Annotated in this window: 52 protein-coding genes (1 of these 52 cut by a window edge); 28 read left to right on the forward strand and 24 right to left on the reverse strand. The window is 72.4% G+C overall.

What is annotated here, in order from left to right; genetic code table 11:
• The 6 genes from ACFUNE_RS13825 to ACFUNE_RS13850 form a co-directional block, all read left to right on the forward strand.
• Window positions 1-542 carry the 3' end of an acyl-CoA carboxylase subunit beta gene (locus ACFUNE_RS13825; protein WP_383566076.1) on the forward strand. 1,054 nt of this gene lie to the left of the window's left edge, so 542 of the gene's 1,596 nt are visible here — the last part of the coding sequence; its start codon lies beyond the left edge, outside the window; it ends in the stop codon at window positions 540-542.
• Between the two features lie 8 nt (window positions 543-550).
• On the forward strand, window positions 551-2,536 hold the full coding sequence (locus ACFUNE_RS13830) for an acetyl/propionyl/methylcrotonyl-CoA carboxylase subunit alpha (protein ID WP_383566079.1): 1,986 nt from the start codon (window positions 551-553) through the stop codon (window positions 2,534-2,536).
• Window positions 2,533-3,738 (forward strand): acyl-CoA dehydrogenase family protein, encoded by a 1,206-nt coding sequence (locus ACFUNE_RS13835; protein ID WP_383566082.1) that lies wholly within the window; start codon window positions 2,533-2,535, stop codon window positions 3,736-3,738. Before ACFUNE_RS13830 ends, ACFUNE_RS13835 begins: the two co-directional genes overlap by 4 nt.
• Window positions 3,739-3,821: 83 nt before the next feature.
• Window positions 3,822-5,399, forward strand: coding sequence for a 4-coumarate--CoA ligase family protein (locus ACFUNE_RS13840; RefSeq protein ID WP_383566085.1), 1,578 nt, complete (start codon window positions 3,822-3,824; stop codon window positions 5,397-5,399).
• On the forward strand, window positions 5,396-6,130 hold the full coding sequence (locus tag ACFUNE_RS13845) for an enoyl-CoA hydratase family protein (RefSeq protein ID WP_383566088.1): 735 nt from the start codon (window positions 5,396-5,398) through the stop codon (window positions 6,128-6,130). The genes ACFUNE_RS13840 and ACFUNE_RS13845 overlap by 4 nt, the downstream gene beginning before the upstream one ends.
• The gene (locus tag ACFUNE_RS13850) at window positions 6,118-6,720 is read left to right on the forward strand and encodes a TetR/AcrR family transcriptional regulator (protein ID WP_383566091.1); all 603 of its coding nucleotides are present in this window, start codon (window positions 6,118-6,120) and stop codon (window positions 6,718-6,720) included. Before ACFUNE_RS13845 ends, ACFUNE_RS13850 begins: the two co-directional genes overlap by 13 nt.
• A gap of 4 nt (window positions 6,721-6,724) precedes the next feature.
• Here ACFUNE_RS13850 and ACFUNE_RS13855 read toward each other — a convergent pair whose 3' ends face one another.
• Window positions 6,725-7,090: a YybH family protein gene (locus tag ACFUNE_RS13855; RefSeq protein ID WP_383566093.1), complete on the reverse strand. Its 366-nt coding sequence runs from the start codon at window positions 7,088-7,090 to the stop codon at window positions 6,725-6,727.
• A 95-nt stretch (window positions 7,091-7,185) separates the two neighbouring features.
• Between ACFUNE_RS13855 and ACFUNE_RS13860 the strand changes: the two genes are divergently transcribed.
• Window positions 7,186-8,118, forward strand: a complete 933-nt coding sequence (locus ACFUNE_RS13860; RefSeq protein WP_383566096.1) for a LysR family transcriptional regulator — start codon at window positions 7,186-7,188, stop codon at window positions 8,116-8,118.
• A gap of 50 nt (window positions 8,119-8,168) precedes the next feature.
• Here ACFUNE_RS13860 and ACFUNE_RS13865 read toward each other — a convergent pair whose 3' ends face one another.
• The gene (locus ACFUNE_RS13865) at window positions 8,169-9,278 is read right to left on the reverse strand and encodes a citrate synthase 2 (RefSeq protein ID WP_383566099.1); all 1,110 of its coding nucleotides are present in this window, start codon (window positions 9,276-9,278) and stop codon (window positions 8,169-8,171) included.
• 258 nt (window positions 9,279-9,536) lie between these two features.
• Here ACFUNE_RS13865 and pdxH point away from each other — a divergent pair, with 258 nt between their 5' ends.
• Both pdxH and ACFUNE_RS13875 read left to right on the forward strand, forming a co-directional pair.
• Window positions 9,537-10,169: a pyridoxamine 5'-phosphate oxidase gene (gene pdxH / locus ACFUNE_RS13870; RefSeq protein ID WP_383566735.1), complete on the forward strand. Its 633-nt coding sequence runs from the start codon at window positions 9,537-9,539 to the stop codon at window positions 10,167-10,169.
• Window positions 10,170-10,557: 388 nt separating this feature from the next.
• Window positions 10,558-11,943, forward strand: a complete 1,386-nt coding sequence (locus ACFUNE_RS13875) for a PAS domain-containing protein (RefSeq protein ID WP_383566102.1) — start codon at window positions 10,558-10,560, stop codon at window positions 11,941-11,943.
• 89 nt (window positions 11,944-12,032) lie between these two features.
• On the opposite strand, the gene ACFUNE_RS13880 is transcribed toward ACFUNE_RS13875, so the two are convergent.
• Window positions 12,033-12,788, reverse strand: coding sequence for an SIS domain-containing protein (locus ACFUNE_RS13880; RefSeq protein ID WP_383566105.1), 756 nt, complete (start codon window positions 12,786-12,788; stop codon window positions 12,033-12,035).
• A 209-nt stretch (window positions 12,789-12,997) separates the two neighbouring features.
• On the opposite strand from ACFUNE_RS13880, the gene ACFUNE_RS13885 reads away from it, so the two are divergent.
• Together ACFUNE_RS13885 and ACFUNE_RS13890 are read left to right on the forward strand one after the other, a co-directional pair.
• Complete coding sequence (locus ACFUNE_RS13885; RefSeq protein ID WP_383566109.1) at window positions 12,998-13,690, forward strand: metal-dependent transcriptional regulator; 693 nt, start codon at window positions 12,998-13,000, stop codon at window positions 13,688-13,690.
• A gap of 733 nt (window positions 13,691-14,423) precedes the next feature.
• On the forward strand, window positions 14,424-15,317 hold the full coding sequence (locus ACFUNE_RS13890; RefSeq protein WP_383566738.1) for an alpha/beta fold hydrolase: 894 nt from the start codon (window positions 14,424-14,426) through the stop codon (window positions 15,315-15,317).
• Between the two features lie 165 nt (window positions 15,318-15,482).
• Here the strand turns inward: ACFUNE_RS13890 and ACFUNE_RS13895 are convergent, their stop codons facing one another.
• From ACFUNE_RS13895 to ACFUNE_RS13905, 3 genes are read right to left on the reverse strand one after another with little or no spacing between them, the layout of a single operon-like run.
• Window positions 15,483-17,126: a transporter gene (locus ACFUNE_RS13895; protein ID WP_383566112.1), complete on the reverse strand. Its 1,644-nt coding sequence runs from the start codon at window positions 17,124-17,126 to the stop codon at window positions 15,483-15,485.
• Window positions 17,123-17,947 (reverse strand): ABC transporter ATP-binding protein, encoded by an 825-nt coding sequence (locus ACFUNE_RS13900; RefSeq protein WP_383566115.1) that lies wholly within the window; start codon window positions 17,945-17,947, stop codon window positions 17,123-17,125. Before ACFUNE_RS13900 ends, ACFUNE_RS13895 begins: the two co-directional genes overlap by 4 nt.
• A gap of 38 nt (window positions 17,948-17,985) precedes the next feature.
• Window positions 17,986-18,663: a bifunctional DNA primase/polymerase gene (locus tag ACFUNE_RS13905; protein ID WP_383566118.1), complete on the reverse strand. Its 678-nt coding sequence runs from the start codon at window positions 18,661-18,663 to the stop codon at window positions 17,986-17,988.
• A gap of 254 nt (window positions 18,664-18,917) precedes the next feature.
• On the opposite strand from ACFUNE_RS13905, the gene ACFUNE_RS13910 reads away from it, so the two are divergent.
• Together ACFUNE_RS13910 and ACFUNE_RS13915 are read left to right on the forward strand one after the other, a co-directional pair.
• The gene (locus tag ACFUNE_RS13910) at window positions 18,918-20,300 is read left to right on the forward strand and encodes a transcriptional regulator (RefSeq protein WP_383566121.1); all 1,383 of its coding nucleotides are present in this window, start codon (window positions 18,918-18,920) and stop codon (window positions 20,298-20,300) included.
• 159 nt (window positions 20,301-20,459) lie between these two features.
• Window positions 20,460-21,965: a hypothetical protein gene (locus ACFUNE_RS13915; RefSeq protein ID WP_383566124.1), complete on the forward strand. Its 1,506-nt coding sequence runs from the start codon at window positions 20,460-20,462 to the stop codon at window positions 21,963-21,965.
• A gap of 55 nt (window positions 21,966-22,020) precedes the next feature.
• Here the strand turns inward: ACFUNE_RS13915 and ACFUNE_RS13920 are convergent, their stop codons facing one another.
• Window positions 22,021-23,289, reverse strand: a complete 1,269-nt coding sequence (locus ACFUNE_RS13920; RefSeq protein WP_383566127.1) for an ABC transporter substrate-binding protein — start codon at window positions 23,287-23,289, stop codon at window positions 22,021-22,023.
• A gap of 174 nt (window positions 23,290-23,463) precedes the next feature.
• Between ACFUNE_RS13920 and ACFUNE_RS13925 the strand changes: the two genes are divergently transcribed.
• Window positions 23,464-23,910: a hypothetical protein gene (locus tag ACFUNE_RS13925; RefSeq protein ID WP_383566741.1), complete on the forward strand. Its 447-nt coding sequence runs from the start codon at window positions 23,464-23,466 to the stop codon at window positions 23,908-23,910.
• 28 nt (window positions 23,911-23,938) lie between these two features.
• The gene (gene purU / locus ACFUNE_RS13930; RefSeq protein ID WP_383566130.1) at window positions 23,939-24,838 is read left to right on the forward strand and encodes a formyltetrahydrofolate deformylase; all 900 of its coding nucleotides are present in this window, start codon (window positions 23,939-23,941) and stop codon (window positions 24,836-24,838) included.
• A gap of 79 nt (window positions 24,839-24,917) precedes the next feature.
• Here purU and ACFUNE_RS13935 read toward each other — a convergent pair whose 3' ends face one another.
• Window positions 24,918-26,207, reverse strand: a complete 1,290-nt coding sequence (locus ACFUNE_RS13935; RefSeq protein WP_383566133.1) for a maleylpyruvate isomerase N-terminal domain-containing protein — start codon at window positions 26,205-26,207, stop codon at window positions 24,918-24,920.
• The gene (locus ACFUNE_RS13940; protein ID WP_383566136.1) at window positions 26,204-26,785 is read right to left on the reverse strand and encodes an RNA polymerase sigma factor; all 582 of its coding nucleotides are present in this window, start codon (window positions 26,783-26,785) and stop codon (window positions 26,204-26,206) included. The genes ACFUNE_RS13935 and ACFUNE_RS13940 overlap by 4 nt, the downstream gene beginning before the upstream one ends.
• Before the next feature lie 288 nt (window positions 26,786-27,073).
• Between ACFUNE_RS13940 and ACFUNE_RS13945 the strand changes: the two genes are divergently transcribed.
• The 3 genes from ACFUNE_RS13945 to ACFUNE_RS13955 all read left to right on the forward strand — a co-directional run bounded on the left by ACFUNE_RS13945 (window position 27,074) and on the right by ACFUNE_RS13955 (window position 29,146).
• On the forward strand, window positions 27,074-27,448 hold the full coding sequence (locus ACFUNE_RS13945) for an STAS domain-containing protein (RefSeq protein WP_383566139.1): 375 nt from the start codon (window positions 27,074-27,076) through the stop codon (window positions 27,446-27,448).
• An 82-nt stretch (window positions 27,449-27,530) separates the two neighbouring features.
• Window positions 27,531-28,067 carry an EF-hand domain-containing protein gene (locus ACFUNE_RS13950; protein WP_383566142.1) on the forward strand — a complete coding sequence of 179 codons (537 nt, stop codon included), beginning with the start codon at window positions 27,531-27,533 and terminating at the stop codon, window positions 28,065-28,067.
• 617 nt (window positions 28,068-28,684) lie between these two features.
• Window positions 28,685-29,146, forward strand: coding sequence for an ATP-binding protein (locus ACFUNE_RS13955; protein ID WP_383566145.1), 462 nt, complete (start codon window positions 28,685-28,687; stop codon window positions 29,144-29,146).
• A gap of 121 nt (window positions 29,147-29,267) precedes the next feature.
• On the opposite strand, the gene ACFUNE_RS13960 is transcribed toward ACFUNE_RS13955, so the two are convergent.
• Window positions 29,268-30,257, reverse strand: a complete 990-nt coding sequence (locus ACFUNE_RS13960) for a GlxA family transcriptional regulator (RefSeq protein ID WP_383566148.1) — start codon at window positions 30,255-30,257, stop codon at window positions 29,268-29,270.
• 71 nt (window positions 30,258-30,328) lie between these two features.
• Here ACFUNE_RS13960 and ACFUNE_RS13965 point away from each other — a divergent pair, with 71 nt between their 5' ends.
• The 3 genes from ACFUNE_RS13965 (at window position 30,329) to ACFUNE_RS13975 (ending at window position 33,097) form a co-directional block, all read left to right on the forward strand.
• Window positions 30,329-30,745, forward strand: a complete 417-nt coding sequence (locus tag ACFUNE_RS13965) for a DUF2809 domain-containing protein (RefSeq protein ID WP_383566744.1) — start codon at window positions 30,329-30,331, stop codon at window positions 30,743-30,745.
• 79 nt (window positions 30,746-30,824) lie between these two features.
• On the forward strand, window positions 30,825-32,138 hold the full coding sequence (locus tag ACFUNE_RS13970) for an MFS transporter (protein WP_383566151.1): 1,314 nt from the start codon (window positions 30,825-30,827) through the stop codon (window positions 32,136-32,138).
• Window positions 32,139-32,194: 56 nt separating this feature from the next.
• Window positions 32,195-33,097, forward strand: coding sequence for a hypothetical protein (locus ACFUNE_RS13975; RefSeq protein WP_383566154.1), 903 nt, complete (start codon window positions 32,195-32,197; stop codon window positions 33,095-33,097).
• An 18-nt stretch (window positions 33,098-33,115) separates the two neighbouring features.
• Here the strand turns inward: ACFUNE_RS13975 and ACFUNE_RS13980 are convergent, their stop codons facing one another.
• From ACFUNE_RS13980 to ACFUNE_RS14000, 5 genes are all read right to left on the reverse strand, one after another.
• Window positions 33,116-34,303: a flavin-containing monooxygenase gene (locus ACFUNE_RS13980; RefSeq protein WP_383566157.1), complete on the reverse strand. Its 1,188-nt coding sequence runs from the start codon at window positions 34,301-34,303 to the stop codon at window positions 33,116-33,118.
• A gap of 91 nt (window positions 34,304-34,394) precedes the next feature.
• Complete coding sequence (locus ACFUNE_RS13985) at window positions 34,395-34,985, reverse strand: hypothetical protein (protein WP_383566160.1); 591 nt, start codon at window positions 34,983-34,985, stop codon at window positions 34,395-34,397.
• Window positions 34,986-34,994: 9 nt separating this feature from the next.
• Window positions 34,995-35,906 (reverse strand): zinc metalloprotease HtpX, encoded by a 912-nt coding sequence (gene htpX / locus ACFUNE_RS13990; protein WP_383566164.1) that lies wholly within the window; start codon window positions 35,904-35,906, stop codon window positions 34,995-34,997.
• Window positions 35,907-35,974: 68 nt separating this feature from the next.
• Window positions 35,975-36,640 (reverse strand): pyridoxal 5'-phosphate synthase, encoded by a 666-nt coding sequence (locus ACFUNE_RS13995; protein ID WP_383566167.1) that lies wholly within the window; start codon window positions 36,638-36,640, stop codon window positions 35,975-35,977.
• 143 nt (window positions 36,641-36,783) lie between these two features.
• Window positions 36,784-37,431, reverse strand: a complete 648-nt coding sequence (locus ACFUNE_RS14000) for a TetR family transcriptional regulator (RefSeq protein WP_383566170.1) — start codon at window positions 37,429-37,431, stop codon at window positions 36,784-36,786.
• Window positions 37,432-37,842: 411 nt separating this feature from the next.
• Between ACFUNE_RS14000 and ACFUNE_RS14005 the strand changes: the two genes are divergently transcribed.
• Both ACFUNE_RS14005 and ACFUNE_RS14010 read left to right on the forward strand, forming a co-directional pair.
• Window positions 37,843-38,637, forward strand: coding sequence for a VOC family protein (locus tag ACFUNE_RS14005; protein WP_383566173.1), 795 nt, complete (start codon window positions 37,843-37,845; stop codon window positions 38,635-38,637).
• A gap of 194 nt (window positions 38,638-38,831) precedes the next feature.
• Window positions 38,832-41,201, forward strand: a complete 2,370-nt coding sequence (locus ACFUNE_RS14010) for a PQQ-binding-like beta-propeller repeat protein (RefSeq protein WP_383566176.1) — start codon at window positions 38,832-38,834, stop codon at window positions 41,199-41,201.
• A 3-nt stretch (window positions 41,202-41,204) separates the two neighbouring features.
• Here the strand turns inward: ACFUNE_RS14010 and ACFUNE_RS14015 are convergent, their stop codons facing one another.
• On the reverse strand, window positions 41,205-41,951 hold the full coding sequence (locus tag ACFUNE_RS14015) for a hypothetical protein (RefSeq protein ID WP_383566179.1): 747 nt from the start codon (window positions 41,949-41,951) through the stop codon (window positions 41,205-41,207).
• Window positions 41,952-42,168: 217 nt separating this feature from the next.
• Here ACFUNE_RS14015 and ACFUNE_RS14020 point away from each other — a divergent pair, with 217 nt between their 5' ends.
• Entirely contained in the window at window positions 42,169-42,699 is a 531-nt protein-coding gene (locus ACFUNE_RS14020) for a hypothetical protein (protein WP_383566182.1), read from the forward strand.
• Window positions 42,700-42,827: 128 nt separating this feature from the next.
• Here ACFUNE_RS14020 and ACFUNE_RS14025 read toward each other — a convergent pair whose 3' ends face one another.
• From ACFUNE_RS14025 to ACFUNE_RS14035, 3 genes are all read right to left on the reverse strand, one after another.
• On the reverse strand, window positions 42,828-43,001 hold the full coding sequence (locus ACFUNE_RS14025) for a hypothetical protein (RefSeq protein WP_383566185.1): 174 nt from the start codon (window positions 42,999-43,001) through the stop codon (window positions 42,828-42,830).
• A gap of 194 nt (window positions 43,002-43,195) precedes the next feature.
• A complete protein-coding gene (locus ACFUNE_RS14030; protein ID WP_383566188.1) occupies window positions 43,196-46,168 on the reverse strand; it encodes a BTAD domain-containing putative transcriptional regulator in 2,973 nt (990 codons plus the stop codon).
• 338 nt (window positions 46,169-46,506) lie between these two features.
• Window positions 46,507-46,710 carry a cold-shock protein gene (locus tag ACFUNE_RS14035; protein WP_003967102.1) on the reverse strand — a complete coding sequence of 68 codons (204 nt, stop codon included), beginning with the start codon at window positions 46,708-46,710 and terminating at the stop codon, window positions 46,507-46,509.
• A gap of 287 nt (window positions 46,711-46,997) precedes the next feature.
• Between ACFUNE_RS14035 and ACFUNE_RS14040 the strand changes: the two genes are divergently transcribed.
• The 4 genes from ACFUNE_RS14040 (at window position 46,998) to ACFUNE_RS14055 (ending at window position 51,850) form a co-directional block, all read left to right on the forward strand.
• Window positions 46,998-47,876, forward strand: a complete 879-nt coding sequence (locus ACFUNE_RS14040; RefSeq protein WP_383566191.1) for a menaquinone biosynthetic enzyme MqnA/MqnD family protein — start codon at window positions 46,998-47,000, stop codon at window positions 47,874-47,876.
• Window positions 47,877-48,258: 382 nt separating this feature from the next.
• Complete coding sequence (locus ACFUNE_RS14045) at window positions 48,259-49,926, forward strand: serine/threonine-protein kinase (RefSeq protein ID WP_383566194.1); 1,668 nt, start codon at window positions 48,259-48,261, stop codon at window positions 49,924-49,926.
• 72 nt (window positions 49,927-49,998) lie between these two features.
• Complete coding sequence (gene mqnC, locus ACFUNE_RS14050) at window positions 49,999-51,198, forward strand: cyclic dehypoxanthinyl futalosine synthase (protein WP_383566197.1); 1,200 nt, start codon at window positions 49,999-50,001, stop codon at window positions 51,196-51,198.
• Window positions 51,199-51,205: 7 nt separating this feature from the next.
• On the forward strand, window positions 51,206-51,850 hold the full coding sequence (locus ACFUNE_RS14055; RefSeq protein ID WP_383566200.1) for a hypothetical protein: 645 nt from the start codon (window positions 51,206-51,208) through the stop codon (window positions 51,848-51,850).
• Window positions 51,851-51,962: 112 nt separating this feature from the next.
• Here ACFUNE_RS14055 and ACFUNE_RS14060 read toward each other — a convergent pair whose 3' ends face one another.
• From ACFUNE_RS14060 to ACFUNE_RS14080, 5 genes are all read right to left on the reverse strand, one after another.
• Window positions 51,963-52,229: a helix-turn-helix transcriptional regulator gene (locus ACFUNE_RS14060; protein ID WP_383566203.1), complete on the reverse strand. Its 267-nt coding sequence runs from the start codon at window positions 52,227-52,229 to the stop codon at window positions 51,963-51,965.
• Window positions 52,230-52,408: 179 nt separating this feature from the next.
• A complete protein-coding gene (locus ACFUNE_RS14065) occupies window positions 52,409-53,152 on the reverse strand; it encodes a DUF3152 domain-containing protein (protein ID WP_383566206.1) in 744 nt (247 codons plus the stop codon).
• A gap of 109 nt (window positions 53,153-53,261) precedes the next feature.
• On the reverse strand, window positions 53,262-53,681 hold the full coding sequence (locus ACFUNE_RS14070) for a peptidase inhibitor family I36 protein (protein ID WP_383566209.1): 420 nt from the start codon (window positions 53,679-53,681) through the stop codon (window positions 53,262-53,264).
• A gap of 44 nt (window positions 53,682-53,725) precedes the next feature.
• Window positions 53,726-54,685 (reverse strand): hypothetical protein, encoded by a 960-nt coding sequence (locus tag ACFUNE_RS14075; RefSeq protein ID WP_383566212.1) that lies wholly within the window; start codon window positions 54,683-54,685, stop codon window positions 53,726-53,728.
• A gap of 148 nt (window positions 54,686-54,833) precedes the next feature.
• The gene (locus ACFUNE_RS14080) at window positions 54,834-55,232 is read right to left on the reverse strand and encodes a hypothetical protein (protein ID WP_383566215.1); all 399 of its coding nucleotides are present in this window, start codon (window positions 55,230-55,232) and stop codon (window positions 54,834-54,836) included.
• Between the last annotated feature and the right edge of the window lie 176 nt (window positions 55,233-55,408).

Raw genomic sequence — 55,408 nt, forward strand, 5'->3', positions numbered from 1 at the left:
CGCAGTTCATCCAGCTGGCCAACCAGCGCGACATCCCGCTCCTCTTCCTGCACAACACCACCGGCTACATGGTCGGCAGGGAGTACGAGCAGGGCGGCATCATCAAGCACGGCGCGATGATGATCAACGCCGTGTCCAACAGCCGGGTCCCGCACCTGTCCGTGCTGATGGGTGCCTCCTACGGCGCCGGCCACTACGGCATGTGCGGCCGCGCCTACGACCCCCGCTTCCTCTTCGCCTGGCCCAGCAGCAAGTCCGCCGTGATGGGCCCCCAGCAGCTCGCCGGCGTCCTCTCGATCGTCGCCCGCGCCTCCTCCGCCGCGAAGGGGCTGCCCTACGACGACGAGGCCGACGCCGGGCTGCGCGCCATGGTGGAACAGCAGATCGAGTCGGAGTCGCTGCCGATGTTCCTCTCGGGGCGGCTGTACGACGACGGGGTCATCGACCCGCGCGACACCAGGACCGTCCTCGGGATGTGCCTGTCCGCGATCCACACGGCACCGGTCGAAGGCGCGCGCGGCTTCGGCGTCTTCCGGATGTGAGGCAGAGGATGATCACCGCACTGCTTGTCGCCAACCGGGGCGAGATCGCCTGCCGGATCTTCCGCACCTGCCGTGAGCTGGGCATCTCCACCGTCGCCGTCTACTCGGACGCGGACGCCGGAGCCCTGCACGTGCGGGAGGCCGACACCGCCGTACGCCTGCCGGGGGCCGCACCCGCCGACACGTATCTGCGCGGCGACCTCGTGGTCGCGGCCGCTCTCGCCGCCGGCGCCGACGCCGTGCACCCCGGATACGGCTTCCTCTCGGAGAACGCCGGGTTCGCCCGTGCCGTGCAGGACGCGGGACTCGTCTGGGTGGGGCCGCCGGTCAAGGCCGTCGAGCTGATGGCCTCCAAGACCCGGGCCAAGGAGCTGATGGCCGCCGCGGGAGTCCCCCTCCTCGCCCCCGTCGACCCGGGGAGCGCCACCGCGTCGGACCTCCCCCTGCTGCTGAAGGCGGCGGCGGGCGGCGGCGGGCGCGGCATGCGGATCGTCCGGGAGCTCTCCGCGCTCCCTGAGGAGCTGACCGCCGCCTCCGCCGAGGCCGCCTCCGCCTTCGGGGACGGCGAGGTCTTCGCCGAGCCCTACGTGGAGCGGGGCCGCCATGTCGAGGTCCAGGTCATGGCGGACGGGCAGGGCACGGTGTGGGCGCTCGGCACCCGTGACTGCTCCCTCCAGCGCCGCCACCAGAAGGTGATCGAGGAGGCTCCCGCGCCCGGCCTCGACGTGGAGCTGCGCGGCATGCTGCACGAGGCGGCGGTCGCCGCGGCGCAGGCGGTGGGCTACCGGGGCGCGGGCACCGTCGAGTTCCTCGTGTCGGCCGAGGGGCGCCCGTACTTCCTGGAGATGAACACCCGCCTCCAGGTCGAACACCCGGTGACGGAAGCGGTGTTCGGCCTCGACCTCGTCGCACTCCAGCTGTGCGTGGCGGAGGGCGGAGCGCTGCCCTCCGCCGCGCCCCCGCAGCCCGCCGGACACGCCGTCGAGGCCCGGCTCTACGCCGAGGACCCGGCCCGTGACTGGCAGCCGCAGACCGGAGCACTGCTCACACTCGACGTGCCCGCGGAACCCGGCATCCGCCTCGACACCGGATACACCGGCGGTGACACCGTCGGAGTGCACTACGACCCGATGCTGGCCAAGGTCATCGCCCACGCCCCCACCCGCACCGAGGCCGTGCGCCTCCTCGCACGGGCCCTGGAGCGCGCCCGCATCCACGGTCCGGTCACCAACCGGGAGCTGCTCGTACGCTCCCTGCGCCACCCCGACTTCACCGCGGGGCGCCTCGACACCGGCTTCTACGACCGGCACCTGGCCGCCCTCACGGCGACCGGAGCCCCCGGCGACGACGACGCCCGCCGCCTCGCCGCCACGGCGGCCGCGCTCGCGGCAGCGGTCAGCACCTCGGGAGCCGTGCTCCCCGGCCCCGCCCGCTTCGGCGCCTGGCGCAACCTCGCCTCGCAGCCGCAGACCAGGCGCTACCGCAGCGAGCCCGACGGGGCCGAGTACGAGATCGCCTACCGCACGGGCCGGGACGGCACCCCCGCCCCCGGGACCGGCGAGCGGGTCCTCGCCGCCCGCCCCGGAGCCGTCACCCTCGAGACCGGCGGGGTGACCCGGCACTTCACCGTCACCGCGCACGGCGACCGCGTCCACGTGGACACGGCCACCGGAGCACACACCTTCACCGCACTGCCCCGCTTCACCGACCCCGCCGAACGCACCGAACCCGGCTCCCTGCTCGCCCCCATGCCCGGCACCGTCGTCCGTCTCGCCGACGGACTCGCCAAGGGCGCGCCCGTCGAGGCGGGGCAGCCGCTGATCTGGCTGGAGGCGATGAAGATGGAACACCGCATCCTCGCCCCCGCCTCCGGCACCCTCACCGCGCTCCACGCCGCCCCCGGACTCCAGGTCGAGGTCGGCGCTCTGCTCGCCGTCGTACAGGACGCCCCCGCATCCGACGCATCCGCGCACCAGGAGGAGACGACATCATGAGCACCGTCCTCGAAACCGAAGAGCACCAGGCCCTCCGCGCCGCGGTCGCCGCCCTCGGCAAGCGCTTCGGCCGCGCCTACACCACCGACCTGGCACGCAGGGGCGAGCACCCCCGAGAGCTGTGGGAGGCGGCGGGCAAGCTCGGCTACCTCGGGGTCAACCTCCCCGAGGAGTACGGCGGCGGGGGAGGCGGCATGGCCGAACTCTCCATCGTCCTGGAGGAGCTGGGCGCGGCCGGCAGCCCCCTGCTCATGATGGTCGTCTCCCCGGCGATCTGCGGCACCGTCATCGCCCGCTTCGGTACCGACGCCCAGAAGCGGGCCTGGCTCCCCGGCCTCTCCGACGGCTCCCTGACCATGTCGTTCGGCATCACCGAGCCCGACGCCGGCTCCAACTCCCACCGCATCACCACCACCGCGCGCCGCGACGGGGACGGGGACGGGTGGATCCTCAGCGGCCGCAAGGTCTTCATCTCCGGCGTCGACATCTCCGACGCCACCCTGATCGTCGGCCGGACCGAGGACGCGAAGTCCGGCAGCCTCAAGCCCTGCCTCTTCATCGTCCCCCGCGACACCCCGGGCTTCACCCGCACGCAGATCGACATGGAACTCCAGGCGGCCGAGAAGCAGTTCGAGCTCGTCCTCGACGACGTACGGCTGCCCGCCGACGCGCTCGTCGGTGGGGGCCCCTCCCGCTCGGGCGAAGCCGGGAGTGGGGGAGAGGACGCCGGCCTGCTCCAGCTCTTCGCCGGACTCAACCCGGAACGCATCATGGGCGCCGCCTTCTCCATCGGCATGGGCCGGTACGCCCTCGAACGGGCCGTCGACTACGCGAAGACCCGCACCGTCTGGAAGGGCGCGCCCATCGGCGCCCACCAGGCCATCGCCCACCCGCTCGCCCAGGCGCACATAGAGCTGGAACTGTCCCGCCTGATGATGCAGAAGGCCGCCCGGCTCTACGACGAGGGCGACGACATCGGGGCGGGCGAGGCCGCGAACATGGCGAAGTACGCCGCCGCGGAAGCCTGCGTCAGGGCCGTCGACCAGGCCGTCCACACCCTCGGCGGCAACGGCCTGACCCGCGAGTACGGACTCGCCTCGCTCATCACCGCCGCGCGCGTCTCCCGCATCGCACCCGTCAGCCGGGAAATGATCCTGAACTACGTCTCCCACCAGACCCTGGGCCTGCCGAAGTCGTACTGACATGTTCGGCCTTGTCCCGGGTCTCCCCATCCGCCCCCGCAGGGGCGATTCTGGCTCTCCCACCCGCGTCGAAGGGGACCGCCATGGTGTTCCACAGCGAGTACGCAGACGTTCCGCCCCTCGAAACACCCATCCACGAAGCCGTCCTCGGCAGGGCCGCGGAGTTCGGTGACACCCCGGCCCTGATCGACGGGACCAACGGGATGACCGTCACCTACGGCCAGCTCGACGCCTTCCACCGGCGCATCGCCGCGTACCTCGCCGCCGCGGGGCTGCGCAAGGGAGACGTCCTCGCCCTGCACAGCCCCAACACGATCGCCTACCCGCCCGTCTTCTACGGGGCCACCCGGGCCGGCGCCACCGTCACCACCATCCACCCCCTCGCCACCCCCGAGGAGTTCGCCAAACAGCTCCAGGACTCGGCGGCCCGCTGGATCGTCACCGTCTCCCCACTCCTGGACACCGCCCGCCGGGCCGCCGAACTCGCGGGCGGGATCGAGGAGATCTACGTCTGCGACCAGGCCGAGGGCCACACCTCCGTCCTCGACATGCTGGGCTCCACGGCCCCCGAACCCGAGATCGCCTTCGACCCGGCCGAGGACATCGCCGTCCTCCCCTACTCCTCGGGCACCACCGGCACCCCCAAGGGCGTCATGCTCACCCACCGCTCCATCGCCACCAACCTGGAGCAGTTGCGGCCCTTCGTCCCCCTCGGCGAGCGCGACCGCATCCTGGCCGTGCTGCCCTTCTTCCACATCTACGGGCTCACCGCCCTCATGAACGGCCCGCTGCGCTACGGGGCCACGGTCGTCGTCCTGCCCCGCTTCGACCTCGCCCAGTTCCTGGAGACGATCCAGACCCACCGCATCACCGGGCTGTACGTCGCCCCGCCCATCGTCCTGGCCCTCGCCAAGCACCCGCTCGTCGGCGACTACGACCTCTCGTCCCTGGAGTACATCGTCAGCGCCGCCGCGCCCCTGGACGCCGAGCTCGCTGCGGCCTGCTCCGCCAGGCTCGGCGTCCCCGCCGTACGGCAGGCCTACGGGATGACGGAACTCTCGCCCGGCACCCATGTCGTGCCCCTCGACGCGGAGAACCCGCCGCCCGGCACCGTCGGAAAGCTGCTGCCCGGCACGGAGATGCGGATCGTCTCGCTCACCGACCCCGGCATCGACGTCGGCAGCGGCACCGACGGGGAGATCCTCATCCGCGGCCCCCAGGTGATGAAGGGCTACCTGGGCCGGCCCGACGCCACCGAAGCCATGATCGACGCCGACGGCTGGCTGCACACCGGGGACGTCGGCCGGGCCGACAGGAACGGCTGGCTGTACGTCGTCGACCGGGTCAAGGAACTGATCAAGTACAAGGGCTACCAGGTCGCCCCCGCCGACCTGGAGGCCCTGCTCCTCACCCACCCCTCGATCGTCGACGCCGCCGTCATCGGGGTCTACGACGCCGAAGGCAACGAGGTCCCCAAGGCCTACCTGGTCCGCCGGCCCGGCACGGAGGACCTCACCGAGGAGGACGTCATCGCCTACGTCGCCGACCGCGTCTCCCCGTACAAGAAGGTCAGACGGGCCGAATTCATCGAGGCCGTACCGCGCGCGGTGTCCGGCAAGATCCTGCGGCGCGAGCTGCGCGACCGGGAGAAGCCGCGATGACCCTGGCACCCCCGACCCACGACCGGGGCATCACCACCCTCACCCTCGACTCCCCGGCCAACCGCAACGCGATCTCCGCCCGGCTCGTCGGCGAACTCGCCGAGGCCCTGGCCGGCTGCGCGGCCGACGACACCGTGCGGGCCGTCGTCCTCACCCACACCGGCACCACCTTCTGCGCGGGCGCCGACCTGACCGCACCACCCGAACCGGCGGCCTTCGTCGGCCTGATGCGGGCGATCGTCGCCCTGCCCAAACCCGTCGTCGCGCGGGTCACCGGGCACGTCCGGGCCGGCGGGCTCGGGCTCCTGGGTGCCTGCGACATCTCGGCGGCAGGACCGGACGCCACCTTCGCCCTCACCGAGTCCCGCCTGGGCCTCGCCCCCGCCGTCATCTCCCTGCCCCTGCTGCCACGGCTCGACCCGCGTGCCGCCACCCGCTACTACCTGACCGGCGAACGCTTCGACGCGGCGGAGGCGGAGCGCATCGGCCTCGTGAGCATCGCCGGAGAGGATGTGGACAAGGCGCTCGTACCGGTACTCGACGGACTGCGCAGAGCGTCGCCCCAGGGGCTGACCGCCTCGAAGGAGCTGGTCACGGCTACTGTGCTGGAGAGTTTCGACAGTCACGCCGAAGACCTCATCGCCCGCTCGGCAGCGCTCTTCGCCTCCGACGCCGCACGGGAGGGGATGACGGCCTTCCTGGAACGACGGGATCCCTCATGGGTGCTGTGACACCCCCCAGAACCCCCGCCGCGAAGTCGCCCAAGCAGGACCGCAGCCGCGCCACCCGCCAACGGCTGCTCGAAGCCGCGGTCGCCTGCCTCGCCCAACACGGCTGGGCGGGCTCCACGGTCTCGGTCGTCGCGGAGCGCGCCGGGGTCTCCCGGGGCGCCGCCCAGCACCACTTCCCGACCCGCGAGGACCTCTTCACCGGCGCCGTCGAATACGTCGCCGAGGAGCGCTCCGCCGCCCTGCGCGCCCTGCCCGTCCAGGGCCGCACGGCGGTGGTCGCCGCCCTGGTCGACCTCTACACGGGGCCGCTCTTCCGCGCCGCGCTCCAGCTCTGGGTAGCCGCGTCGAACGAAGCCCAGCTGAGGCCCCGCGTCACCGAACTCGAAGCGCGCGTGGGCCGCGAGACCCACCGCATCGCCGTGGAACTGCTGCGCGCGGACGAGACCCGCCCCGGGGTGCGCGAGACCGTGCAGGGTCTGCTCGACATGGCCCGGGGTCTGGGCCTCGCCAACGTCCTGACGGACGACACGGCACGCCGGGAGAGAGTCGTCAGCCAGTGGGCGGCTCTCCTCGACGACGCACTGGGCTGACGGCTCAGCGCCCGGGCGGGACGAACTCGGGCTGGTCGAGCACCCGCAGCCAGCTTCCGTCCGACTGGCGCCGGACGACCTGGGCGCGGGCCCCGGCTCCGTCCTTCGGCGGGGTCGACGTCAGGGCGATGTCGCCGCTGACCAGAGTCGGCAGGGGCTGCTCGTGCTCGAAGTGCGGACGGTTGGCCAGCACCTTCTCCCACAGCGCGCGGATCGCCTCCCGCCCCACCGTCATCTCGCCCGGCGGGTAGGCCAGCACCGCCCCCTCCTCGTAGAGCGCGGCGACCCCGGCCGCGTCACCGGCGTTGGACCGCTCGACGAACAGGCGGGTGATGTCCTCGGGGCGCAGAGCCTTCTCGTGGTCGGGCATGGTTCCTCCTGGTGCGGGTTCCTGTCCTTCCAGCGTGGCCAGGCATGTTCCAGAAGTCCAACAGATGGTTCTGCTGGAAATTAGAATCCAGGGTCATGGAACTGAGGCAGCTGGAATACTTCGTCGCCGTCGCCGAGGAGCAGAACTTCACCAGGGCGGCCGAGCGCGTGCACATCAGCCAGTCCGGTGTCAGCGCCCAGATCCGCCGGCTGGAACGGGAGCTCGGCGCCGAGCTGTTCGACCGGTCCTCGCGCACCGCCGCCCTCACCGTCGCCGGGAAGGCCGCGCTCGAGCCCGCCCGTGCCGCGCTGGCCGCAGCCGCGTCGGTGGGCCGGGCGGTGGGTGAGGTGACCGAGCTGATCCGTGGCCGGCTCACCGTCGGGATGGTCATCGGCTGCACCGTCACCCCGCTGTTCGACGCCCTCGCGGCGTTCCACCGGGCGCACCCCGGGGTCGGGATCTCGCTGCTGGAGGACAACTCCGACCGGCTCGTGGAGGAGGTCCGCACCGGAGCGGTCGACCTGGCCCTGATCGGGACCGCTGCTCCCACCCCCGAAGGGCTGGAGGCCCTGACGGTCGTCAGCGACCGGCTCGTCGTACTGGTTCCGGACGAGGACCCCCTCGCGCGGCAGGAGCGGGTCGTCCTGGCGGACCTGACCGGCCGGCACCTCATCTCCATGCCGCCCGGCACCGGTCTGCGTACGCTGCTCGACCGTGCCTGCGCCGCCCAGGGCCTCCGGCCCGTGATCGCACTGCAGGCCGGCGCGGCGGACGCCGTCGCGGACCTCGCCGCCCGCGGTCTCGGGGTCGCCGTCCTCAGCGCGTCGATGTCGGCGGCCTACGGCGACCGGCTCACCGCACGCCTCATCGAGGACGTCGAGACGCCGGCGCTGCTCGCGCTGGTGTGGAGGAGCACGAACAACCCGGCGTTGCGGGAGCTGCTCGTGCACAGCCGGAAGGCGTTCGCCGGGCCCGCGGAGGACGGGCGGCCCGGCGGCGAGGAGGGGGCACCGGCAGCCGGCGGGTGATCAGCGCCGCCCGCCGGCCGCCCGGCCCCTCGCCCGGCCCTTTGCTTTCGTCAGTTGCCCAGATCGGCGAGCTGGTCGTAGCCCGCGATCTCGCGGGGGTCGCGCGTGCCCGGGCCGACGTACGTCGCCGAGGGGCGCACGAGGCGGCCGGTGCGCTTCTGCTCCAGGATGTGCGCCGACCAGCCCGCCGTACGGGCACAGCTGAACATCGACGTGAACATGTGCGCCGGCACCTCGGCGAAGTCCAGCACGATGGCCGCCCAGAACTCGACGTTCGTCGCCAGGACACGGTCCGGGCGCCGGGCGTGGAGCTCCTCCAGGGCGGCCTTCTCCAGCGCCTCCGCCACCTCGAAGCGCGGGGCGGCCAGCTCACGGGCCGTGCGGCGCAGCACCCGGGCGCGGGGGTCCTCGGCGCGGTAGACGCGGTGGCCGAAGCCCATCAGGCGCTCACCCTTGTCCAGGGCCTGCTTCACGTACGCCGTGGCGTCGCCGGTCCGCTCGATCTCCTCGATCATGCCGAGGACCCGGGACGGGGCGCCGCCGTGCAGCGGGCCCGACATGGCGCCCACCGCACCGGACAGCGCCGCCGAGACGTCGGCGCCGGTGGAGGCGATGACGCGGGCGGTGAACGTCGAGGCGTTCATGCCGTGTTCGGCGGCCGACGTCCAGTAGGCGTCGACGGCCTTGACGTGCTTCGGGTCCGGCTCGCCGCGCCAGCGGATCATGAACCGCTCCACGACGGACTCCGCCTTGTCGATCTCGCTCTGCGGGACCATCGGAAGCCCCTGGCCGCGGGCCGACTGGGCGACGTACGACAGGGCCATCACCGCGGCCCGCGCCAGGTCATTGCGCGCGGTCTCCGCGTCGATGTCGAGCAGCGGCTTCAGACCCCACACCGGCGCCAGCATGGCGAGCGCGGACTGCACGTCGACGCGGATGTCGCCCGAGTGCACGGGAATCGGGAACGGCTCGGCGGGCGGCAGGCCGGGGTTGAACGCCCCGTCCACCAGCAGACCCCAGACGTTGCCGAACGACACATGGCCGACGAGGTCCTCGATGTCGACGCCGCGGTAACGGAGCGATCCGCCTTCCTTGTCGGGCTCGGCGATCTCCGTCTCGAACGCGACGACTCCTTCAAGTCCGGGTACGAAGTCGGACATCGGGCGGCTCCCTCGGCTCGGCGGCTCTGTGACGGCCACGAAGGCCTGTCCACGATACTGGCGGGTTACCACGGTGCGGGGAAGGGTGACGTCCGGCACAGCCCGTCGGCTCGCGGAACCGGCGATCCGCCCCTTACCGCAAGGGACACCGGCCCGCTGCGGCAGGATGGCCCCGTGCCCACAGCAGATGCCACTTCGTCCTCCGCTTCCGCCTCCTCCCGCGCCCCGTCATCCGATTGGACCACCGATCCGGCCGCGATGCGCGAGCAGTACCGCTCCGAGGACTTCGTCGAGGAGGACCTCGCCGCGAACCCCATGGACCAGTTCGCCCAGTGGTTCCGCCAGGTCGCGGGGGGCGGCGCGCTCCACGAGCCGAACGCGATGGTGGTCTCCACGGCCGACTCCCGGGGACGGCCGTCCTCGCGCACGGTGCTGCTGAAGCAGTACGACGACCGCGGCTTCGTGTTCTTCACCAACTACGACTCCCGCAAGGGCCGCGAGCTGACGGAGAACCCGTACGTCTCGCTGCTCTTCCCCTGGCACCCGCTCGCCCGCCAGGTCATCGTCACCGGTACCGCGGCGCGGGTGGCCCGGGAGGAGACCGTCGCCTACTTCCGCACCCGCCCGCACGGCTCCCAGCTCGGTGCCTGGGCCAGCGAGCAGTCGGCGGTGATCGGCTCCCGCCGGGAGCTGGTCGACCGCTACGACGAGCTGGCCGCCCGCTACCCGGAGGGCGAGAAGGTGCCGGCGCCGCCGCAGTGGGGCGGCTTCCTGGTCGTGCCGGACGCGGTCGAGTTCTGGCAGGGCCGCGAGAACCGGCTGCACGACCGGCTGCGGTTCGTCCGGGACAGCCCCGCGGCCGAGTGGCGTGTGGAGCGGCTCTGCCCCTGAGGGCGCGGCCGGTGTCCCGGAACGCAGGAACCCGCAGGCTCTGGTCCCTCCTTGCGGAGGAGCCGGCCGGACTTACCGGCGAGCCTGCGGGTCGGTGACTGCTTGGTTTTCGGCAGACAGCCTGCCGAGGTGCACAGTGTGCGACGACGGGCTGTCAGCCCGCAGCCACCTCACGAATCCGATAAGACTGCACTTTTCGGATCACCTCCTTTCAACGTGTACGCACAGCCTAGGAACCTCCCCGCGGCCGCACAACCGAATTAACGGGACCACCGGTGGACACCGGATTTCCGGGAAGTGGCTGTGCGGTGGCCCACGTTCGAGTTCAATGGTCTGACGTGCGGCAATGCGGAAAGCGAAGCGGTACACGCCCTGCGGGAGGTACGGAGTGAGTGCTTCCAGGAGCACCGGGACCACCGACGCGATCGGCCCCGACGAGGACCCGGAACGGGCACCGTCGGCGGCGATCCCGGGCTCCCGGCTTCTCGCCGCGCTGCTCGACGGGATGGACGCGGCGCTCTGCGCCTTCGACGCGCACGGCACCATCACCCACTGGAACCGTGAGGCCGAACGGATCCTCGGCTGGAGCGCCGTGGAGGCGGTCGGGCGCCGCGGATTCGCGGGATGGGCCGTGCGGAGCGCGGACGCGGGTGACGTGCAGGGGCGGCTGCTGGCCGTCATGGACGCGCCGGGCCGGCAGGTCCACGAGTTCGCCCTGCTCCGCAAGGACGGCGGACGCGTCCTGGTGCGGACCCAGTCCTCGGGGGTCCGCGGCGAGGACGGGAAGCCCGCCGGGGTCTACTGCGCCTTCAGCGAGGTGCACGCGCAGATCGATCTGGAGCGGTCCATCGCGCTCAGCGAGGCCCTGTTCGAGGACGCTTCCTGGGGTGTGGTCGCCGTCGACGTCGACCTGCGCCCGACCGTGGTCAACGCGTACGCCGCCCGTGCGCTGGGCGGCGGGCGTACCACGCTGCTGGGGCGTCCGCTGGGCGAGCTGATCGTGCAGGGCGTCGAGGACCTGGAGGGCGCGCTGCAGCACGTCCTCGCCGAGGGCGCTCCGCCCGCCCCTGCCGAGCTGTGGGTGACTCTGCGGACCTCCGAGGGCGACCGGCGGCGCTGCTGGCGTAGCGGGTTCCTGAGGCTGGCGTCGCCGCTGGCGGAGGAACCGGTTCCGCTGGGGGTCGGGTGGCTGTTCCGTGACGTCACGGCGGCGAAGCTCGCGGAGCAGGACGCCGACCGGGTGCGCTTCCGCGCGAACCAACTGCACCGGGCCGCCCGCCAGGCGGCGGAGTGCGAGGACCCCATGGAGGCGGCGACCACGTCGCTGGACTACGCCCTGGCGGGGTTCGCCGACCACGCGGTGGTGGACCTGCTGGTGGACCTGGCGGCGGGGGAGCGGCTCGTACGGGCCGCGGCCACACCGTCCGACGCGCCGGGCCCCTGCCTGCCGGTCTCCGGTGGCCCGCTCCCGGTGCGGTACGCGCCGGGGCACCCGGCACTCCAGGCGGTGGAGCGTGCGGGGTCCGTCCGCTCCGCCGCGCCCGCCGGGTCGGGCGGGGCCTGGGCGGTGGAGCACCAGTGGCCCGGCGACTCGGTGCACGCCCTGTGCGCGGTGCTGCGGAGCCGGGGGCGGACGCTTGGTGTGGTGACGTTCCTGCGGGCGGGGAACCGCAGCGCGTTCGAACGCCCGGACGTGGTGTACGCCGAGAGCGTGGCGGTCCGGGTCGCCGCCGCGGTCGATCTTGCCCGGCTGACGGCCGGGTCGGGGGCCTGAGGGGGCCCGTGAGGGCCGGGTGGGGCCGGGCGGGGCCTGGGCGGGGCCTGGGACGGGCCGCCCGTGCCGCTCGGTGCCGGTTGGAGGAGTCAGTGCCGGTAGAAGATGCGGTCGCCGTACTCGCGCATCACGCGGCCGTTCCACTCGTGCCCGCCGTCGACGTTGCCCGAGCGCAGCAGCGGCGGCTCGATCCCCCGGGCGACGAGCTCCTCCGCCGCGGTGGCCATCATGGCCTGCATCAGCGCACTGGTGACGACCGTCGAAGCGGGTGCGAACGGCGCTTCGACGCCCTCCGCCGTCAGCTCCGCGTCACCGATCGAGATCTTGCTGTCGAGCACGATGTCGCAGTGGTCCCGGAGGAATCCGCCCGAGGCGTGCCGGGACCTGGTGCCCGTCGTGTACGCGACCGAGGTGACCCCGACGACCGTCAGCCCGAGGGCTCGCGCGTTCTGGGCCATCTCCACGGGCAGCGCGTTGCGCCCGGAGAGGGAGATGATCACCAGGAGGTCGCCCGAACGGGCCGGGCTGGAGTCGAGCACGGCACTGGCGAGACCGTCCACCCGCTCCAGCGCGGAGCCGAGGGTGGCCGGCATGACGTCGACGCCCACGGTGCCGGGGACGGCGAGCAGATTCATCAGGGCGAGCCCGCCCGCCCGGTAGACGACGTCCTGTGCGGCGAGCGAGGAGTGCCCGGCACCGAAGGCGAAGAGCCTGCCGCCGGCGGCGACGGTGTCGGCGATCGCGGCTCCCGCGGCCGCGACTGCTCCGGACTCCTCGTCGCGCACCCGCTCCAGCAGGCCGATCGCTGCGTCGAAGAACTGACCGGCGAGCTTGCTGTCGCTCATCGAGGAGGCCTTTCCGGCGGGGGAGCGGGTCCGTGCGGTGCCCGTGTCGCGGATCACGTTGCGGTCTGGACCAGTGGACTGTCAAGGGTGCCCGGAACCGGCCCCGGACGCCGACTCCCGACGGCGGGGCACGGTTGCCGGTGCTATGCGTCAGAATTGGTGGAGGGCCATCGCACGACGACTTCACGTCACAGCATCGAGGGGCACGTATGTCCGGACTGATCGACACAACGGAGATGTATCTCCGCACCATCCTCGAGCTCGAAGAGGAAGGCGTGGTCCCCATGCGCGCCCGTATCGCCGAACGGCTGGACCAGAGTGGTCCGACGGTCAGCCAGACGGTGGCGCGGATGGAGCGGGACGGGCTGGTCCAGGTCGCGGGCGACCGCCATCTGGAGCTGACCGAGGAGGGGCGCCGCCTCGCGACCCGGGTGATGCGCAAGCACCGGCTCGCCGAGTGTCTGCTCGTCGACGTCATCGGCCTGGAGTGGGAGCAGGTCCACGCCGAGGCGTGCCGCTGGGAGCACGTGATGAGCGAGGCCGTGGAGCGCCGGGTGCTGGAGCTGCTGCGCCACCCGACGGAGTCTCCGTACGGGAACCCGATCCCGGGTCTGGAGGAGCTGGGCGAGAAGTCCGAGGCCGATCCGTTCCTGGACGAGGGCATGGTGAGCCTGTCCGAGCTCGACCCGGGCGCGGAGGGCAAGACCGTGGTGGTGCGCCGGATCGGTGAGCCGATCCAGACCGACGCGCAGCTGATGTACACGCTGCGGCGCGCGGGCGTGCAGCCCGGTTCGGTCGTGAGCGTGACGGAGTCGGCCGGCGGGGTGCTGGTCGGATCCAGTGGGGAAGCGGCCGAACTGAACGCCGAGGTCGCCTCGCACGTCTTCGTCGCGAAGCGCTGAGCAGCGCGTTCGCAGGGACCGGTGGCCTGCTCGCAGATGCAGGCGCCGGTGCCGATGCACGTGCAGATGTGAGCCGGTAAGCCCGCTTTCTGTTTTCCGCCCGGAATCGCAGCGCCCGGGCGAAACGCGTGCCAGGCTGTGGCCAGGCATATGACCTGAGGGTGCCGGCAGCGTCTGCCGCGCGGTCCGGGGAGGGAGCAGGGAATGCGCCCGTCGCACTGGCACGTGCACCGTGAGGTGACTGCCGGGCGCCCCGGCGCCCTCGCGCTCCCCGGCGCCCGCCCGGTCGTGCGGCCTGTTCGAATCGCACCGGCCGGCCCGCGCCCCGCTCCCCTGAGCCGTCGCGCGGTCCCCGCCGTCGGCCGCCCGGCCGCTCCGGCGGGCCCGCGCACCTCCCCGCCCGCCTGCCGCGCGGTGCCGGAGGGCCGCCGCGAGCGTGGACCCATGTGTTCCGGAATCAGGGGGCGGCCCCGGCGCCCGAAGGTGCCGGGGCCGAACCTCCCCTGCGCTGACCTGGAGCCCCGAGCTCTCGAGGTCAGTCCCCGCGGACCCCTGTCCCCGAGTGGTCCGCTTCCCGGAGGAGATCTCCCCCGGGAGGCCGTCGTCAATCCTGAACCGCTGTCACCCGAACGTGGGATGTTGCGAGCCGGAAGCAGGTATTCGAATAAGAGTTCGATAGTCTGGCGAGCGTGAGCGCACGGTGATCGAGGACCAGAAGGGGGTGCCAGAACCTATGGTGCGGCGCATCGATGTGACCGGGTCGGACGGCGTGGGCCTCGCGGCCTGGGAGTTCGCCGATCCGCCCAAAGGGCGTCCGGAGACCGCGCAGGCCCCCGGGATCTTAATGCTCCACGGGCTGATGGGCCGGGCCACGCACTGGGCCTCCACCGCCCGCTGGCTCTCCGAGCGCCACCGGCCGGTCGGTCTCGACCAGCGCGGCCACGGACGGAGCGAGAAACCGGACGGCGGCCCGTACACCCGTGACGCCTACGTCGCGGACGCCGAGGCCGTGATCGAACAGCTCGGCCTCGCCCCCGTCACCCTCATCGGGCACTCGATGGGTGCGCTCACGGCGTGGCAGCTCGCCGCGAAGCGCCCCGATCTCGTCAAGGCGCTGATCATCTGCGACATGCGGGCCTCGGCCATCGGGGCGGCCTCGCAGCGTGAGTGGGAGGACTGGTTCAACGCCTGGCCGCTCCCCTTCGCGACACTCGCCGAGGTGCGGAAGTGGTTCGGCGAGGACGACCCCTGGGTGGAGCGGCCCAACCCCTCCCGCGGCGAGTTCTTCGCCGAGGTGATGGCCGAGAGCTCCGACGGCTGGCGGCCCGTCTTCTCCCAGGAGCAGATGCTGACGTCCCGGGCCACCTGGGTCTTCGACGCCCACTGGGAGGAGCTGGCACAGGTGCGCTGCCCCACCCTGGTCCTGCGCGGGATCGAGGGGGAGCTGGGCAGGGCCGAGGCCCAGGAGATGGTCCGCGTCCTGCCGCGCGGGCAGTACGCGGAGGTGGAGGACGCCGGCCACCTCGTCCACTACGACCGGCCGGAGGCCTGGCGCAGGGCGGTGGAGCCGTTCCTGGAGCAGCTCGCCGAGGGCTTCCGGGACGACCGGCAACCCGTCAGCCCCTGAACCGGGGCGCCTCATCCGGAAGGCCCCGGTCCAGGCGCCCGTCCCGCAGGGCCCCGGTCCGGGGTGCTGGTCCGCAGGGCCCCGCTCAGGGGCGCCCTCGTCCTGCCGGGGCCCCGGCCTCCGGTGCTCCCCTCCCGCCGGGCCCCCGGCTGCCCCTGGCGTCCGTCAGCCCTTGCTTACCGCGGCCAGGATCTCCGGGAGCCGGTCCGCCGTGCGCGGTGCCGCCAGCCGTACACCCAGCCACCCGATGAACGCCCCGTACACCGCCCCCAGCGGCAGCAGCAGCCACAGCTGGTCCTGACGGTCCGCCGCGTGCAGCCAGATCGTCAGCGCGATCACCGGCCCGCTGAGCACCGCGGACGCCACCATGCCGCCGAGGATGGAGATCCAGGCGAGCCCGCCCTGCCCCGGCACCACGTTCTTGAACGCCCCGTCCTGCGGGATCGAGTACGGGAACAGCGCCGACGCCAGCGCGCCCGTCGCCAGCATCGCGCCGAGCAGGGCGAACGACAGGCCCACGACACCCGGCAGTGCCGCCCAGTCCCCGAGCACCGCCGCGGTTACCACCGTCACCAGGACCGTGTACGGCAGGGTGATCAGCAGCAGTGCGAGCGCCCGCGCCCGCAGTTCGAGATAGGCGTCGCGGGCCGAGGAGACCGACAGCGCCACCATCCAGAAGGCGGAGGTGTCCTGGCCGAACTGGTTGTACATCTGCATGCCGAGCATGCCGGCCGCGAAGCAGGCGAAGTAGGCGGACCCGGTCCCCTGCACCGCGTTGAGCACCGGCACGATCAGGCCGATCGCCAGCGCCGTCACCCAGGACGCCTTGGTCTTCGGATCCCGCACGACGTACCGCAGGCTCCGCTGCATCACCGTGCCCGTACGGCCCTCGGGAAGCAGGGCGAGGAGCCCGGAGCGGTCCGCGCCGGACCGGTCGGCGGACGGTTCGGCGGCGGCGATGGTGGAGCCGTCCGGCGAGGTCATCAGCTTGTCCAGGCTCCGCTGCCACAGCCACAGCAGGCCGGCCAGCGCGAGCGCCGAGACCAGCAGTTGCGTGAGCGCCGCCCCGTACGCCCCCTCGGAGGCGGATGACACCGCCCCGAGGGCCGAGGCCGGGGGCAGCCAGCGCACCACGTCCGCGAGGGGTTCGAGCGCGGACAGTCCGCCGGCCCGGCCCAGGCTCTGGGCCGCGAAGTTGACGAACTGGATGCCCACCGCGATCACCAGCCCGCTGAGCACCGCGAGGTCGCGGCCCTTGCGCGAGGTCAGCAGCCGGATGTTGGCCGTGGCGACCGACCGGGCCAGCGCCACGCAGACCAGCAGGGTCAGCGGCACGGCCGCCAGCCCGAACACCACCGCGACCGCGCCGTGCGCCACCGCGATCACCGAGCCGAGGGCCAGGGCGAGCGTGAAGAGCGGCCCGATGCCGATCAGCGAGGCCACCAGCAGCGCCCCGATCAGGGGACGGGGCCTCAGGGGCAGCATCACCAGCCTGCTCGGGTCGAGGGTCTCGTCGCCGCTCGGGAAGAACAGCGGCATCACCGCCCATCCCAGCGCCAGCACCGCGGTCATCAGCACCACCAGCGTGTCCGCCTGCGCGTGGCCGCGGAGCACGACCAGGCCGATGACCTGGCCCGCCGCGAGCAGCACGGTGACGACGAGGGACGCGATGTAGGCGGCCCGCCGCCCGGACGACTGGCGCAGACCGTTGCGCAGCAGCGTCAGCTTGAGCCGTACGAAGACGGAGACGAGGCGCTGACCGCCTGCGGCCGGGACGGCGGTCCCCGCGGGAGCGTCCAGCACCGTCACCGGGCACCGCCCAGCCAGTCCAGGGACTCCCCGGTGTCCCGGACACCCGCGCCGACCAGTTCGAGGAAGGCGTCCTGGAGGGTGGCCGCCTCGCCGCGCACCTCGGCCAGCGTGCCCTGGGCCCTGATCCGTCCCGCCGCCATGACGGCGACCCAGTCGCAGAGGGACTCGACGAGCTCCATCACATGGCTGGAGAAGATGACGGTCGCGCCGGAGCGGGTGTAGCGCTCCAGCACTCCCCGGATGGTCTGTGCGGACACCGGGTCGACGCCCTCGAACGGTTCGTCGAGGAAAAGGACTTCGGGATTGTGCAGCAGCGCGGACGCCAGTCCGATCTTCTTGCGCATCCCGGTCGAGTAGTCCACGACCAGTTTGTGCTGGGCCCCCGCGAGGTCCAGGACGTCGAGGAGCTGGGTGGCCCGCTTGTCCACCTCCGCGCCCGGCAGGCCGCGCAGCCGGCCGGTGTAGCCGAGGAGTTCGCGGCCGGAGAGGCGTTCGAAGAGCCGCAGCCCTTCCGGGAGCACCCCGATCCGGGACTTCACCTCGACCGGGTCCCGCCACACGTCGTGGCCGCCGACCTCGATCCGGCCCATGTCAGGCCTGAGCAGCCCGGTCACCATCGAGAGCGTGGTGGTCTTCCCCGCGCCGTTGGGGCCCACCAGGCCGATGAACCTGCCCGCGGGCAGATCCAGGTCGATCCCTCCGACCGCGACCTGCTCCCCGAACCGCTTCCACAGTCCCTCCACCCGGACGGCCGGTGGTGGGGCCGGAGCCGCCCCCGCCACGTCGGTCCCGCCCGCACTGTCCGCCTGGTCCGGCATGGCACTGCCTTTCGATATCCCCGCGTGTGGGGACCACCCTACGAAAGACGGCTCCTGGCGTCGGCCGCTTCCCGGGCACAGGCGTACGCGAGCGGGCCGACCAGCTCGTCCACGTCGGGCAGCCACAGGTTGGCGCGCGAGGGGCGGCGTGCCCACTGCACCGCGCCGCGTCCGGCCAGCCGGGTCGGCGGCCCGGCCACGTAGTCGCCCTCGCCGCGTCCCACCAGCCGGATCGCCCTGGCGTCCCAGCCCAGTTGGCGCACGAGCTCGGGCGCCTTGGCCGCGGCGCCCGGCTGGGCGAAGAACAGCATCCTGCGGTCCGGTGTCCGGGTCACCGGGCCCAGTGTGAGGCCCATCCGCTCCATCCTGGCCAGGGCCAGGAAGCCGGCCGACTCCGGCACGTCCAGGGCGTCGAAGGTCCGGCCGGCCGGCAGGAGGACCGAGGAGCCGGGCTGCCGGGACCACATCCGGCGGGCCGCGGCGGCGCTGCCGGTCGCCTGGCCGGCCCAGTCCGGCCGGGTGGGGTGGGCTCCCGGGGCGCCGCAGGCGGCCTCGCCGCACGAGCAGCGCTCCTTCCCCCCGACCGCCTCGAGCCAGGTGCCGGGGAACACGTCCCAGTGCCGCTCCTGGGCGTACCAGGCAGCGGCCTCGAGCAGCTGTTCACTTCGCTGTTGGGGGACCTGGGCGGCTTCCGTCACTCCGATGGGCTCTTCCACGCCCTCTCAACTCCCGTCGTCACCTGGGGTTACGGGCGCGCGTGCGCCCTTCGGGGCGGATCGATCCTGCATATGGGGCGCACGGAGGCACGGACGGGGGCGCGTGCGGGCGAGTGCACCGATGCGGGGGTAACCACTTGCACGACTGCGCCAACTCGCCACCGCTCGTACCCGATACAGATGAATATGCGCATTTCTCGTGCCGTGCCGGGCAGTGATTGCTTCACTGAATCACTGCGGTCTCAGGGGGAAAAATGGCAGCCAGGCCTCTCGTCGCCCGTCAGCCGAACGAACGGCTCCAGACGCTCATCCAGGAGGCGGCGTGTTCCAACGCCGGTCTCGCGCGCCGGGTCAACATGGTCGGGGCGGAGCGGGGGCTGGACCTCCGCTACGACAAGACGTCCGTGGCCCGCTGGCTCCGCGGGCAGCAGCCGCGCGGCAGGGCACCGGGAATCATCGCCGAGGCGATCGGCCGCAAGCTCGGCCGCACGGTCACGATCGACGAGATCGGCATGGCCAACGGCAAGAGCCTGGCGTCCGGCGTCGGCCTGCAGTTCGCGCCCACCGTGCTCGGCGCCATCGAGCAGGTCTGCGAGCTGTGGCGCAGCGACGTGGGCCGCCGCGACCTGCTGTCCGGGTCGGCGGTGGCGGCCTCCGCCCTGGTCGAGCCCAGCCGTGACTGGCTGATCACGGGCGCCGACCCGCAGGTGGCGCGGACGGCCGGGAGCAGGGTCGGCACGGCGGACGTGGCGGCGGTGCGGGCGATGACGGCCGCGCTCGTCGACCTGGACCACCGCTTCGGCAGCGGTCACGTCCGTCCCGTCCTGGTGCACTACCTCAACAGCGTGGTGTCCGGGCTCCTTTCGGGGTCCTACCGCGAATCGGTGGGCCGCGAGCTGTTCGGCGCGGTCGCCGGACTCACCGAGCTCGCCGGGTACATGGCCGTCGACACCGGCCAGCCGGGACTGGCCCAGCGGTACTACATCCAGGCGCTGCGCCTGGCCCAGGCCGCGGGTGACCGGGCGTACGGGGGCTATGTGCTGGCCGCGTCGATGAGCCATCTCGCGGCGCAGCTCGGCAATCCCCGCGAGATCGCCCAGCTGGCGCGGGCCGCGCAGGAGGGCGCGCGGGGACGGGTGACCCCGCGGGCGGAGGCGATGTTCTACGCGGCGGAGGCCCGGGGCCACGCGCTGATGGGCGATGCCCGGGCCTGTCAGACGGCGGCCGGCAGGGCTCTCGCGGCGCTGGACCAGGCCGATCCGGGGACGGGCGACGACCCCGCCTGGATCGCCCACTTCGACGCGGCCTACCTCGCCGACGAGCTGGCGCACTGCCACCGGGACCTGGGGCAGGGCGGCCCGGCGGCCAGGCGGGCGAAGGAGGCCCTGGCGGCCCTCCCGGAGTCCCGGACCCGGCGCCGGGGGATCGGCCTGGTGCTGCTGGCCACGGCGCAGGTGCAGCAGCGCGAGGTGGAGCAGGCCTGCCACACCGGGCTGCGGGCGGTGGAGCTCCTGGGGACGGTGCGCTCCAGCAGGGGTGCCGAATATCTCGACGACCTCCAGCAGCGGTTCGAGCCGTACGCGAACGAGCCGGCGGTCCGTGAGTTCGGCGCCAGGCTGGAGCTCCAGGCCGCCTGACCGGCCCTTTCGGCGGGCGCCCATGAACAGCGCCTTGGGTGCCTCAGGTGTTACCCGCGGTGTGAAGGGGTGGTGAGCGCCCTCGGGCGCTTGGCGCCGGGCTGCGGCCACCCGGTAGCGTGAGCCGACGATTCCATAGGTTCACACGTAGGAGTCCCGGTGACGCAGAGCGGACAGGGCGACGAGCCGCAGCTTCCCGCTGTACGGCCCGCGCACGAAGGTGTCGTGCTGCCCGCGGAGGGTGGTTCCCCCTGGAACACGGGGAGCCCGGCGGGCGGGCAGCAGGACCACGCCGCCCCCGCGGGCGGGCAGCCGTGGGACCGGCCCTGGGGGCCGCAGGCCCCGCACCAGGACGGCCCGCCACCCGGCCGGCTGCCACCGGAGCAGCACCAGCAGGACATGTACCAGCAGCACGGGCAGTACCAGCAGCAGCAGTACGGGTACCCGCAGCAGCCGCAGGACACCTACCAGCAGCAGCCCCAGGACGCGTACCAGCAGCAGCCCCAGGGCGCGTACCAGCAGCTGCCCCAGGCGTACGCGCAGCCGCTGCCGCCCGAGGCCGGCCCCACGGGCCCGGCCGCGGGCCAGGGCGGGGACGCCGACGCCACGCAGTACATCGCGCCCGTCCCCGGCGGCCCCCTGCCCGGCGGTCCGCCTCCCGAGCGCGCGGCGGACCCCACGCAGTACATGGGGCAGAACGCCGCCGCCGGACAGCCGTCCGACGCCGACGCGACCCAGTTCATACCCCCGGTGCCCGGTGGTGCCCCGTACGGCATCCGGCCCGGAGCCCCGGGCGACCGGCAGCCGCCCGCGGAGTTCGACAGCCTCTTCCGCAACGAGGAGCCCGCGGGCTCCACGCAGCAGATGCCCCGCTTCGACCCCCGGCAGCAGCAGCCCCAGCAGCCGCACCAGGGCGGGCCGGGCGACCGTCAGCCGCCGCAGGGCGGCCAGCCCTTCCCGTCGGGCCCCCAGGGCCCCCACGACGGATACGGCGGGCACGGCGGCCAGGAGCCCGGCCAGGACGGCGCTCCGCGCAAGCGCTCCGCGGCGGTCCCGCTCATCGCGGCTGTCGTCATCGGCTGCGCCGTCATCGGTCTGGGCGCGGGTGCCCTGATGAGCGGGGGCGACGACAGCCCGTCGGACGGCAAGCAGCCTGTGTCCGCGCAGAGTTCGTCGGGGGGCGAGCCCTCCACGCAGGCGGCCGACCCGGCGAAGCCCCAGGCCGAGGAGCTCGACAAGCTGCTCGCCGACAGCAACAACAGCCGTGCTGCGGTGATCGGCGCCGTGGAGAAGATCAAGAGCTGCCGGGCGCTCGACCAGGCGGCCACCGACCTGAAGGGCGCCGCCCAGCAGCGCCGCGGCCTGGTGACCCGGCTCGAGACGCTCAGCGTCGACCAACTCCCCGCGAACGCCGAGCTGAAGACGTCGCTGACCAAGGCGTGGCAGGCGTCGGCCGAGGCCGACGACCACTACGCCGCGTGGGCCGAGCAGGCCCAGAACGACAAGAAGGTCTGCAAGGGCGGCAAGGCCCGCTCGACCGACGCGACGAACAAGGCCGGTGTGTCGAGCAGCGACGCCACCATCCAGAAGCGCAAGGCTTCGGGGCTGTGGAACTCCATCGCGCAGAAGTACGGGCTGACCGAGCGCGCCCCGACGCAGCTCTGACGCGACGGCCTCCGGCCCCGGTGTCCTCACCGCGGGCCGGAGCCTCGCGCGGGTGTCAGCCGCCGGTGGGGGCGTTCACCAGGGTCTCGGTGACATCCACGAAGCCCTTCCGCTCGGCGGTGAGGCGTCCGTCGCGGACCACCTGGAACGTCACCCGCCCGTTGACGATGCGTCCGTAGGCGGCCGTGCCCACCATGTCCTGGAAGCGCCAGCGCAGGGTCGGGGTGAGGCCGCCGGTGTCCACCTCGGTGCCGCGGTTGAGGCTCACGGAGATCCCGCCCGCCGCGATGTCGGGCTGGTCCATCGCCTCGATGACGGCCCTGAGCGCCGTGTACGCGATCCAGGTCGTCTGCACGCCCGTGTCCGCGGGATCGATCCGGTTGTCCCCGAACGCGTACGTCCGGATCACCTCGCGCATCTCGTTCCAGCGGGCGTCGCCGGACGCCGGGTACCAACCGGTGACGAGTGCCCCCTCGAAGGGGCTGTGCGGCCCGCCCGTACGGTCGATGAGGCCCTGGCCGACGCTGCCGAGCACGGACGAGATCCGCACCTCGCTGCCCTCGGGCTCCAGGCGCCGGAAGGAGTCGAAGAACGTCTCCGTGCCCTGCCCCAGCACCGCGGTCACACAGCCGCCGCCCGCGTGGTCGAGGGCCTTGGCCGCCTCGGAGTCGTACGACGTGGCCCCCTCGGCCGCGCTGATGTCGTAGGAGGCGGCGCGGTCGCTCCGGCCGAGGCTCGCGTCCAGGAGACCTGGCATGGTGTCGCCGACCAGGGTGTCGGGCCGCACCAGCGACACCCGCTCGCAGCCGGCGGCCAGCTGCTCGCCGTTGCCCGCGACGAGCGCCGGCTGCCCGCCGTTGACCGGGTAGGAGAGATAGCTGGTGAACTCGTCGGCGGACGCGCCGTACCCGCCGATGTACGGGATGCCGGCCGCCTCAAGCGGAGCCAGGAAGGCCCGTCCGTACCTGCTGTACGAACCGACGACCGCCGCCACGTCCTCGTCGGCCGCCCGGCGTGCGCACTTCGAGGCCCCGGCCGCGGTGTCCTGCTCGTTGCAGGTGAGCACCCGCAGCTCGTGGCCGTCGATGCCGCCCTTCTCGTTGATCCAGCGGGCGTAGGTCCTCGCCATGGCCGGCATGCCCGCCATGTTCACGGAGTCGGCGCCCGTGGTGTCGGGAGCCCACGTCATGACGGTCACGGGCTCCCTGGAGTCCCCCGAGATCCCGGGGATCACCCCGCAGCCGGACATCAGCAGTGCCCCGGCCGCCACAGATGTGAGGACTTTGCAGGGGCGGGGGGAGGTGGGGCGTCGCCATCCGGTCATGGGCATGAACTTTTGCGGTGCACGGGTAACGCCCCGGTGTGCCGTGGTCAACGCACGGTGACGCGGAAGTGAATTACGGGGGCCCGTGCATGGCCCCCGGGAGGGAACGTACGATCGGCAACCGTGCAGCAAGGTTCGGAGAACACTTCCCGTCGCGGCCGTCGCTCCTCCACCATGGGCGGCATGCCGCTCAACGACATGCCCTGGTGGCGCTGGCGCAGCAACGTGCGCTCGGCGCTGCACATGCTCTCCGACCCCGTCTTCCACCACGAGTGCTGGCTCGCCGGCCGGGAGGGGTACGGCGACATCACCGACGCCGTGTACCGCCTGGTCGAGGACACCTGGCTGGACAACTGGTCCGCCGAGAAGTACGTGGGAACGATCTTCCGCGACTCGGCCGAGGCCGCCCTCGTGGACGTCGCCGCCCTGCGGGTGCTGCGCATCATGCACCAGATAGGCGCCGACGCCCCCGTCTCCGCCTACCTGGAGCACCCGGGCTGGCAGGAGGCCGTGGTGGCCTCCCGCGAGGCCCATGTGATGCTCGCCACCAACGACGGCGAGGATCCCGACACCCCGCCGCGTTCCCTGGACGTGCTCCGCATCATGACCAGATCGGCGTGACCCGCGGGCGGTGTGGCACCCTACGGGGATGACCGCGCAGCCGCCCGCCGAATCCGTATCCGCTGCCTCGGACGCCCCCGCCGAGCAGTACGTCCTCACGCTCTCCTGCCCCGACAAGCAGGGCATCGTGCACGCCGTGTCGAGCTACCTCTTCATGACCGGCTGCAACATCGAGGACAGCCAGCAGTTCGGCGACCACGACACCGGTCTCTTCTTCATGCGCGTCCACTTCTCGGCGGACACCACGGTCACCGTGGACAAGCTGCGCGCCAGCTTCGCCGCGATCGGGGACGCCTTCCGGATGGACTGGCAGATCCACCGGGTGAGCGACCGGATGCGGATCGTGCTGATGGTCAGCAAGTTCGGGCACTGCCTCAACGACCTGCTGTTCCGCTCCCGCACGGGCGCGCTGCCCGTCGAGATCGTGGCCGTCGTCTCCAACCACACGGACTTCGCCGAGCTCGTCGCCTCGTACGGAGTGCCCTTCCGGCACATCCCCGTGAACAGGGAGAACAAGGCCGAGGCCGAGGCGCAGTTGCTGGAGCTGGTCCGCGGGGAGAACGTCGAACTCGTGGTCCTGGCGCGGTACATGCAGGTCCTCTCCGACGACCTCTGCAAGCAGCTGAGCGGCCGGATCATCAACATCCACCACTCCTTCCTGCCGAGCTTCAAGGGTGCGAAGCCCTACCACCAGGCACACGCGCGCGGTGTGAAGCTGATCGGTGCGACGGCGCACTACGTGACCGCCGACCTCGACGAGGGGCCGATCATCGAGCAGGAGGTCGAGCGTGTCGGGCACGGTGTCACGCCGGACCAGCTCGTGGCCGTCGGGCGCGACGTCGAGTGCCAGGCGCTGGCCCGCGCCGTCAAGTGGCACTCGGAGCGCCGCATCCTGCTCAACGGCCGCCGCACGGTCGTCTTCGACTGAGCCCGGGGCGGTCCCGACGGCCGTGGCCGACACGTGAGCACGCCCGTCGGCGATCCCGTTCCGGCCGACGCGCGGTCGCTCAGAGCCGGCTGAGGGACGCCGCGGCGAAGAGGACGTCGCGGATCGCCTCGCGGTCGCCCTCCTGTCCCGCCGCGGCCTCGACCGGCGGTACGTGGCCGGCGACGAGCCGGCAGAACTCCACGCCGTCGAGCGCGACCTGCGCGACCGTGTGGGCGGAGGAGCCGAGGGCGGCCGGCGAGTCCAGGGCGATGTACCAGTCGCCGCCGCCACGGCCCTCGACCTCCAGGTGGAGGGAGCGGCCCGGTGACCCCGCGGTGACCAGGTGGCGGGCCGGTGAGGCCAGCCCCGCGCGGCGCCGCTCGGCGAGGATGCCGGGGAGCAGCCGGGCGGCCAGGTCGATCATCCGGTGCAGATGGGCGGCGGCCGGCGGCTCGTAGGGGTAGTCCACCGCGTCCGCGATGTCACCGCCGTGGATCCAGCACTCGAAGGCCCGCTCCAGGAGCGAGTCCTGCAGCGGGAGGGCGAAGCCCCCGTACGGCACGGAGAGCTCCGCGACGCCGCGGCCGGCGAACGACACCGTGCGGACGAGGGAGTGGCTCTGGTCACGCCAGGGCTCCCGCACGGTCCGGGTGGGCGGCCGGAGAGCGGCCGCCCAGTACGACTCGGTGCGCTCGGTCGGCGTCGTCGGGGCCCCGTCGCCCTTGCCGAGCGGGTCGTCCAGGCCGAGCGCTCCGGACACCAGGCCGTCGACTGCCATGAGGTGGCCGATGACCCCGGCGACCGTCGTCTTGCGGTTCACCTGCCGGTCGCCCTCGAACCACTTCAGCCGCACCGGCGCGTGCCACTCCGAGTCGCCGATGTCCCGCAGCAGGGCGTCGAGCCGGGCGGTCTCGGCATCGTACGGCGCGGCCCAGGACGGGACGGGGATGCGCGCAGGGCGGCGGCCCAGACAGCCCTCCAGGACCCGGGACCGGAGCATCGGGTCCAGGTCCAGGGTGCCGTCGGCGTGCAGCAGCCCCACGGCGTCGCGCAGCCGTAGCGCCTCGTCGGCACAGGGCGCGCACCCGGTGAGGTGGTCCTCGACCGCCGCGGTCTCCTCCGCGGAGCAGGCGGCCAGGGCCCAGGCGCCGAGGAGGGACTTGAGCACCTTGTGCGGGAGCGGCGGGGCGGGCGGACCCGGAGGTCCGGGCGGCGGGGGAGGGACCGGGGGCTCCGGCGGCTGAGAGCCTCCCGGGGCGAAGGCCGGGGGCAGCTGCTCCTGGTCGTCCGCGGCCGCCCGGGGCCCCGGTATGCGCCGCTCGACCGGCTGTTCCCCCTCGCGGCCCTCGCCGCGTCGGCCCCCGCTCACCCTGTCGGTCCGTAGCCGGGAGGGGCCGAGTCCGCCGGCAGCCGGGTGTTCGCGGTGGAGAGCAGCTGGAGCCCGAGGCGCAGCCGGCGCCTGGCCTCGTCCCCGGTCACGCCGAGGTCGGCCGCCGCCTGCCGGTAGTCCCGGCGCTGGACGTACGCGAGCTCGAGGGCGGCGCGCAGCGGGGCGGGCATGGAGGCGACGATGTAGTCGGCGCGGGCGGCGGCGGTGGCCTTCAGCACCCGGTGCTCCAGCTCCTCGGCCCGTGCGTCGGCGCCGGGCCCCTCCGCCTCGCCGTGCGCCCCGCGGAGGCGCTGCACGGACCGGCGATGGGTGAGCCGCGCCACCCAGGAGCGCATCGAGCCGTGCTTGGGGTCGTACGCGTCCGGGTTCTCCCAGACGTAGCCGAAGACCTCGCGCGTCACCTGGTCCGCCGCGTCCTCGTCGTCGAGCATGCGGTGGGCCTGGCTGTGCACGAGGGCGGCGAACCGGTCGTAGAGCTCACCGAGCGCCGCCGCCTCGCCGCGCGACAGCCGCTGCTGCATCCGGCGGTCCCAGCGCGGTGGTGCGTCCTTCGCCATCCAGCCCCCAGCCCTGTACCTCTCGTCACGTCGAATGTAGTCGGCGGCACAGTCGGGGCACGTACCTTTCCGGCAAGTACGTCCCTCGAGCGGCGCTGAATGATAGAGAACGCTTCACCCCTTGCCCTTTCCTGATCGCGTAAACGATCCTGAAGTGATCATTTCTGGATGAATCCTGTGCCGGGCCGGGGAGCGGAAGGGTGTTTCGCGGGCGGGTACGCGGGCAGCCGCGAGGAGGAACGGAAAATTCCGGATCCTCCGGAGCCCCGGAACGAGAGGCCGAGTCGCGTGACGTTGAACGTGTACGAGACGGAGCAGGACGCGTGGACGGTGCTGCGGATCCACGGCGAGCTCGATCTCGTGAGCTCACCCGTCGTGCGCCAGTCCGTCCACGGGGCGGTGGCCGCGGGGCAGCACGACGTCGTCCTCGACCTCTCGGGCGTCCTGTTCTGCGACTCCAGCGGCGTCGGCGTCCTGATCGCCTCCCGCCGTCTGATGAAGTCCTGCGGCGGGCGCCTGCGGCTGATCCTCCCGGCCCGGGGCGCGGTCGACGGCTCGCACGTCAACAAGGTGCTCGGCGCGCTGGGCGTCCGCCGGCTGTTCGACGTCTACCCCGACGCCGACGCGGCGACCGACGACGAATCCCAGCCGCTCACCGCGTGACACGCCGGTCCGCAGCGAGGTTGTCACCTCACTGATGGGAGTTGGTGACACGTGACGCCGTCCGGCGTCGTACGCTCCCCGCATGGACAGCGCAGAGTACGAGCGCAAGATCGCGCACCGCTTCGCCGCCTTCGACCAGGACGGCAACGGCTACATCGATCGCGCCGATTTCAACGCAGCCGCGGCCCGTCTGCTCGCCGAGTTCGGTACGACGGCCCGCTGCGACCGGGGCCAGTCGCTCTACACGGGTGCCGAGGCCTTCTGGCAGGGCATGGCCGGCATCGCCGACGTGGACGGGGACCAGCGGGTCAACCGGGAGGAGTTCGTCGGCGGAGCCGTGAAGCGGTTGCGCGACAGCCCCGAGCGCTTCGCGGAGATCGCGCGCCCCTTCCTGCGCGCGGCGATCGCCGTCGCGGCCGGCACGGATCCCGAGGGTTCCGCACCCGCGTCCGCCCCGGTCGCCGCCGTGGAGCGCGCCCTGCGGGTGCTGGGCGCCGCGGACGACATCGCGAGCGTCGCGGCCCGGAGCCTGGACACCGATCAGGACGGCCGGATCGCCGAGACGGAGGCGGTCGCCGCGTTCTCCGCGTACTTCACGGTGATCGAACCCGACGCGTAGCCGACGTGACCGGGCCCGACGCGCAGCCACCGTGACCGGGCCCGGGGCGTGAGGGCCGTGACCGGGCCGGGATGCGGCGGACGTACGTCAACACGCCGAACGGCGTGAGCAGTTCGTGCCCAGCCGCGGCCCGGTCCCGGCCGCTCCCGGTCCGGAGCGCGGGGCGGTCGTGGCTGACCGGGGGCGTACGGACCGTGTGCCGTGGGTGACGCAACGCATCCGCGAGCGGGGTGCGTGCCCCCGGTCACTTGTCACCGGGCGGAGTCGAGGCTCGTCGCTCGGGTACGCTCCGTTGGATGCGAGTGGTACTGGAACCGGAGAATCCGGGTGCGCCCCACGGGGTCGCCCCGGACGGTGCACGGTGCCCTGCTCGCAAGCCACGGAGCTGCGGCCGGTCCGCCGGGGACTCGGTCCCCGGGATGCCGGTGCGCTTCTGTTCGACTCTCCGCAGCACGCGTCGCACAGTATGGACCACGCGTACTCCTTCGCGCTGGAATATGCCCGAAGCGCTTGTTGCGGTGACTGTACGTCAACCATGCTGTCTCACAGGGGAGTCACGTTCCGTGACCCTGAGGAGGCGCGAGGCGATGTGTCCGCCGGTTCGGATGGTGTGAGCGGTGCAGGTGCTTCAGGTTCAGCTGGAGGTCGGGCCGGATCCCTCGGAGGTGGGACGGGCCCGCAGATGGGCGCGGTCGCGCCTGGCCGGGTCCGGGATGGGGGACGACGAGCCCCTCGCGGAGACGCTCATCCTGCTGATCTCGGAGCTCGTCACCAACGCGGTCGTCCACACCGGCTGTCCGGCCGTGCTGCGGATGCTGTTCGGCTCGGCGAATCCGGCGGGTTCGGCCGGGACGGTGCGGGTCGAGGTGGCCGACACCAGCTGCCGTCCGCCCCAGCCGCGTCACGCCGCGGGTGAGGACACCGGCGGTCGTGGTCTTGAGCTGGTGGACGGCCTGGCCGACCGCTGGGGCTGGCAGCCGGAGGGCGCCGGCAAGCGGATCTGGTGCGAGGTCGACCGCAGCGGGCCGGTGATGATCCCGGTGATCCAGGAGCAGCCGGGCGACCGGGCCTGTCTCTGAACGGACGGGCCTGTTCTCCGGGCGGATCGACCGTGCCCGGGTGGACCGACCTGCTCTCCGAGAGTGCCCGGGTGGACCGACCTGCTCCGAGCCGCCCCCGTGGCCTTCTTCCCAAGCCCCCTCAGCGCCCGGCGACCGCCGAGCGGAACGTCCGCCGGTAGACCGTCGGCGACACCCCCAGCGCGGCCTGCACATGCTGCCGCAGTGACGTGGCCGTACCGAAGCCCGCGTCCCGCGCCACCTGGTCGATCGACAGGTCCGTGGACTCCAGGAGCTGCCGTGCCCGCTCCACCCTCTGCTGCACGAGCCACTGTCCAGGGCTGATGCCGGCCTCCTCACGGAAGCGACGGGTGAAGGTGCGCACGCTCATCGACTCCCGGTCCGCCATGTCGCGCAGCAGGATCGGCTGTTCGAGCCGGCCGAGCGCCCAGGCCCGTGCGGCCGTCGTCGTGGCGAGCCCCGCCTCGGGCAGCGGGCGCCGGATGAACTGCGCCTGACCGCCGTCACGGTGCGGGGGGACGACGGTGCGGCGGGCGACGTCGTTGGCGACGGCGGTGCCGTGGTCCCGGCGCACGATGTGCAGGCAGAGATCGATCCCCGCGGCCACACCGGCCGATGTCAGTACGTCCCCGTCGTCGACGAACAGGACGTCCGGGTCGACGCGGACCTCCGGGAAGAGCCGCTGGAAGTGGTCCGCCGAGGCCCAGTGGGTGGTGGCCGGGCGCCCGTCCAGATATCCGGCAGCGGCGAGGACGTAGCCGCCCGTACAGATCGAGACCATCCGGGTCCCCGGTCGGATGTGCGCGAGTGCGGCGGCCAGTTCGCCGGTGAGCCGGCCCTCCTCGTGGACGGGGCCGAGCTCGTACGAAGCCGGGACGACGACGGTGTCGGCGGTGGCGAGCGCTTCGGGCCCGTGCCCGACCACGATGCTGAAGTCGGCGTCGGTGCGGATGCGGCCCGGTGGTCGCACGGAGCAGGTCACGACGTCGTACAGCGCCTCGCCCGTGACGGACGTCCCGACGTTCCGGGCGCCACCGAAGATCCGTTGCGGGATGCCCAGCTCGAAGGGGATCACCCCGTCGAGGGCGAGGACGACGATGCGGTGGCGCATGCGGACTCCTGTTCTCCCACGGATTGAGTGCGACGGGCCTGAGCCTGATAAAAGTACCGGCCATGAACGACATGCCGACCGTCAGCTCAGCCGGCCCCCCGGCACCCGTCGTCCGCGCCACGGCTGCGGCGGCGGCACTGGTGACCGTGGCCGCGGGCCTCGGCGTCAGGGCGGCGGCCGGCGGGGACGCGGCCAAGTACGCGGGCGACGCCCTCTACACCGTGCTGGTCCACACCCTGGTGGTCCTCCTCGCGCCCCGGGTCCGGCCGTCGGCCGCCGCGGGCATCGCCCTGGCGGTGAGCTGGGCGGTGGAACTGGCGCAGCTCACGGGCGTACCGGCCGAGTTGGCACGGCAGAGCACGGTGGCGCGGTTGGTGCTCGGCTCCACGTTCAACGCCCCGGACCTGCTCTGGTACGCGGTGGGGGCCGCGCCGGCCTGGGTGGTTCACAGCCGTCTCGCGCTCCGCCGCCTCCCCGTGAGGTCCTGAGCCGCGTGGCCCGATCCCTGCGAAGGGTGTCCTCCCGGCCACTCGTCCCGGTGCGGTCCCCGGCCGGATGCTGAGTGGCGTGAACCGGACAACCGACAGTGCGACGGTCGAGAGCGCTCCTCGACGCCCCTTCCGCCCGCGGATCCACCGCGCGTGGATCGTCGCCGCCGTCACCTTCGTGACGATCATCGGCGGCGCGGCCTTCAACTCCCTTCCCGGACTCCTCATCGAGCCCCTCAACGACGACTTCAAGTGGTCGTACGGCGAGATCGGTCTCGCCGTCTCCCTCGACATGGCGCTGTACGGGCTGACCGCGCCGTTCGCAGCGGCCCTGATGGACCGGTTCGGCATCCGCCGGGTCGTGGTCGTCGCGCTCAGCGCGGTCGCGGCCGGGGCGCTCGCGAGTGTGTGGATGACGGCGGCCTGGCAGCTGATGCTGTACTGGGGCGTGCTCGTCGGCCTGGGCACCGGCTCGATGGCGATGGCGTTCTCCGTGACCGTCACCAACCGCTGGTTCGTCGCCCGGCGCGGACTGGTCACCGGGATCCTGACCGCGGCGGGGGCCTCCGGCCAGCTGGTCTTCCTGCCGCTGTGCGCCTGGATCGTCGACCGGCACGGCTGGAAGCCGGCTTCGGTGACGGTCGCGCTGGCGGCGCTCGTCGTGGTCCCCTTCGTCTGGTTCCTGATGCGCGACCACCCGGCCGACATGGGCCTCGCCCCGTACGGGGGCGCGTACGCGGAGAAGCCGGCCCCCGCGAAGGGCGCTGCGAGCCGCACCGTGCGCGTCCTGTTCGACGCGGCCCGCACCGGCCCGTTCTGGCTGCTGGCGGGTTCGTTCGCGATCTGCGGGGCCTCCACGAACGGCCTGATCCGCACCCACTTCGTGCCCTCGGCCCACGACCACGGCATGGAGATCACCGCGGCGGCCTCGCTGCTGGCCGTCATCGGCGTCTTCGACATCATCGGCACGATCTTCAGCGGCTGGCTCACGGACCGCTTCGACGCCCGCAGACTGTTGGCCGTCTACTACGCCCTGCGCGGTGTCTCGCTGCTGTTCCTGCCGGTGCTGATGGCTCCGGCGGTGCATCCGCCCATGGTCTTCTTCATCGTGTTCTACGGCCTGGACTGGGTCGCCACGGTCCCGCCGACCATGGCCCTATGCCGGGAGCAGTACGGCGAGGACAGCGCGATCGTCTTCGGCTGGGTCCTGGCCTCGCACCAGGTGGGCGCCGCCCTGGTGGCGTTCCTCGGCGGGGTGGTACGGGACGTGACCGGGTCGTACAACCTCGTCTGGTACGCCGCCGGGGCGCTGTGCGCGACGGCCGCCCTGATGGCGCTGATGATCAGGCGCGTGCGGACGGCCGGTCCGGCGGGTCCCGTCGTGGGCGCCTGATCCCCGCCCGGAAGGGACCGCTACCGTTCCTGTTCTCCGGCAGACGGGTGGGGCGGATGCGTGAACCGGGTACTCCGGGGGCGGTGGCGCCCGACGGCACCGTCGCGATGCTGGTGTGTGCGGCGCAGTCGGGGGCACTGCTCGTCGGCTACCTGCAGGTGCAGTTCGGGCGGACGGACGAGTACGGGAGGGAGCCCGCCTCATCGCTCGGGCTCCTGTGCCTGATCGTCCTCGGTCCGCCGCTCCTGCTGTTCCTCGGGACGGTGCACACCTTCCTCATGACGGTGCCGGCCGATCTCGCGGGCCACGCGGTGGCCCGCCGTACGAACGGCGTGCTGTGGCAGTGGCAGGGCGGGTGCGTAGCCGCGCTCGGAGCGGTGTACGCGGCGGCGCTCGCGGCCGCGGGCGCCCCGTTCCTGTACTCCTGGGCGTGGATCTCAGGGAGCGGCGTACTGCCGCTGCTGGCCGTCGCGTGGTTCCACGGAGCCGCGCGGAAGCGTGGGCGGCCGTACAGCAGGGGTGAGGTGTGGTTCCGGGTGCTGCCCGCCGGCTTCCTGCTCACGGTGGCCGTGATGGTGGCCTGCGGTGCCGCCCTCGGCACCGGCGCCGTCGGGGCGTACGAGGCCCCGCGTCCGACCGGCGAGGCCATGCCCGGCGTCTGGGCGAGCGAGGACGGACGGGCCGAGGTCCGTCTCCACGCGGACGGCCGAGCGGTGCTCTCCGGAGTGCCGTACGGGGACTGGGAGGAGGAGGGCCGCTGCGACGGCACGGGGACGTGGTCGTACGCCTCCGGGAGCGGCGCCGTCAGGGGGACGGTGGACTTCGACGTCCCCGGGGCGGACTGCCCGATCGGCCCGTGGACGGTCGGCGGAACCACCGAACGGCTCGAGCTGTACTCCCTGTTCGGCGATCCGGACGGCGGCGCCGTCCGGATCCTCGTCCGGCAGGAGTCCGACTGAGGGCTGTTGTTCCCGTCGTCAGTCCTGGGCGGCCAGCCGTCTGGCCATCTTCCGTGCGTCCAGGGCGATTTCGCGGAGCATGCCGCTGATCGGGTTCGTGAATCCGGTGAAGTAGAGGCCCGGGGCCCCCTCGGGTGTGCGGGCGCCGTGCGCCGAGGGACGGCCCCGGGCGTCCAGCACGCCGAGGTGGCCGACCAGACCCTCCAGGGCGCGTTCGTAGCCGGTCGCCGCGATCACCGCGTCCGGGGTGACCCGGGTTCCGTCGGCCAGGACCACGGCGTCCCCGTCGAACGACTCGACGGCCGCCACCGGGGTCACCCGGCCGCTCCTCACCGCGTCGATCAGCCCGACGTCCTGGACGGGGATGGCGCCCTCCTTGACCCGGGAGTACAGCCCCGTGTCCGGGCGGGGGAGGCCCTGGTCCGCCAGGTCGGGGACGGAGACGCGGCACATCAGACGCCCCGCCCGGTCCACGAGCCGGACCGGCAGCCTGCGGACCAGGACGGCGGTCGCCTGGGCGGGCCAGCCCGCCGTGGAGCGGCGCACGATGTGCGGGGTCGTGCGGACCGCGATCCGCACCCGGGACGCTCCGCCCTCGACCAGGTCCACCGCGATCTCCGCCCCGGTGTTGCCGACGCCCACGACGAGGACGTCCCTGCCCGCGTAGGGGGCCGGGCTCCGGTACTCCGAGGCGTGCGTCAGCTCGCCCCCGAACCCCTCGCGGCCGGGCCAGTCGGGCACACGCGGGGTGTGGTTGAAGCCGGTGGCCACCACCACCGCCCGCCCGGTGAGCACCCGGCCGCCGGTCGCGCTCAGCTGCCAGCCGGTGCCGTCGCCGGTCCGGTCGATCCGGGACACCTCGACACCCGTCACCACTTCCAGCTCGTGGTGCTCGGCGTACTTCTCCAGGTAGCGCACCATGTCGTCGCGCGACACCCAGCGCCCGAACCGGCGGGGCATCGCCAGACCCGGCAGCGCGGACCAGCGCCTGATGGTGTGGAGGTGCAGCCGGTCGTAGTGGCGGCGCCACGACGACCCGACGTGCCCGGACTTCTCCAGCACCACCGCTCGTACGCCGTGCTCCCGCAGGGCGGCCGCGGCGGCGAGACCGCCCGGGCCGCCGCCGATCACGTAGACGGGCCGGCCGGCCGTCCGGTCGAAGGAGGCGGAAAGCGCGTCATCGGTGGGGGAGGTGCGTTCAGGCATGGTTCGGAGCGTAATGGGACATGGACATGATGGGTTCCGGTACGGACGGGAATCGGTTGCGAAATGATCACGGGTGCCCGGATCCGCCCGTTCAGAGACCGGGTGCGCCCCACACCGGGAACCAACGGGAGAGGTCGCTCTCCACCCGGAGGTCGTCGCCGAGTACCGCCCGCACCTGGAGCTCCACCTGGTTGTCGCGCCTCTCCCCGCCGCCCGGCGCCGGCGCGAACGGATAGAACGTGCCCCGCTTGTAGAGGTAGACCAGTGCGAGCGAACGCCCCTCCGGCCCCCGGAACCCGATCAGTGAGCACAGCAGGTGAGGGCCGAAGCCGCCGTCCTGGAGCAGGGTGTTGACCGCGTGCAGGTCGTTGACCAGGGCGGCCGTGCCCTCGCCGCCGGGTTCCTGGCGGGCCAGCAGCCAGGTGTAGCCGTAGGCGTCCCGGCTGAACTCCACGGGGACACCGCCGCGCCCGGTGTCCGCGTCGAGCAACTCCCGTACGTCCTCCTGGACACGGGCGAACGTGCCGCCCTCCACCCCCGCGAAGCACACCGAACCCAGCCCGGTCGGCGTGAAGCCGGTGCCGGCCTGGAGAGTGAGGGCGGCGGACGGCACGGCGAAGAGCTGGTCCAGGTCGGGGCGGACCGGTCTGCTGCGCCCCAGGATGCTGTCGAGCAGTCCCACGGGAACTCCTTACGGGTGGGAGAGGCCGGCCGAGATGCGGGCCAGCTGGTCCAGACGCTGTTCGAGGGTCGGGTGGGAGGAGAGCAGCCGGCCCAGGCTCTCCCTGGCGGCGAAGGCGGGCACGAAGTAGAAGGCGTTGTACGGCTCCGCCTTCCGCAGGTCCTCCGTCGGGATCCGGGCCATCTGCCCGCTCACCTTGGTGAGAGCGGAGGCGAGTGCCGAGGGGCGGCCGGTGAGCAGGGCGGCCGTGCGGTCGGCGGAGAGCTCGCGGTAGCGGGAGAGCAGCCGGGTCAGCAGGAAGCTCAGGGCGTACACGACCGCGCTGATCAGCGGGATCAGCATGATGATGATGCCCGCGGGGTCGTTGCCCCGGCTGTTGCGGGCGAAGCCGCCCCAGAGGGCGACCCGGGTGACGACGCCGGCGAGGACGCCGAGGAAGGACGCGATCGTCATCACGGCCACATCGCGGTGCGCGACGTGCGACATCTCGTGGGCCAGGACGCCCTCGAGCTCCTCGGGCTCCAGTCTGCGCAGCAGTCCCGTCGTGGCGCAGACCAGCGCGGTCCGCTCGCTGCGGCCGGTGGCGAAGGCGTTGGGCACGTCGCTCCGGGCGACGGCCACCCGGGGTTTCGGCATGTCCGCGAGGGCGCAGATCCGGTCGATCGCGCCGTGCAGTTCCGGCGCCTCCTCGGGAGTGACCTCGCGGGCGCCCATGCCGTAGGCGGCTATGCGGTCGCTGAACCAGAACTGGGCGACGAACAGACCGCCCGTGATGATCAGGACGACCGGCCAGGCGCCGCGCAGGACGGCGAGGAGCACACCCACCAGGACCACGTACAGCAGACCGATGAAGAACATGGTGCTCACCATGCGGGTGGTCAGCCCGCGGTCCGGGGCGTAACCGGAACGGGTCCGTGCCATGGGTGCCTCCAGCTGCTCACCTGACTCCCATAGTGCCCCTTGTCATCCGAAACCGTGTGAAAGGGAGATCAAGGCCAGAGGAGCTCGCGGATCCAGCCCGCGCCGTCCCTGCGGTAGCGCAGCCGTACGTGCCGCCGCCGGTCGTCGCCCTGGAAGAACTCCACCTCCTGCGGCTCGACCACGTACCGCGTCCAGCTCTCCGCCTCGGCGTCCGGTTCGGCCCGCGCACGCTCCCAGGCGGCCTCGGAGGCCCGGTCGAGATCCCCGGGCGTGGCCAGCACCTCGCTCTGGGAGCCGGTCAACGCGGCGGCCAGCGCACCGGTGGACCTGGCCCGCAGGTCGGCCCGGCTCTCCTCGGGGCTCGCGGGCACGGCGGTCCCCCGGACGCGCACCTGGCGGCCCTGGGCGGGCCAGTAGAAGCCGAGGGCCGCGTAGGGGCGGGCGGCGAGCTGGCGGCCCTTCGCGCTGGTGCGGTGCGTAGCGAAGTGCCAGCCGCGCCCGTCCGCGTCGTGCAGCATCAGGGTGCGCACATCGGGGCGGCCCTCGGCGTCCGCGGTCGCCAGGGTCATGGTGTGCGGCTCGGGCTGTCCGGCCGCCACCGCATCGGCGAACCAGGTGTGGAAGAGCGGGAGGGGCGCCGGGGGCGCGGCCGACGGATCGAAGCGCGGGAGGGTGACGTCCCAGACGCGCTGCGCGTGGAGGAGGTCGCGGAAGTCCTTCTGTGCGTCGCTCATGGGTCCATTCCACAGCGTCGTGCCCCCGTGCGGAAACGCCGACGGCGGACCACGGGCGTGGTCCGCCGTCGGCGCGACAGGACGGGGGGAGCCGCGGAGGGCGCGGCGCCCGGCGTGTGCGGGGGAGTCGGGGCTGCCGGCGCCTACCTGGCCGGCTTCTTGCCGGTGATGCCCAGATGGACCAGGAGCGCGAGGTTCGGCCGGAGTTCGGCCTGCTTCACGCCCCAGGTGGTGAAGCCCTTCTGGTGCGAGGCCACCCCCGCCAGCATGACGACCAGGGAGCCCGCCACCGCTGCGGGGCTGACGTCCTTGTCGACCTTGCCCTTGGCCTGGAGCTCCTTGACCGCGTCCGTCAGGGAGTTGGTGACCGAGTTCAGGACCTTCATGCGGATCTTGTAGAACCGCTTGTCGCCCTCGGCGGCGCCGAGATCGACGACGCGGAGGATCGCGTCGTGGCGCCGCCAGAAGTCGAGGAATCCCTCGACGAGTTCTTCGGAGGCCTGCCAGCCGGCCTTGCCGACCCAGGAGCGGCCGCCGACCAGTTCGGTCAGTCCGGCACCCTCCTTGGCCATTTCCTCGGCGAGTTCGAGAACGGCGCCCTCGACGTCGGGGAAATACTGGTAGAAAGTCGCGGGTGAAGTCCCCGCCTTCCGGGCCACGTCGATGACTTTGACGTCCCGGTACGGCGAGGAGCTGAGCATCTCGCTGAGGCAGTCGAGCAGCTTCTGCCGCGTCGCCTGACCTCGCCGACCAGCCACGCGGCCGTCGACGGTGCGCACTTGTCCTGTCATGCCGTCAGCTTACCGAGGGGTGATCCGAGCGCGATCTGACCGACTGCAAATGGGGAACGCCCCAGCGCGGACGGGGTGAACAGCGCAATTCCCGGTGGCGTGCGAGCCGTTTTGTGAGCGGGTGCGGGGGTTTATCGAATTACTCTTCCGTCCGCGCCGGTGGCGCCCCGATGGGATCTTGTTATCAACAGCCTGTGGATAACTTCGGTGGACAACTCGTGTCCACATGGGTCGCAGAAGCTTCACGATTCGGGCAAAGGTTCTATTCGGGTCGTCCGAGGCGCGCCGCGCGGCCCCCGCCGTTACGTTGAGTGTGACGGGCGTCACGGCTGCCCCCGCCGCGGTCCACGGTGATCCACAGCGCCTCCGCCGCGGGCCGTCGCGACCTCACTGCCACGGAAGGACCCGGCCATGGCCGTATTCGCGCAGTCCGCGCCGTGCTGGGTGGATGTGCAGCTCTCCGACCTGGAGGCGGGCAAGCGCTTCTACGGCGAGCTCTTCGGCTGGACCTTCCGCGCGGGTGACGGCATGCCCTTCGCCGACGCCTACAGCGACGGCCGGCTCGTCGCGGCGCTCGCCGCCAAACAGGACGGCCGCATGCCCACGACCTGGGGCGTCTACTTCAGCACCGAGGACATCCGTGCCACCGTCGCCCGGATCCGTGAGGCCGGCGGGCAGGTGATCACCGACCCGGTGCGGGCCGGCGACGCCGGAGTCCTCGCCCAGGCGGCCGACCCGGGGGGCGCGGTCTTCGGCCTCTGGCAGGCGGGCGGACGCGCGGGCTTCGAGAAGCAGAACGAGCCGGCCGCCTTCTGCTGGACCGAGGTCTACACCAGGCAGCCGGAGCGCGTGGACGCCTTCTACGAAGAGGTCTTCGGCTTCCTGGGGACCGACATCGAGATGCCGGACGCGGCCGGGGCGACGGAGGACTTCCGGGTCTGGTCCCCCGCCGGGACCGAGCCGGGCGAGGACACCGCGGTCGGCGGGCGCGCGATCCTCACGGACGCCTTCCCCGAGATGCTCCCCAGCTACTTCCTCAACTACTTCGCGGTCGCCGACTGCGACCGCGCAGCCGGGACCGCCGTACGCCTCGGTGGCCGGATCACGGCCCCGCCCCTGGACATCCCGTACGGGCGTATGGCGGTCCTCCAGGACGACCAGGGTGCGGCTTTCGCCGTACTCCAGCCGACGGAGCTGCTCCCGTAGCCGTCCCGGGAGGTGTCCTGAAAGGGGTGGAGTGCCACAAGACACCCTGATCCGCCCCCGGGTTCGCAACCGGGCCCCGAGCCAGGAAGAATCAGGGTGCGCACCGCCAAGTGGTGCCCAGTGGTGAGACGCTGCACAGGGCGGGATTTCGCGGGCTTCTGTTCCTGAGGCCCGTACGGGGAGGTGGCAGGCAAGTGGAGCAGCTGACGCAGCATGACCCGAGGCGGATCGGCCCGTTCGAGGTGCTGGGACGGCTCGGGGCCGGCGGCATGGGGCTGGTCTATCTGGCGCGTTCGGCGTCGGGCCGACGCGTGGCGATCAAGACGGTCCGCACGGAACTGGCCGAGGACCAGCTGTTCCGGGTCCGCTTCACACGTGAGGTGGAGGCCGCTCGCGCGGTCAGCGGTTTCTACACGGCCGCCGTGGTCGACGCCGACCCGAGGGCCGCGGTGCCCTGGCTGGCCACCGCGTACGTCCCCGCCCCCTCCCTCGAGGAGATAGTGAGTGAGTGCGGGCCGATGCCCACCCAGGCGGTGCGCTGGCTGGCCGCCGGGATCGCCGAGGCCCTGCAGTCGATCCACGGGGCCGGCCTCGTCCACCGGGACCTGAAGCCGTCCAACGTCCTCGTGGTCGAGGACGGGCCGCGGGTGATCGACTTCGGGATCGCGTCCGGCGTCTCCAACACCCGCCTGACCATGACGAACGTGGCAGTGGGCACGCCCGCCTACATGTCCCCGGAACAGGCCCGCGACTCGCGCAGCGTGACGGGCGCGAGCGACATCTTCTCGCTGGGCTCGACCCTCGTCTTCGCGGCGACCGGGCACGCGCCCTTCCACGGGGCGAATCCGGTCGAGACCGTGTTCATGCTGCTGAGGGAGGGCCCCGACACCGAGGGGCTGCCCGACGACCTGCGTTCGCTCATCGAGTCCTGCATGCAGATGGACGCGACGCGGAGGCCCAGCCCGGCGGACCTCCAGTCCCAGCTGGCCCCGCACCTGTTCGCGTCCGGCAGCGACGACAGCGGCACGGCGTCGGCCTGGCTGCCGACCGTCGCGACCGCGATGATCGAGCAGCGCCGCGGCGGCGGCCGCGCCGTCACCGTCGCGCCCGCCCCGGTGGTGGTGCCTCCGCCTCCGCAGCGGCCCCCGCCCGGAGCGGGCCCGGACGGCGCGTGGCGCAGCGGTGGCGACCTGCGGACCGCTCCCGCCCCCGCGCCGGTGTCCGCGCCCGACGGAGGGCCCGTGCGGCTGGGCGAGGCCCAGGTGCCGATCGGGCCCGGCCCGCGTCCCGTGGACGTACGCGGTCCCGCCGCCGCCCACGCCGACCCGGCCACCGGCTGGGTGCGTGCGCCGGGGCAGACCTCGGCGGCGCCTGCCGCTCCGGTGCCCGCCCCCGCCCAGGCCCCGGACGCCGCGCCCGCCGCGCCGGAACGCTGGCGCCCCTGGCGGTTCCGCATGTCGAACGACGTGTGGGGCACGCCCGTCGTGGTGGGCGATCTGCTCTACGTGACGTCGTTCGAGGTCCACGCCCTGGACGTCGGCAACGGGCGCCGCCAGTTCAAGACCCGGGACGTGGCCTGGTCGATGGCCGTGGACGGCGGCCGGATCCACGCGTCGGACGGCCCGTCCCTGTACGCGCTGGACGCGGCGACAGGCGCCGAGCGGTGGCGGCTCTCGACCGACGCCTGGGTGTACTCCCTCAAGGCCGACCGGGGCACCGTCCTGACCGGGACGCGGGGCGGCGGCGTCCAGGCGTGGGAGGCGGCCGGCGGCGAGAAGCTGTGGGAGACCTCCGGCGTCCAGACGGACTTCGAGACCCCGGAGGCCGGACCCGTCATCCACGACGGCACGGTCTACCTGTGGCAGAACGCCCGGCTGCGGGCCGTGGACGCGCGGACCGGGACCGAGCGGTGGTCCTACCCCATCGGCGACGCCGCCTCCTGCGGCGGGGTGCCGGTCCGGCTGACCCCCGCGCCCGACGGCCACGTGTACATCGCGGCGGGGACCAGGGTGCTGGCCGTGGACGCGGTCTCCGGCCGCGTGCGCTGGCACTTCGAGTCGCCAGCCGTCTTCCTCTCCCCGCCCGCCTTCGCGCCGGGACCGGCGGTCACGGGCGGCGGGGTGTACCTCGCCGACTACCTGGGCACCGTCTACGCGCTGGACGCCGCGACCGGCAAGGACCGGTGGCGGATCGCGACGGAGGCCCGGCAGTCCGTCGAGCCCGTGCTGGTCACGGGGGGCAACGTGCACGTCGGCAGCGGCAGCGCGCTCTACACGCTGGACGCGGTGACCGGCACGCCGAAGTGGCGTTTCGCCGCGGGAGGCGAGGTGGTCGGGGCCCCGGTGGTCGCGGACGGCAGGGTCCACTTCGGTTCGGCGGACCACGTGCTCTACACGCTGGACGCCGCGGGCGGCCAGCTCCGCTGGAAGCTGGCCACGGGCGGCGAGATCACGGGCTCCCCGGTGGCGCAGGCGGGCGTCGTGTACGCCTGCAGCAAGGACCGCTGCGTCTACGCCCTGGACGCGCTGAAGGGCACGGGCACGGGGAACAGGGCCCGGGTCTGACCCTCAGGGATGCGGCGGGTGGTACCGGTCCCGGTCCTGCCCGTCGCCCGGGTACGAGCTCCCGCCCCCGCCCGGGTACGAGCTCCCGCCCTCCTCCGGGTGTGCGCTCCCGCCCTCCTCCGGGTACGTGTGCTCGCCCTGGACGGGGTACGGGGCGGTGTCCTCGTCGGCGGGCGACGCCCGGTGCCTTCCCGGCCCCGTGTACGGATCCGCCTCCGGCTCCGGTGCGGGGGACGTATGAGCGGCCGGCCCGGGCTCCTGCGTCGGCGGCCAGGTGTCCGGGTGGTCGCCCGGCGGTACGGGATACGGCTCGGCGGTGTCCCTCGTCCGGGCGGCTCTGCGCCGCCCCGACATCAGCAGGGCGCCCAGCAGGAGCAGCACCCCGCCGGCCAGGGCCTGCGCCACGCCCCACCGGAGCCCGGAACCGTCGCCGTCGACCGTCAGCCCGCTCGCCGCCTGCCCCTGCCTGACCATCCAGAGCACGGTGAAGCCGAGCACGATCAGGCCCGCGAGGGCCACGACCCAGCGCGAGCGGAGCACGACCCCCACGAGGGTCACCAGCGCGGCGAAGAGGAACGGCAGCAGGATCGAGGCCATCACGGACGACGAGACGCCGGTGATGCCGTCGAACAGGTCCTGGATGCGGTAATCCCGGCCCAGGCGGTCCTTGTACCAGCGCTGGAAAGGGCTCTGGACGGCCGCCGCGGCTCCCACGAGGGCGACGACGGAGCCGAGGACATTGCGGATCATCGACAGCCTCCCGGGCCAAGGCGCACGGGTGTGCGCAGCGCTCTCCCCGCGCCTCGACGCTACGCCTGGCCGATCTTCCCTGCCATCGGAGACCATGACCAGATCGTGACAGGGCCATGACGGGACTACGGGGGAGCGCCCTGGATGCTGTGCGTTACGGTGTCGCGCGGCCGTGCGGAGGCCGAAGGAGCCGACTACAGCAAGGGGGGCTGCATCGATGATGCGGCGACAGATGAGGTTCGCGGCGGTACTGGTCGTGGTGGTGTTCGCGCTCACCGGGTTCTCCACGTCCAGCCACGGCGGCAAGAGCGGGAAGAGCCGCAGCAGCAGCTCCGGGGGAGGGGGCTGCTCCAACTCCAAGAAGAGCAACGGCGGTTACCACGACGACGACGACGACTACGACAGCTCGTCGAGCTCGTCCGGCGGCTCGACCTACGAGTCGGCGACGCCCAGCCCCACCGCCTCGGACGCCCCTGTGGTCCGCGTCATCCGCTGCGCCCAGCCCAAGAAGGGCAAGCGCAGGGCGGTGACCTCCTCGACGGTCGAGATCCGCTCGACGGACACGGTCGAGCAGACGTACGAGGTCGACGTGACGTTCGTGGACGCCAAGGGCCTCACGGTCGACACGGGCGAGGCGACGGTCGACCTCGCGTACGGCGAGACCGAGACCGTGACGGTCAAGATGGACAGCCCGCGCCTGGTCTCCCGCGTGAAGCGGTGCATGGTCACGGCGGACCTGGGTTACTGAACACCCGCCGAACGCGAGCAAGGGCCCGAGCCGAACGGCTCGGGCCCTGCCCGTCGTACGCGGACGTGCAGCGGCCGCGACGGCTCCCCCTCCGCGCCGCCGCGGCCGCTCCCCCGTGCGGGTGAGGTCTAGTTGGCAGGCTCGCTCGTGGCGTGGGCGTCCTGGGTGGTGAGCTCCCCGCCGGTGGCGTGCGCGTCCGCGGGCTTGAGCGGCGAACCGGTGGCGTGGGCGTCCTGGGTGGTGATCTCCTCGCCGGTGGCGTGCGCGTCCGCGGGCTTGAGGATGTCGCTCTTGTCGGCCATGAAGCTCAACTCCTGAAAAATGTGGTGACTGCGGATGAAGAGCCCGCCCGGCGGTTCCCCCGTGGATCGCCGGGCGGGCCTTCCAGGGCCGATCACCCTAACGGTGAGGCCACTCGCCGATCCGTCTGCCCCCCGACGCGACGGATCGATGAGTAGAGAGTGCCGTCAGGCGATAAACGATTGATGAACGCCGGTCAGGAGGCCCTGGCGACGGGGGCCGGGACCAGGAGTTCACGCACGGCGGCGGCCTCGGGCGAATCGAGGTCGTCGAAGATCGAGAGTGCCTCGTTCCAGCAGACCTGGGCGCGGTCGGTCTGGCCGATGCCTGCGAGGCCACGGCCCAGCGCGGTGAGTACGTTGGCACGCCGCCATTCACCGCCGATACCGCGCAGGATCGCGAGCGCCTGCTCCGCGTGCGACGCCGCGTGGGCGGGCTGACGGATGGCGAGGTGCAGCTCGGCCAGCCGGAACAGCGTCATCCCGTGCCAGAGCTGCTGCCGGCTGTCGCGGAATATCGCCATGGCCTCGGTGAGCACCTCCTGTGCGGAGGCGGTCCGCCCCGTACCGGTGAGCGCCAGTCCCAGGGCGTACTTCCCGTTTGCGAGGCGCAGGGCCAGACCCGAGGTGTCCGCCTCGTAGATGCCGACGCCCTGCTGGGCGAGGTCCACGGCGCTCGCCGTCCTCCCGGTGGCCAGGTGGACACGGGAGAGGTTGCAGAGCGCCGAGGCCTCGCCGGGCTTGTTGCCGTCCGCCCGGAACGCGTCCAGCGCCGCGCTCAGGTGGTCTTCGGCATCGCCGTGCCGGTTCTCGTACAGGGCGATGATCCCCCGCTGGTTCGGGACCTGTCCGAGTGAGACGGGGTCGTCGGCGACCTGGCCGAGCTCCAGCGCGCGCCGGGCCTCGGTCTCGGCCTCCGCGAACCGGCCGGAGACGCTGAGGGCGTGCGTCAGCATCGTGCGGGCCCTGCCCTCGGCCTGTGCGTCGCCCGCCGTCCGCGCCGCGTCACTCACCGCCTTCGCCGCGGTGGCGAACTGGTGTGAGTTGGCACCGGATTCACCCAGGTCCACCACGGCCATGAGCAGATCGGCAGCGCGCCTGGGCATGCCGGACCCGGCGGACTGGGCCGCACAGGCCAACAGCCCGCTGGACTCCGAGAAGAGCCAGTCCAGCGCGGTCTCCCGGACCTGGAAGGAGAGTCCGGGATACTCGGTGCGCGAGAAGTGGTCGAGCACCCGCTCCCCCGGCCTCTCCAGCGCGTACACCCCCGCCGCCGTGGCCAGGTAGAAGTCCAGCAGCCGCGACAGGGCCGGTTCCCGTCCCGCCAGGGGCTGTTCGTCCCGTTCAGCGCACGCACGCGCGTAGAGGCGCACCAGGTCGTGGTAGCGGTAGCGGCCCGGGGCGGCCGACTCCAGGAGGCTGGTGTCGACCAGGGTCTCCAGGAGGTCCTCGGCCGTGTGGGGGTCCAGGTCCAGGAGGGCGGCGGCCGCGGCGAGGGAGATGTCCGGGCCGTCCGCCAGACCCAGGAGGCGGAAGGCGCGGGCCTGGGCCGGCTCCAGCTGGCCGTAGCCCAGCTCGAAGGTGGCCTTCACCGCGAGGTCGCCCGCCTGGAGTTCGTCGAGGCGGCGGCGCTCGTCGGCGAGCTTCGCGGCCAGCACCGAGACGGTCCAGGTGCGGCGGGCGGCCAGCCGGGAGGCGGCGATGCGGATGGCCAGCGGGAGGAAGCCGCACGCGGCCACCACGTCGAGGGCTGCCTCGCGCTCCGAACGCACGCGTTCGTCGCCGACGATGCGGGTGAAGAGCTGGAGTGCCTCCTCGGGGGACATCACGTCCAGGTCCACGAGGTGCACCCCGGCCAGGTCGACCATGCGTACGCGGCTGGTGACGAGCGCCGCGCAGCCCTCCGTGCCGGGGAGCAGGGGCCGGATCTGGGCCGCGTCATGGGCGTTGTCGAGCAGGACCAGGATGCGGCGGCCGTCGAGGGTGGAGCGGTAGAGCGCGGCCCGCTCGTCCAACGAGTCCGGAATGGCGGAGTCGGGGGTCCCCAGCGCGCGCAGGAACGCGCCGAGGACCGTCTCGGGCTCGGCGGCCCGCGCGCCCGCGCCCTGGAGGTCGACGTACAGCTGGCCGTCCGGGAAGTGCGGGCGCGCCTGGTGGGCGACGTGCACGGCGAGGGTCGTCTTGCCGACGCCGCCGATGCCGGCGAGCGCGGAGACCGCCATCACGGAGCCCTCGGCGGTCGCGAGCCGGGCGCCCAGCTCGCGTACGAACGCGGCACGGCCCGTGAAGTCCGGGACGGTGGCCGGGAGCTGGGCCGGGCGGACCGGTGCGGCGGCGGGAGCCGGCTCGTCGGCGGGGCGGGCCAGTTCCTCGTCGGCCCGGAGGATCCGCTGCTGGAGCTGGGCGAGCTCCGGGCACGGGTCCACGCCCAGTTCCTCCGCCAGCAGGCGGCGGGTGTCGGCGTACACGGCGAGGGCCTCGGCCTGCCGGCCGCTGCGGTACAGGGCGACCATCAGCAGTTCGCGCAGCCGCTCGCGCAGAGGGTGCGCGGCGGTGAGGGCGGTCAGTTCGGAGACCGCCTCCGCGTGGCAGCCGACCTCCAGGTCCATGTCGAGGCGGGTCTCGGTGAGCTGGAGCCGCCACTCCTCCAGGCTGCTGCGCTGGTTCTCCGCGTACGGGCCGGGGAGAGAGGCGAGCGCCTCGCCGTCCCAGAGGCCGAGCAGCTTGTTGATCAGGGTGCGGGCCTGGCAGCGGTCTCCGCCGCCGCGGGCCTTCTCCGCCTCGGCCGCCAGGTCCTGAGCGAGCGTCAGGTCCAGTGCTCCGCGGGGGATCCGGACCGCGTACCCGCCCGATTCGCTGACCAGGGTGTCCTGCCCCAGGGTCTTGCGGAGCCTGGACGCGTACGTCCGCACCGTGGCCAGGGCCTGGGACGGGGGGTCGTCGCCCCAGAGGGCGTCGATGAGCTCGGCGGCGGTCGCGGTGCGGCCGTCGCGCAGGAGCAGGGCGGCCAGCAGGGCGCGTTGCTGCGGGGACCCCGACTGAAGGGCCTCGCCGCCCCGCCAGGCGCGGACGGGGCCGAGGACGGTGAAGCGCAGTGGGGCTCCGGCCGCCCGTTCCTGAGGAGCGCGTTGCTCCGGAACGCGCACGCCGGGTCCCTTGTCGCGATCCATGATGCCCCCCTGTCCTGCTCGCCCCGCCGGTCCTGCCGATCCCGCCGCACCGTACCGCTGGTATCGGGCTCAACAGTCTGCCTTGTTATGGGCGGGCTCGTCAGCATCGGGTGACGCTCTGCACAGGCCCTCGACAACAATCGGGGGCGCGGGGAGCGTACGAGGGTGACTGCGCGTCAGCCGCCGAGGGGGCGGGGGGATCTCCGGGGGCCACCCGGCGGGGCCGGGCCCGGTGTTCCCGGAGCCCGGCAAGGCAGGAGCCCCGCTCCTCCGCCGGGGCGGGGGAGCGGGGCTCCTTGGGTACTGCTCACTCGGCCGCGATCGGCCGACCCGGGCAACTAGGCCGGGGTGACGTTCTCAGCCTGCGGACCCTTGGGACCCTGAGTGACGTCGAAGTTCACGACCTGGTTCTCCTCGAGGGAGCGGAACCCGGACGCGTTGATCGCGGAGTAGTGGACGAAGACATCCGGGCCGCCGCCGTCCTGGGCGATGAAGCCGAAGCCCTTTTCAGCGTTGAACCACTTGACGGTTCCGGTAGCCATAAAGCCCTCCTTGGGCCAAAGGGTTGCCCTGCTCCAGAACCTGCAAACAAGTCTGAAAACTACAAAAGCCTGCGGGTTACATGCTCCGCAGGCTCTGTACTGCAAGGGAAACCAAACTGCAACTTGCGGGCGAGCCTAGCACGCAGTGTGCGGGGAGCGGTAGAGGGAAAGATCACTTCACCCGGATGTTTGATTGGCCCGCCTGAGAGCTGACGGACAAGGCCTCCGGGGTGCTCTCGGGGCGCCCCGATGAAGCGGGCCGGCAGAGGCAGGTCTAGCCTCACGATGTGGACAATTCAACCGTCTCTCCCGTAGAAGGCGACGACCGTCGCAGCAGGCCGCGCGTCGGCCACATCCAGTTCCTGAACTGCCTCCCCCTCTACTGGGGCCTGGCACGGACCGGGACACTGCTCGACCTGGAGCTCTCGAAGGACACCCCGGAGAGACTCAGTGAGCAGCTCATCGCAGGCGACCTCGACATCGGTCCCGTCACCCTGGTCGAGTACCTGCGCAACGCCGACGAACTGGTCGCCCTCCCCGACATCGCCGTCGGCTGCGACGGCGACGTCATGTCGTGCGTGATCGTCTCCCAGCTCCCCCTGGAGCAGCTGGACGGGGCCCGGGTGGCCCTCGGCTCGACCTCGCGCACCTCCGTACGGCTGGCCCAGCTGCTGCTCGCCGAGCGGTACGGCGTCGCCCCCGACTACTACACCTGCCCGCCGGACCTCGGCCTGATGATGCAGGAGGCCGACGCGGCCGTCCTCATCGGCGACGCGGCCCTCCGGGCCAACCTGCACGACGCCCCAAGGCTCGGACTGCAGGTGCACGACCTGGGCCGGATGTGGAAGGAGTGGACGGGACTGCCGTTCGTCTTCGCGGTCTGGGCGGCGCGCAAGGACTATCTGGCCTCCCACCCCGAGTACGTGGAGAAGGTGCACGAGGCGTTCCTGGCCTCCCGCGACGTCTCGCTCGAGGAGGTCACCAAGGTGGCCGAGCAGGCGGCACGCTGGGAGGCCTTCGACGCCGAGGTGCTGGAGCGCTACTTCACCACCCTGGACTTCCGCTTCGGCGCGGAGCAGCTGGCGGGGGTGCGCGAGTTCGCCCGGCGGACCGGACCGACGACCGGATACCCGGCGGACGTGAAGGTCGAACTGCTCGGCGGGTGATGCCGGCGGCGCACGGGAATGGTGCGGGCGAGAAGTGGAATCCCGTACCTTCCTGGGTCTTCCCGCGCGAGTGTCCTTTACCCCCTGACGTGTGGCTCCGGCATTCCGTTCCCGTGAAAGGGCGTGAATGTCCGGAGTTCTGTCGGGGAGCCCCGCCCCGCGCATCCCGGGGGGAATAGCGGACGGCTTCCGCCGGACCTTCCGGTTTCTCTCCGGTGAACCCCGGCAGGCACGGACGAACGACGTATTCGCGCCTTTCCGCGTGGCGAAATCCCTGCTTCGTGCCCATAGGGGCGATATCGGCTCACGGGGTCTCCGTGACCCCGTGAGCCGGGCGCCCTAGGCTGCGGTCCGAGTCCCGGGGTCCACAGGGGGAGACCGTATGCAGCCGCTGGAAGCCGGCGAACCGCACACCATCGGCGCCTACCGGCTGCTCGGCAGGCTCGGCGCCGGCGGGATGGGCCGCGTCTATCTGGGCCGCAGCGCCGGTGGCCGTACCGTCGCGGTCAAGGTCGTGCACCCCCACTTCGCCCTCGACGAGCAGTTCCGCGCGAGATTCAGGCGCGAGGTGGACGCCGCCCGCCGCCTGGGCGCGCAGTGGACGGCCCCGGTCCTGGACGCCGACCCCGACGCGGCCGTGCCATGGGTGGCCACCGGTTACGTCGCCGGGCCGCCGCTCTCCGACGCGGTCACCCGCCACGGCCCGCTGCCCGAGTACGCGGTACGGACCCTGGGCGCCGGACTCGGCGAGGCGCTCGACGCCGTGCACGCGCACGGCCTCATCCACCGGGACGTGAAGCCGTCCAACGTCCTGCTCGCCCTCGACGGCCCCCGGCTGATCGACTTCGGTATCGCCCGGGCCCTCGGCGCCACCGTCTCCCTCACCTCCACCGGCGTCTCCGTCGGCTCGCCCGGCTACATGGCGCCGGAGCAGATCCGGGGACTGGACCTCTCCGGCGCCGCCGACGTCTTCTCGCTCGGCGCGGTCCTCGCCTACGCGGCGACCGGCACCGCGCCCTTCCCGGGCGACTCGTCCGCCGTGCTCCTCTACAAGGTGGTGCACGAGGAACCCGAACTCGGGGAGATGGAGGGCGCACTGCGGGAGCTGGTGACCGAGTGCCTCGCCAAGGACCCCGCCGACCGGCCCGCCCCCGCCGAACTCGCCCGCAGGCTCGCGCCCGGCGGCGCCGCCGGGCTGGTGGCCCCTGGCTGGCTGCCGGGCCCCCTGGTGCGCGAGGTCAGCAGGTCGGCGGTGGCCCTGCTGGACCTGGAGCCGCAGGACGCGCCCGTCCGGTCCGGCCCGGTGCCGTTCAGCAACGCCTCACTGGGGGCCGCGCCGCTCGGCGCCTTCGGCCCGCCGCTGCCTCCCCCGCCGGCCGGGCCGCCCGCCGGCCCGGGGGAGCGGGGGCCCGGGGCCCGGGTCGCCGTCACCATGGACTCCCGCCCGGAGCCCGGCGGGCGCCGGGGGCGGCGGGTCAGCTGCACCGTCGCGCTGGCCGTGGCAGGCGCGCTGGCCGTCGTGACGGTCGGCGCCACGATGCTGGGGGACCTGTTCGGGAGCGGTGACGACGACCGGGGCGACGACGCCGCGCAGGCCCCGTCGGCCAGCCGGTCGCAGACCCCGCCCGACGCCGCGCAGCCCCAGCCGTCCGCGAGCTCCTCGGCCTCCGCGCCCGTCGACGCACTGCCCAGGACGTTCGCCGGCACCTGGAAGGGGCCCGCGACCGAGCGCAGCGGCGCGCCGCACGGCAACGTCACCGCCGTGTTCGTCGAGGGGAAGAAGGGCGAGGAGGTCGTCCGGGTGTCGTACCGGTTCGACGCGCTGGGAACGACCGTCGTGTGCAAGTCCGTCGGCACACTCGTCTCCGGCACGGCCACCGAGGTGAAGATCCGCGAACGCGCGGACCCGGATGCCAGGGCCGGAGCCCTGTGCACCGGGGGAGAGGCGGACCTGGTCTTCACCCTCGGCTCCGGCGACACCCTGCTCTACGAGTCGCGCGAGGAGGCCGCGGGCACGCCGAAGGGCACGCTCACCCGGTCCGACGGCTGACCCCGGAACGGGCTGGCGTAGGCTGGATCGGTCCGCGGATCCGTAGAAAAACCGCCGAAAGGTGACAGCCCGGTGACCGAGAAGGCCGACCTTCAGCCCGTCCTCGACCGCGCCGCCGAAGGCGGGCGGATCACTCCGGAGGAGGCGCTCGACCTCTACAGGTCGGCACCGCTGCACGCGCTGGGGAGCGCGGCCGACGCCGTGCGCCGCCACCGTTACGCCGGTACGGAGCACATCGCGACGTACATCATCGAGCGCAACATCAACTACACCAACGTGTGTGTCACGGCCTGCAAGTTCTGCGCGTTCTACGCGCCGCCCAAGGACACCGCCAAGGGCTGGTCCCGGGACCTCGACGACATCCTGCGCCGCTGCGCGGAGACCGTCGAACTGGGCGGCACGCAGATCATGTTCCAGGGCGGCCACCACCCGGACTACGGCGTCGAGTACTACGAGGAGCACTTCTCCGCGATCAAGAAGGCGTTCCCGCAGCTGGTCATCCACTCGCTCGGCGCCTCCGAGATCGAGCACATGGCCCGGATCTCCGGGGTCTCCGCCGAGGAGGCCATCAGCCGGATCCACGCCGCCGGGCTCGACTCCTTCGCGGGAGCCGGCGCCGAACTGCTGCCCGCCCGGCCGCGTACGGCGATCGCTCCGCTCAAGGAGTCCGGCGAGCGCTGGCTGGAGATCATGGAGATCGCCCACCGCCTCGGCGTCGAGTCCACCTCCACCATGCTGATGGGCACCGGCGAGACCAACGCCGAGCGCATCGAGCACCTGCGGATGATCCGCGACGTCCAGGACCGTACGGGCGGCTTCCGCGCCTTCATCCCGTACACCTACCAGCCGGAGAACAACAAGCTGAAGGGGCAGACGCAGGCCACGCTCTTCGAGTACCTGCGGATGATCGCCATCGCCCGGCTCTTCCTCGACAACGTCGCCCACATCCAGGGCTCCTGGCTGACCACCGGCAAGGAGGTCGGCCAGCTGTCCCTGCACTACGGCGCGGACGACCTCGGCTCGATCATGCTGGAGGAGAACGTCGTCTCGTCGGCCGGTGCCAAGCACCGCTCGAACCGGCTCGAGATCATCGACCTGATCCGCAAGGCGGGCCGTGTCCCCGCCCAGCGTGCCACGACCTACGAGCACCTGGTCGTCCACGACGACCCGGCGAACGACCCGGTCGACGAGCGTGTCGTCTCGCACATCTCCTCCACCGCGATCGCGGGCGGCACGGCGCACCCGGAGCTGAAGCTCCTCGACGCCAACTGAGGCACGCGTGCTGACCGTTCACGCCGCGCCACTGGTCCTGCCGGTCGGCGCGGCGGGCGTCCCCGAGGGCGCGGTGGCCGTGGACGGCGACCGCATCGTGGCCCTCGGGCCGGTGGACGCGGTCGTGGCCGCGCACCCGGCCGCCCGGGTCCGGCAGTGGCCCGGCGTCCTCACGCCGGGCCTGCGCCAGTGGGACGGCCTCCCGCTGCTGACCCGTTGCTACCACCCCGACCCGCGCGAAGCCGACGAGTTCGGCGAACAGCCGCTCACCTGGGCGGAGTTCGAGAGGCTGGGCGGGCGGATGGACGAGCCCCGCCGGGCGGGCAGCGTGCGCCGCGGGCTGCAGCGCATGCTGCGCCACGGCACCACCCATGTCGCGGGCGGCTTCACCGAACCCGCCGTACGCACCGCTGTGAGCCGCGCGGGCCTGACGGTGGTCCCGCCGGGCGGGGCCCCGGCCGGCGAACCGGACCTGGACCCGTTCGCGCGGGGACGCGACCTGGCGGGTGCCGCGCACGGCCCGCTGGCCGTCGGCGGCCGCGCCGACCTCGCGGTCTTCGACGTGCCGGACGAGGCGGCGCTGTGCGCGGCGGGCGCGACGGCCTGCGTGGCAACCGTCCTCGGCGGGCGGCTGGTGCACCGGCGGCGGTGACGGCACCGGCGCGGCCTCACGGTGCGGAGGATGTGTCCGGGGCCGTGGGCCCCTCGGTCCGGAGGGCGTGCCCGGGAGCGTACGTGCGACGCCGACTGCCGGCCGGGCGGTCTCAGGCCGTCAGGCAGACGTCGTGGTTCTCCGAGGTGAGGCAGAACTCGTGATGCGCCGCGAGCAGGCACAGCTGGAGCCGCGAAATCCCGCCGAGTTTGCTCCGTATGTTTGCGAGGTGGAATTTCACGGTGCGTTCCGTCAGGTGCAGATATTCGCCCAGCTCGGCATTGGAGGGACCGGTCTGCAGGCGTACGAAGAGTGCACATTCCTGGTCGGTGAGCGCATACGTCCGGTTTCCGGGCGCATCCTCTTTGAGTATCGCCATGATGTCGGAATGCTTCGCATTTGAGCCGCAGATCGGACAATGGATTCGCATGATCCCCCCCAGGAACACTCGACCGTTGATGACTGGACCATACCAGCCGGGTCCCTGGAAGGGGGGTCGTATATTACCGACCGGTCGTCAAAGGCCCAGGTCGGCGCAGGGATGTCCAGCATTCGGGATCAAGGGACGAAGGGACCTGCCAGATATCGTCCCTGGCTGTCGTACGGCCAGGCATTCGCTGTGCAGCCGCGAAGCCCCTTGATCTGTTGCATCATTGCGGGCGCCGGCTGCCCCGGGCCCGGACAGGTCTCGTGCCCGCGACCGATCTCGTGCCCGACCTCGTGATTGATGATCAGGGCGCGGTAATCCTCGATCGGCCCGTCGAACTGCGGTGAACCCTGCACCCATAGTTTGAGATTGACCACCACGGAGTGCTCCACCCGGCAATTCACGTTTCCCTTGCTGCTCGGGGTCGTGACGAAGCAGAGCCGGTCGGTGGTGCCCGGTGTGGCGACGCGGACCGTGAAGTCCGCGGGGCCCGAGGGGACCAGCTGGAATCCGTAGGCGGTGTCTCTGGTCCAGCCCCGGGGTCCGCCCAGGATCGCGGACACCGCTCGGGCCGCCTCGTCCGGATCCAGATCGATGCCGTCCTCCACCTCGACCTTGTACCGGCGTATGCGCCCTTCGCCCTGCGGTTCGCCCCCGATACGCGCACCGGTGAAGGTGCCCGGGCCCTCCGGGGGCACCTGGATCTCACGCGGGGGGCTGCTGGAGGGCGTCGCCGAGGGGGTGGCGGAGGGTGACGCGGAGGCGGTCGGCCCGCTCGGGGCGGGAGCGGGTGAGGAGGTGACGGGGGTCCGGCGGGGGGCCTCGGCCCTGGCGGGTACGTCGTCCCGTGCGAGGAGCGCGACAGCGCCGCCCACGCCGACACAGAGCGCGGCGAGGGCGGCGGTCAGAATCGTGCGTCGTCGTTTTCGGCGGCGCCGCCTTTCGGCCGCGCGGGTGCCACGAGTGGTGCGTCGGGCCACTGAGTCAGCCGACTATGTAAGCGGTGGCGACGGACGAGATCGTGTTCTTGAAGGCAGGGGTGGCGTTGCCGATGTAACCCGCGGGGATATAGCCGGACGTGCCCGAGAAATTCTTTCCCGTGTAGACCAGGAGGGAGTTGTCCGAGGTGCGGTTCCAGTACGAGGCCGTGTTGTTTTCGACCCGCTGTCCGGCTCCGTTCGCGGAACCCTTGAAATAGTCGTTCGCGAGATCGGAGTCCTGGCTGTAGGAGGGCAGGTCGAAGACGGCGCCGCCGCGGTCCGAGTTGTAGAAGATGCCCATCTCACCAGCGCTGAGCGTTCCGTCCTTCCCCGCCGCATAGGACGGGCCGGCGGTGGCCAGAGATCCCGCGGCCACGAGAAGGGCGGCCGTGAGGGCAGGGCGGACGGAATGGCGAATACGCACGGTGGATCCTTTTCCGGAAAGTAATCGGCCGAGGAGGGGTTCGGTCATGAGGTCAGCTCGGCGGCGAGGCGCAGTCGTTCTTCGAGCTGCTTCTTGACGGTTTCGAGAGTTTCTGCGTTCTGATCGATGATGCGCTTCTGATAGGCCTTCTCCACGGCGTACCAGATGCCGACCAGATTGGTTTCCTTCTTGCATGCGACGTCCTGCCGGGCAGCCGCCACGGCCTTGGGCGTGGTGAGCGACGTGTCACCGAAGCCGAGATCGCTCTGCGGGCTGACCGGGTCGTCCGTCCGGTAGCCCTGCTCGGCCATGCAGGCCGACCACGCCTTGACCGCCTTCGCGACGCGGCTGTCCTGCCGTGAGCGGCCGTTGGCGTCGAAGGCGAAGTTCTGCGGCACCATGATGTCCACCGACTCCTCGGTGGGCGCGTAGAGCTTGAGGAACCCTTCACGCACGCAACCGCCGGCGGGAACCTTCTTTCCGGCCACCGTGGTGGCCCCCTTGTCCGACTTCTCCGCCTCCTCCTGGCTCATCGGCACCGCTTTGGAGGGGTCGACCTTGTCCTCGCCGTGCAGGATCAGCTTCTCGTTGGTGCCGAGTGCCTTCTGAGCCGGCTTCGGACGGCTCTCCGCCAACTCGGGGTTGCTGTAGCCGTAGCGCGCCGCACTCACGGCGCTGCTGACCCCGTACCTCGTGGCGTTGTCCCCGCGTTCGGTCCCGCGACTGCGGACCGTGTACCGGTATCCGTAGCGCTTCATGCACCGGTCGGTGAGCACGTCCTGGGCCTCCCCGAAGGTCCCGCGCTGGGTGGCGTCGGGGATGTAGGTCTCGAGGGGGAACTGCAGCGACTTGCTGTCCAGCAGCACGGGAATGTCGCCGACCGGAGGCTCGCTCTTCGGGTCCTCCCCGCCGGAACCGGACGAGGAGCATCCCGTCAGAGCGAGCAGCGCTACGGCCGCGGCGATGCCGCTGCGGGTTACGGGGGAGAGGCGTCGCGCAGGCATGGTGGCTCCGGTCGTTAACAGGTAATATCCGCCGTCGACTGCTGCTCCGCCCGGCGGATACGGGCGGAGCAGCAGTCGACCGCATGGGTGTGGCTCATGGCGCCACGGCAGCCGGCCGGATCATCGTTCCGGAATCGGCCGGGCTGTGTCAGACGACGTAGTACGCGGAAGAGATCGTGTTCTTGAACGTCGCGCTGGCGTTGCCGCGGTAGCCGGACGGCAGGAACCCGTCGGTCCCGCCCCCGTTGGCGTTGGTGTGCACGCTCCATTCGAAGGTGTCGAGGTTCAGGTACGACTCGGTCCAGTCGTTGGTGGTGTGACCGCTGCAGGACTGCGAGCCCTTGAAGTAGTCGTTGTTGAAGTTCTCGTCGTCGACCAGGAGGTCGAAGACCGAGTTCGACTGGTTCTGGAAGCAGAACAGTCCGAACTCGCCGCTGGTGACGTAACCGTCCTTGCCGGCGGCGGAGGCCGAACCGGCGCTCACCGCGACGGCGGAGAGGACCAGAGAGGCGGTCGCAGCAGCGCGGAGCACCTTGCGCGTGTTCATCGTTGTCGCCCTTCGGTGGTTGTTGCCTCGCTCCGAAGCTCTGGGAGTTCGGAGTCCGGGCTTGGCCGCCGATGAGTAGAACACGCTCAACTCGGGTCACACCACTGTACTTTGGGACAGTGCGCGACTATGCCTGCGTCGCCTACCGTGCAGCTGGGGCGCTTGCGCATGCGCGC

This window comes from Streptomyces sp. NPDC057287, assembly GCF_042667905.1.
GTDB lineage: Bacteria > Actinomycetota > Actinomycetes > Streptomycetales > Streptomycetaceae > Streptomyces.

Excerpts from the sequence above, each read along its gene's own strand:
- ACFUNE_RS13830 (WP_383566079.1), top strand. The coding sequence starts at position 551 with ATGATCACCGCACTGCTTGTCGCCAACCGGGGCGAGATCGCCTGCCGG.
- ACFUNE_RS13835 (WP_383566082.1), top strand. The coding sequence starts at position 2,533 with ATGAGCACCGTCCTCGAAACCGAAGAGCACCAGGCCCTCCGCGCCGCG.
- ACFUNE_RS13840 (WP_383566085.1), top strand. The coding sequence starts at position 3,822 with ATGGTGTTCCACAGCGAGTACGCAGACGTTCCGCCCCTCGAAACACCC.
- ACFUNE_RS13845 (WP_383566088.1), top strand. The coding sequence starts at position 5,396 with ATGACCCTGGCACCCCCGACCCACGACCGGGGCATCACCACCCTCACC.
- ACFUNE_RS13850 (WP_383566091.1), top strand. The coding sequence starts at position 6,118 with ATGGGTGCTGTGACACCCCCCAGAACCCCCGCCGCGAAGTCGCCCAAG.
- ACFUNE_RS13855 (WP_383566093.1), bottom strand. The coding sequence starts at position 7,090 with ATGCCCGACCACGAGAAGGCTCTGCGCCCCGAGGACATCACCCGCCTG.
- ACFUNE_RS13860 (WP_383566096.1), top strand. The coding sequence starts at position 7,186 with ATGGAACTGAGGCAGCTGGAATACTTCGTCGCCGTCGCCGAGGAGCAG.
- ACFUNE_RS13865 (WP_383566099.1), bottom strand. The coding sequence starts at position 9,278 with ATGTCCGACTTCGTACCCGGACTTGAAGGAGTCGTCGCGTTCGAGACG.
- pdxH (WP_383566735.1), top strand. The coding sequence starts at position 9,537 with ATGCGCGAGCAGTACCGCTCCGAGGACTTCGTCGAGGAGGACCTCGCC.
- ACFUNE_RS13880 (WP_383566105.1), bottom strand. The coding sequence starts at position 12,788 with ATGAGCGACAGCAAGCTCGCCGGTCAGTTCTTCGACGCAGCGATCGGC.
- ACFUNE_RS13885 (WP_383566109.1), top strand. The coding sequence starts at position 12,998 with ATGTCCGGACTGATCGACACAACGGAGATGTATCTCCGCACCATCCTC.
- ACFUNE_RS13890 (WP_383566738.1), top strand. The coding sequence starts at position 14,424 with ATGGTGCGGCGCATCGATGTGACCGGGTCGGACGGCGTGGGCCTCGCG.
- ACFUNE_RS13900 (WP_383566115.1), bottom strand. The coding sequence starts at position 17,947 with ATGCCGGACCAGGCGGACAGTGCGGGCGGGACCGACGTGGCGGGGGCG.
- ACFUNE_RS13910 (WP_383566121.1), top strand. The coding sequence starts at position 18,918 with ATGGCAGCCAGGCCTCTCGTCGCCCGTCAGCCGAACGAACGGCTCCAG.
- ACFUNE_RS13920 (WP_383566127.1), bottom strand. The coding sequence starts at position 23,289 with ATGACCGGATGGCGACGCCCCACCTCCCCCCGCCCCTGCAAAGTCCTC.
- ACFUNE_RS13925 (WP_383566741.1), top strand. The coding sequence starts at position 23,464 with ATGGGCGGCATGCCGCTCAACGACATGCCCTGGTGGCGCTGGCGCAGC.
- purU (WP_383566130.1), top strand. The coding sequence starts at position 23,939 with ATGACCGCGCAGCCGCCCGCCGAATCCGTATCCGCTGCCTCGGACGCC.
- ACFUNE_RS13940 (WP_383566136.1), bottom strand. The coding sequence starts at position 26,785 with ATGGCGAAGGACGCACCACCGCGCTGGGACCGCCGGATGCAGCAGCGG.
- ACFUNE_RS13950 (WP_383566142.1), top strand. The coding sequence starts at position 27,531 with ATGGACAGCGCAGAGTACGAGCGCAAGATCGCGCACCGCTTCGCCGCC.
- ACFUNE_RS13960 (WP_383566148.1), bottom strand. The coding sequence starts at position 30,257 with ATGCGCCACCGCATCGTCGTCCTCGCCCTCGACGGGGTGATCCCCTTC.
- ACFUNE_RS13965 (WP_383566744.1), top strand. The coding sequence starts at position 30,329 with ATGCCGACCGTCAGCTCAGCCGGCCCCCCGGCACCCGTCGTCCGCGCC.
- ACFUNE_RS13975 (WP_383566154.1), top strand. The coding sequence starts at position 32,195 with ATGCGTGAACCGGGTACTCCGGGGGCGGTGGCGCCCGACGGCACCGTC.
- ACFUNE_RS13980 (WP_383566157.1), bottom strand. The coding sequence starts at position 34,303 with ATGCCTGAACGCACCTCCCCCACCGATGACGCGCTTTCCGCCTCCTTC.
- htpX (WP_383566164.1), bottom strand. The coding sequence starts at position 35,906 with ATGGCACGGACCCGTTCCGGTTACGCCCCGGACCGCGGGCTGACCACC.
- ACFUNE_RS13995 (WP_383566167.1), bottom strand. The coding sequence starts at position 36,640 with ATGAGCGACGCACAGAAGGACTTCCGCGACCTCCTCCACGCGCAGCGC.
- ACFUNE_RS14000 (WP_383566170.1), bottom strand. The coding sequence starts at position 37,431 with ATGACAGGACAAGTGCGCACCGTCGACGGCCGCGTGGCTGGTCGGCGA.
- ACFUNE_RS14005 (WP_383566173.1), top strand. The coding sequence starts at position 37,843 with ATGGCCGTATTCGCGCAGTCCGCGCCGTGCTGGGTGGATGTGCAGCTC.
- ACFUNE_RS14015 (WP_383566179.1), bottom strand. The coding sequence starts at position 41,951 with ATGATCCGCAATGTCCTCGGCTCCGTCGTCGCCCTCGTGGGAGCCGCG.
- ACFUNE_RS14020 (WP_383566182.1), top strand. The coding sequence starts at position 42,169 with ATGATGCGGCGACAGATGAGGTTCGCGGCGGTACTGGTCGTGGTGGTG.
- ACFUNE_RS14025 (WP_383566185.1), bottom strand. The coding sequence starts at position 43,001 with ATGGCCGACAAGAGCGACATCCTCAAGCCCGCGGACGCGCACGCCACC.
- ACFUNE_RS14030 (WP_383566188.1), bottom strand. The coding sequence starts at position 46,168 with ATGGATCGCGACAAGGGACCCGGCGTGCGCGTTCCGGAGCAACGCGCT.
- ACFUNE_RS14035 (WP_003967102.1), bottom strand. The coding sequence starts at position 46,710 with ATGGCTACCGGAACCGTCAAGTGGTTCAACGCTGAAAAGGGCTTCGGC.
- ACFUNE_RS14045 (WP_383566194.1), top strand. The coding sequence starts at position 48,259 with ATGCAGCCGCTGGAAGCCGGCGAACCGCACACCATCGGCGCCTACCGG.
- ACFUNE_RS14060 (WP_383566203.1), bottom strand. The coding sequence starts at position 52,229 with ATGGCGATACTCAAAGAGGATGCGCCCGGAAACCGGACGTATGCGCTC.
- ACFUNE_RS14075 (WP_383566212.1), bottom strand. The coding sequence starts at position 54,685 with ATGCCTGCGCGACGCCTCTCCCCCGTAACCCGCAGCGGCATCGCCGCG.
- ACFUNE_RS14080 (WP_383566215.1), bottom strand. The coding sequence starts at position 55,232 with ATGAACACGCGCAAGGTGCTCCGCGCTGCTGCGACCGCCTCTCTGGTC.